A 56,633-nucleotide genomic window follows, 5' to 3' on the forward strand; every position below is an offset into this window, starting at 1 on the left:
TAGCGAGGATGTGCTCAAGAACGTGCGCGAGGCGCATGAGCGCCTGCTTGCTCCGCCCGCTCCCGCTGGCAGTGTTCCGGCGCCGGCGATGCCGGCCAGCGTCAGCACGCCTATCCAGGCCATGACGACGAAGCCGCCGGCCAAGCACTGAGCCCCGCCAAAACACCTTGTTTACTTCGGCTCCGGTAAAAGGCCGGAGCGGCGCCATGAGTGCCGTTTGCGTTGGGTCAGCAGGCGCATGACCGACCCCGCCAGACCGCCAACACTCCGGGTCACCGGGTCGCACCAGTTACAATTGGGGAATGCAGAATATGTCGACCACGGACTCTCCCGCCCGTAGCCGCGCGCCCTGGTGGTTCAACCTGGCCGGGCAGTTGCTCGAACCCTGGATGCGCATCCGCCGCGATCCCGCCGAACCGGCCGCCTTGCTCAAGGCGGGCATACCGGTTTGCTATGTGATCGAGCGCGATGGCTTTTCCGATGCCCTGATCCTGGAGCGCGCCTGCCGCGAGGCCGGCTTGCCGTCGCCGATGGCGCCGCTCTCGGGTACGCGCCGCAAGCGCTCGGTGTTTGCCCTGGCCCGCCGCGACGGCTGGCTGTTCGGCCGCAGCCGCAAGCGCTCGCCCAGCGAACCGTTGGGCCAGCTGGTGCGCTCGCTGGAAGGCGACCCCGAGCGCGACGTGCAGATCGTGCCCGTGTCCATCTATGTCGGTCGCGCGCCCACCCGCGAGTCAGGCTGGTTCAGCGTGCTGTTTTCGGAAAACTGGGTCGTCGTCGGCCGTTTCCGCCGCATGCTGGCGCTGCTGCTCAATGGCCGCGACACGGTAGTGCATTTCTCCACCCCGGTATCGCTGCGCACGGTAGTCAACGAAGCGGGCGAGATCCGCCCGGAACGCCTCACCCGCAAGATCGCCCGCGTGCTGCGCACGCACTTCCGCCGCATCCGCGCGGCGGTGATCGGTCCCGATCTGTCGCATCGCCGCACCGTGGTCGATTCGGTGTTGAACGCCGAGCCGGTGCGCGCCGCCATCGCCGCCACGGCCGCGAAGGAAAACATCAGCCAGGCCAAGGCATGGCGTCGTGCACACGACCTGGTGATGGAGATTGCCGCCGACTATTCGCACCCGGTGGTGCGCTCGGCCTCGTTCCTGCTTTCGAATTTCTGGAACAAGCTGTACGACGGCATCGCCATGCATCACTTCGAAAAGGCCCGTGCTGCCGCGCCCGGTCACGAAGTGGTTTATGTGCCCTGCCATCGCAGCCATGCGGACTATCTGCTGATGTCGTATCAGCTGCATATGTCCGGCGTGGTGGTGCCGCATATCGCGGCGGGCGTGAATCTCAATCTGCCGGTGATCGGACCGATCCTGCGGCGCGGCGGCGCGTTCTTCCTGCGCCGCAGCTTCAAGGGCAATGCGCTGTATTCGGTGGTGTTCAATGAATACGTGGCGCAGCTGATCGATCGCGGCGTACCGATGGAGTACTTCATCGAAGGCGGCCGCTCGCGCACGGGCCGCCTGCTGGCGCCGCGCGCGGGCATGCTGGCGATGACGGTGCGTGCCTTCCTGCGCGCGCCGCGCCGCCCGGTGTTGTTCCAGCCTGTATACATCGGCTACGAGAAGCTGATGGAGGGCAAGAGCTATATCGGCGAACTCTCCGGCAAGCCCAAGGAGAAGGAATCGCTGATCGGCCTGCTGCGCGGACTCAAGGTGCTGCGCCAGCGCTATGGGCACGTCGCGCTGAATTTCGGCGAGCCGATCGAACTCAACCCCATGCTCGACGCCGCCAGTCCCGACTGGCGTACCGACGATCCCGATGCCAAGCCCGAGTGGCTGGGCCGCGTGGTGGACGATCTGGCCGACAAGATCCAGATCAACATCAACCGCGCCGCGGACATGAACCCCATCAACCTGCTGGCGCTGGCGCTGCTCGCCACGCCCAAGCACGCGATGGCGGAGAACGATCTGCTCGCGCAACTCGAGCTGATGAAGGGACTGCTGGAAGAGCTGCCTTATTCAGACCGCATGACGCTCACCGCGATGGACCCGGCTGGCATCATCGCCTACGGCGAACAGATGGGCTGGATCCGCCGCGTGCGCCATCCGCTGGGCGACGTGCTGGTGACCGAAGACGAGCAGGCGGTGTTGCTGAGCTATTTCCGCAACAACGTGCTGCACCTCACGGCCACGGCGGCGTGGGTGGCTTCGTGCTTCCTCAACAATCGCCGCATGTCGCGCGCCTCGGTGCTGCGCCTGGGCCGCATCATTTATCCGTTCATCCAGGGCGAGCTGTTCCTGCCGTGGGATGCCGACGGGTTCTGCGCACAGCTGCAGGCCACCATCGATTTCTTCGTGCGCCGCGGGCTGCTCGAAGCGACCGGCGACGGCCGCGTGCTCGAGCGCGGCCCGGGCCAGGACGATGCGGCGTTCCAGCTCAAGATCATTGCGCGCAGCCTGATCCAGGCGTTCGAGCGCTACTACATCACCATCGCCGCGCTGGTGAAGAACGGGCCGCATACGCTCTCTTCGGCCGAGCTTGAGAACGCCTGCACGCTCACCGCCCAGCGCCTGAGCATGCTCAACGAATTGTCGGCGCCGGAGTTCTTCGACAAGGCGCTGTTCCGCGGCTTCATCCAGAAGCTGCGCGAGAACCGCATCGTGTGGACTGACGACGCCGGCAAGCTCGACTACGACACCGCGCTTGAGGGCATGGTGCGCGATGCCCGCGTGATCCTTTCCCGCGAGGTACGCCACTCCATCCTCAAGATCACCCCCGGCGGCGACGGCGAGAAGGATGCATCGCCCGAAAAGCCGCTGCCCGCCGATGCCACCAGCGAGGCACTGCACGAACGCCATGTGGCGGCGGAGCAGCATGAACATGCGCCGGTCGAGGCGACGGTGGTGGAAACGGCGACGGTGGAAGAGAGCGCGAACGGTGATACGCCGTCGAAGGACTGAGGCGGCATCGCTGCCACCTCCTATCGTCATCCCGGCGCACCCCAAGTGAGGGGGCGAGTGTCGGGATGACGGCTTCCTTTGCGGCCACGTCGCAAGATCCAGCAGGACGAACCGACCCACGCATCGCGACCCCATATAGGTAGTTCGTCATGGGTCGGCCGCCCCGGTCTCACCCTAAGATGAGCGCTTCACCCGGGGAGCTCATCATGACCACACGCGTTGCCTTCGCCATCGCTGCAGCCCTTGCGCTGCCCACCGCCATTGCGGCCGAACCCGCGCAGTCTCCGCCGGACGTCACCGTGCTGCAGTGTGCGCACCTGGTCGACACCGCCGCGGGCAAGCTGCTGGGCGAAACCACGCTGGTGATCGAAGGCAAGCAGGTCAAGGAGATCAAGTCCGGCTTCGTCGACTACAGCTCCTACGCCAACGCCGCCAAGACCTCGGGCGCGAGCTTTCGCTTTGAGAAGTTCATCAACGGCACCTGCCTGCCCGGCCTGATCGACGCACACACGCATCTCACCAGCGAAACCAGCCCCTCCGGTTACACCGATCAGTTCCGCTGGAATATTTCCGACTACGCGATCCGCTCGACCGTTTACGCGCGCCGCACGCTGATGGCCGGCTTTACCGCGGTGCGCAATCTCGGCGACGCGGGCAACGAATCCATTTCGCTGCGCAATGCCATCAATGCCGGCATCGTGCCGGGTCCGCGCATCTTCACCGCCGGCCGGCCGATCGGCAGCACCGGCGGCCATGCCGACCCCACCGACGGCTATCGCATGGACCTGGCCGGCAATCCCGGCCCCAAGGACGGCATCATCAACAGCGCCGACGACGCCTATAAGGCCGTGCGCCAGCACTACAAGGATGGCGTGGACGTCATCAAGATCATGCCCTCCGGCGGCGTGCTCGACGAAAGCAGCAGCGCCGACAACGCGCAGATGACCATCGAAGAAATCAAGGCTGTGGTCACCGCCGCTCACGACTACGGCTTCACCGTGGCCGCGCACGCGCACGGCGCCGAAGCGATCCGCCGCGCGGTGTTGGCCGGCGTCGATTCGATCGAGCACGGTACCTTCATGAACGATGAGGACATGAAGCTGATGAAGGAACACGGCACCTGGTACGTGCCCACCATCATCGCCGGCAAGTACGTGCAGGAAATGGCCGCCAAACCCGGCTACTACCCGCCGCAAGTCGCCGCCAAGGCGCTGCAGGTGGGCCCGATCATCCAGACCACCGCCGGCAAGGCCTACAAGGCCGGCGTGAAGATCGCCTTCGGCACGGATGCCGCCGTCTATCCGCACGGCCAGAACGCCAAGGAGTTCCAATACATGGTGCAAGCCGGCATGCCGCCGATGTTCGTGCTGCAAGCCGCCACCACCCATGCCGCCGAACTGCTGCACAAACAGAACGAACTGGGCCAGATCGCCGTGGGCCGCATGGCCGACATCATCGCCGTGCCCGGCAACCCGATCGAAGACATCACCGTGATGCAGAAGGTGAACTTCGTGATGAAGGGTGGCGTGGTTTACAAAGAGGATGGGAAGGAAGCGGTGAATTGAGTTTGCCTGGTCCCTTCTCCGTCTAGCGTCGTTGCTTATCTGTGGGAGCGCACCCTGTGCGCGACTGCCACGCCTGGGTGTGCTGCTCCGTAGGCTTGTCGCGCACAGGGTGCGCTCCCACAAAGAGCCAATCGGCAACTTTGATCCGACGCCCAGGCTGGCACCCTCCTTGTAGGAGCGCACTTGTGCGCGACCGCCACGTTGGGCGTGCCGCTCCGTCGGCTGGTCGCGCACGAGTGCGCTCCTACAACAAGCGGACGCCGGCGACGGCGGGATGACGAAAGGCGCTCCAGTTAACTGGCCGCCCCGTTCTCCCCCAACCACTCGCCCGCAAACCCCCTCAACTCCGGATAAAACACCTCAAACGTCGCCTGCAGCGGGCGATCCAGGCCCATCAACACCGGCAACGCCTCCCCGACCGGATTGCTCCGGCTCAAGCGATGCGAAATCCCATCAAACGCCGCGCCCATTTCCTCGAGCCGCGCATAGCCTGCCGGCAGCGCGTGCGCCTCCATGTAATTGCGAAAGCGCAGCAGGCCGGGCGGCAGCAGCGGCTCATAGCGGTGCAGCAGCTCGCGCAGGTGGGCCGAATAGGGCTCCAGCGAGTGATGGCTCCAGCGCGGGAAATCGCGCGCAAGCAGGTGGTCGAACCACATGTCCAGCAGGATCCCGCCGTAACGGCGGAACGGCGCCGGCAGCAGCGCCCGCGCCTCTGCCACCGCAGGATGGCTATCGGTAAACACATCGATGGCCCGATGCAGGCGAATGCCCGTGATCACGCCCTGTGGCAAGGCTGGATCGGGCTGTCCATGGACGAAATCCCCCAGGAAACCGCCCAGTTGCAGCAGCTCGTCGTCACCGGCCAGCAACGTGTGCGCAAGATGATTCATCGCGGCCGGCCCGAACGCCGAGGCCAGCTGGCGGTTATCATCTTGCTTATGAACCCCGTGATCATCCCCACCCAACCCGACCGTTTTCCGGAGCAGGCCTCCAGCTTCGCGCTGGAAGGGCCCGCCGGCAAGCTAGAAGCTGTGAGCGACGTGGCCGTGCCCGAAGAGGCACGCCGCGGCACCGCCATCATCTGCCATCCGCACCCGCTCCAGGGCGGCACCATGCACAACAAGGTGGTGACCATGGTAGAGCGCTCGCTGCGCGAGTCCGGGCTGGACACCGTGCGCTTCAATTTCCGCGGCACGGGCGAATCCGAAGGCACGTATGACCATGGCAACGGCGAGGGCGACGACCTGGCCGCGGTGGCGGCCTGGGTGCGCCGGACCCGCCCGGACGACGCCCTGTGGCTGGCCGGCTTCTCGTTCGGCAGCTATGTCTCCATCCGCAACGCGGTGCGCCTGCGCGCCGACGCGCTGATCAGCATCGCGCCGCCGGCCGGTCGCTGGCCGTTCGAGGACATCCAGCTGCCCACCTGTCCCTGGCTGGTGGTGCAAGGCGAGGAAGACGAAGTGGTCGACCCGCAGACCGTGTTCAACTGGATCGACGGCATGAAGCACAAGCCTGAACTGGTGCGCATGCCCGAAACCAGCCACTTCTTCCACCGCCGCCTGATGGATCTGCGCGGCGCCATCAAGCACGCCGTGCAGCCCTGGCTGCCGCCGCTGCGTCAGGACTGATGCTGCTCGACCTCCCCCCGATGCGATGCCCGGCGTCCCCACCTGGCATCGGTAGAGTCCGCCGTACCCATGAGTAATTCCGACCTGCTCGCGCCCAGTGCGCGTTATCACGAAGGCGTCAGCGCGCACCGCTGGGAGGCCGATCCGGCCCAGCAGGCCTTGCTGCCCGAGTTCGACCGCATGCATGCCGCCCTGCTCGCCGCCGCGGCGAACGGCAATGGCAACGGCTTGTTTGGACGTCTGAAATCGCTGCTGGGCAACGACACCCGCGAAGGCGTGCAGGGCTTGTACCTGTGGGGCAGCGTGGGACGCGGCAAGACCTTCCTGATGGATATGTTCGTGTCGAGCCTGTCGCCCGGCATGGCGTTGCGCCGTCACTACCATCGCTTCATGGGCGAGGTGCATGAGCAGTTGCGCGAGCTGGGCGAACGGCAGGATCCGTTGATCGAGGTCGCCGCCAACATCGCCTCGCGTTGCCGCGTGCTGTGCCTGGACGAATTCCTGGTCAACGACATCGGCGACGCCATGATCCTGGGCACGCTGCTGCAGTCGCTGTTCGAGCGCGGCGTGACCCTGGTCACCACCTCCAACACTGCGCCGGAGAACCTGTACAAGGAGGGCCTGCAGCGCGCGCGCTTTCTGCCGGCCATCGCGCTGATCGAAAAGCATTGCCGCGTGGTGCAGATGATTTCCTCGCACGACTGGCGATTGCGTGCACTCACCCAGGCCCCGGTATACCAGACGCCGCCGAGCGCCGAAGCGGAGCGCGCGCTGTCGCGCATCTTCACCACCCAGGCCGAAGGCGCCGTACAGGATGGTGGCGAGCTGATCATCAACGATCGCGCGATCCCGGTGCGCAAGCGTGCCCGCAATATCGTGTGGTTCGACTTTGCCGCGCTGTGCGAAGGCCCGCGCGCCGTGGCCGACTACATCGAGCTGGCCAAGACCAGCCCGGCGGTGATCATCTCCAACGTGCCGCAGTTCACCATCTATACCGACGATGCCGCGCGACGCTTCGTGCAATTGGTCGACGAGTTCTACGACCGCCACGTGAAACTCATCCTGTCCGCAGCGGCAGCGATCACCGATCTGTACGACGGCGAGGGCTTGCGCGCGGAATTCGGCCGTACGGAATCGCGCTTGATTGAAATGCAAAGCGAGGAATATCTGGCGAGCGAACACCTGCCCTGATCGCCGTCCCCTCTTTGTAGGAGCGCACTTGTGCGCGAACGCCGACCGCAGGGCGGCCTATTAGGCCGCGTTCGCGCACAAGTGCGCTCCTACAAAGGGACGTTGCTGCTAACGTGATGCCTCCTCATCGGCCGGAACCGCCATGTCGATCCTGCTCGCCCTCGCCCTGCAACTGAGTCCCAACGCTGGCGCGGATTTCCACGCGCGCGTCACCCAGGCCAAGCTGGCCGAGGGCGCCGCCACCGGGCCGGCCTATCAGAAGCAGATGTGGGATCGCATCGGCAACGCCACCACGGATGCGTACAAGAGCTGTCTGGCCGCCACCCAGCCGCCGGACAAGTCGCCTTTCACCCTGGTCGCCGACGTCGCCGCCGATGGACGTCTGTCCCGCATCGCAGTGCAACCCGAGACACAGGTGGCGCAATGCATGGCCAGCCACTTCGCCAGCTGGACCCTGCCGCCACCGCCTGCCAAGCCTGCACCGTATCCTGTCGAAGTGGATTTCAGCATCAAGCCATAGGCACGCACACCCCAAAGAGCCGTACCACTATTTGACAGATTGCGGTCCGCGAAGCGGCTGGAGTAGCCTCGCCTGCATATCGGGACACCAGTCCTTAGGGGGCAATCGGCGATGCGCACGACCACGGGATGGGGTCCGGGGCAGATCGCGGCTGGGCATCAGCCAACACCGCCTGCCGTGGAAACATCCCCGGAGCAAGCCGCCGCTTCGGCGGAGAGCCTGGCTGTGCCGGGCTTCGATGCCGTGGTGCGCCTGATGACGCGGACGCTCGGCGTTCCGCAGGTGGCGCTGGTGCTCAACAGCGGTGCGGCTTACTGGTTTGCCGATGGCAACGCCTTGCCGTCCGGCGGACCGCGCGCCTTGCATCCGTTGTTGCTGCAGGCAGCGCGCAGTCTCGCATCGCAGGTGGTGCTCGATACGCTTGCCGATGAGCGCCTGCGCGACGACGCACTGCCACTGACCACAGGCCTGGGACCGATCCGCTTCTTTGCCAGCGAACCGGTCTGCACGCTCACCGGCCAGCACATCGGTGCACTATGCGTGATGGACTCGCAGCCGCGCACTGCATTGAACGAGAGCGAGCAGGCCAGCCTGCGCGACGCCGCCTCGCTGATCGGCGCCGGCGTGGTGTTGCGCAGCTATCTTGGCCGCACCGATCCGATCACCCAGCTGCCGCATCGTTACGCGTTCTTCGACGATCTGCGCAAGCATCTGCACGAAGGCGTGCCGCATGCGTGGGTGATCGCCATCGACGTGGCGCCGGTGCAGCGTTTCAATGCATTCATCCGCGCCATGGGGTATGCGTACGCCGATGAGTTGATGCGCTCCGTCGGCGCACGCACCATCGAATGGATACCGCCCCAGACGCGCCTCTATCAGGTAGGCGCGACGCGTTTTGCCGCCGTGCTTCCTGATCATCACCTGCTCGATGACAGCACGCGCCTCGACGATCTGGTAGCGCGCCTGCGCCGGCCGTTCGATTGCCTGGGCATCCCGCTGACGATCCAGCCCGGCGTGGGCCTGCTTAAGATCCATGCGAACGAGTTGCGCGGTGGCGATCCGCTGCGCCTGGTGATGAACGCCTCGCATGCCGCGCAGCAGAGTCCGCGCGGCTGGGCGGTATACAACCGCATGCAGGACGAACAGCAGCGACAGGAATTCCTGCTGGTCACCGAACTGGCCGCCGCGCTGAACGAGCGGACCGAACTCGACCTGCACTACCAACCCCGCGTGGACCTGGACACCGGCCGCTGCGTGGCGGTGGAAGCCCTCGCGCGCTGGCACCATCCCACGCTGGGCTCCATCCCTCCCGCGCACTTCGTCGCACTGGCCGAGCGTGCGGGCCTGATGCACTCGCTGACGCAATGGGTGATGGAGCACAGCCTCGCGCAGCTGGCCGCCTGGCGCCGCGACGGGCACGACATCAAGTTGTCGCTCAACGTTTCCAGCACCGACCTGGACGCCGACCTGGTCGGCCGCCTGCGCAGCGTCGCCGAGCGGCACAAGATCGGCCTCGATTCGCTGGAGCTCGAGTTCACCGAAAGCACGCTGATGGAGCACAGCGCCGTCACGCGCCGCCATCTCACCGCGATTCGCGAGCTCGGCGCCGGCATCGCCATCGACGACTTCGGCACCGGCTACAGCAACCTGGCCGCACTGCGGCAGATGCCGGCCACCAGCCTGAAAATCGACCAGTCCTTCGTGCGCGGCATGGGCACCAGCCAGCACGACGAAGCGATCGTGCGCTCGGTGGCGGAGCTGTCGCGCAATATGGGTTTTCGCGTAGTGGTGGAAGGGGTGGAAACCTCGCACATCTACGAGAGCGTGCTTGGCATGGCCTGCGATGAAGCGCAGGGGTTTCATATTGCGCATCCCATGCCGTCGCATGATGTGCCGACGTGGTTGACCGCGCATCAAGGCATGCCGTCGCGGCGCGCGGTTCGCTGGGGCCAATAGCCAGCCTTACCCTGTGGGAGCGCACCCTGTGCGCGACCGCGGAGATTCGATCTTCCTCTGTAGCCGAAGTCGCGCACAGGGTGCGCTCCCACAGGGGGTTCACGTCATGGGCAGGCCCAATTCTCCAGCCATCGCCTCGCGCATCAAATACTTCTGCACCTTCCCCGTCACCGTCATCGGAAATTCGTCGACGAAGCGCACGTAATGCGGCACCTTGAAATAGGCCAGGTGATGCCGGCAATAACTCTGGATCTCCGCCTCGCTGGACGCGCAGCCTTCGCGCAACCGCACCCACGCGCACACCTGTTCACCGAACTTCTCGTCGGGCACGCCAAACACCTGCACGTCCTGGACCTTGGGATGGGTGTAGAGGAATTCCTCGATCTCGCGCGGGTAAACATTCTCGCCGCCGCGGATGATCATGTCCTTCAGCCGGCCGACGATGCTGCAATAACCCTCGTCGTCGATCACGGCCAGGTCGCCGGTGTGCATCCAGCGGGCCTCGTCGATCGCCTCGCGGGTGAGCTCCTCGTCCTCCCAATAGCCGAGCATGACGGAATAGCCACGCGTGCATAGCTCGCCCGCCGTGCCACGCGGCACGGTGCGTCCGCGCTCGTCCAGCAGTTTCACTTCCACGTGCGGATGGATGCGGCCCACGCTGTCGACGCGGCGCTCCAGCGGATCCTGCGTGGTGGACTGGAAGCTGACTGGACTGGTTTCCGTCATGCCGTAGGCGATGGTGATTTCGCTCATGTGCATGTCGCTCACCACCCGACGCATCACCTCGATCGGGCACGGCGAGCCGGCCATGATGCCGGTGCGCAGCGAGCTGAGGTCAAAGCGGGAAAACTGCGGGTGCTCGAGCTGCGCAATGAACATGGTGGGCACGCCATGCAGGCCGGTGCAGCGCTCCTCCTGTACCGCTTCCAGCGTGGCGAGCACATCGAAGCCCTCGCCGGGTATCACCATGCAGGCTCCGTGCGTGACACAGGCGAGGTTGCCCAGCACCATGCCGAAGCAGTGGTAGAACGGCACCGGGATGCACAATCGATCGAGCTGCGTCAGCCGCATCGCCTCGCCGATGAAATACCCGTTGTTGACGATGTTGTGATGGGTGAGCGTCGCGCCCTTGGGGGCGCCGGTGGTGCCGGAGGTGAACTGGATATTCACCGGGTCGTCGAAATTGAGCTGGCTTTGCACCTCGCGCATCTGCGCCATCGCAGTCTCGTCGGCGCAGGTGGCCAGCTCGCTCCAACGACGCGTACCCGGCGCCGCCTGATCATCGAGCAGGATCACCTCGCGCAGCGACGGCAGGCGTTCGGACTGCAACAGTCCTGCCTGCGCATGACTCAGCTCCGGCGCCAGCTCCATCAGCATGTCGAGGTAATGCGAGGTCTTGAAGCGCCGCGGCAAGACCAGCGCACGGCAACGGACCTTGTTGAGCGCGTACTCCAGCTCGTGCAGGCGGTAAGCGGGATTGATGTTGACCAGGATCAGACCGAGCTTGGGCGCTGCAAATTGGAGCACTACCCATTCGTAGCGGTTGGGCGCCCAGATGCCGATGCGGTCGCCGCGCTGCAATCCCAGCGACATGAGCCCGGCCGCAACACGCTCCACCTCGGCATGGAACTGCCGGTAGTCGAGCCGGATGTCCTGGGACCGCGCCACCAGTGCCGGACGCTCCGGATAGCGGGCAGCGATGCGGTCGAGCAGCGTGCCGACGGTATCGCCGAGCAGCGGCTGGGAACTGACACCATGGACGTAGCTCGCAGCGGGCATCTCGTCGGCCTCGATGGTCGGGGAATGAGCATAGCACTGGGGTTGTGGCCTCCATGGCGCCCGGCTTTCCCTTGTGGGAGCGCACCCTGTGCGCGACGCTCCTGGGCGAAACCTGTCGCCCGGCGAGTCGCGCACAGGGTGCGCTCCCACAACAACAACAAGCTGCCGCAGGCGTTAGGATCGAGCCACCATTCGTGGAGACACCCTATGCGCCTGACCTCGCTCGCCCTGGCTCTCGCAACCGTCCTCGCCGGTACCGCTCATGCCGCCGACACCACGCAACTCGTGCAAGGCGAGTTGCCGCAAGTCACCGCGTGGCGTCGCGACATCCATCAGCATCCGGAGCTGAGCAATCGCGAGACACGCACTTCGGCGCTCGTCGCGGCGCAATTGAAGAAGCTAGGGCTGGAGGTGCACACCGGCATCGCGCACACCGGCGTCGTCGCCATCCTCAAGGGCGGCAAGCCGGGACCGAAGCTCGCGATCCGCGCCGATATGGATGCCTTGCCGGTCACCGAAGACGTCGATGTTCCGTTCGCCTCCAAGGCCAAGGGCGAATATCGCGGCAAGCCGGTCGGCGTGATGCATGCGTGCGGGCATGACGCGCACACGGCGATGCTGCTTGGCCTGGCTACGGTGCTGGCCGGCATGAGGAAGGACTTGCCGGGCCAAGTGATGTTCGTGTTCCAGCCGGCCGAAGAAGGCGCGCCCCCGGGCGAACAGGGTGGCGCATCGCTGATGCTCAAGGACGGTGTGTTCCGCGACTTCAAGCCCGACGCGATGTTCGGCATGCACGTGGTCAGTTCGCTCAATGTCGGCACGGTGGGTGTGCGTCCCGGTCCGGCCATGGCCGGCTCGGACTGGTTCAAGATGGTGGTGCACGGCAAACAGACACATGGCGCGATGCCGTGGAACGGCGTCGACCCCATCGTCACCTCCTCCGAAATCATCGGCGCGGCGCAGACCATCGTCAGCCGCAAGCTCAATATCGGCGACTACCCGGCCGTGCTCAGCTTCGGCATCATCGAAGGCGGCGCGCGCTACAACATCGTGCCCGACCAGGTGGAAATGCAGGGCACGCTGCGCACCTTCGACGCCGGCATGCGCCAGCAAGCCATCGATAATCTGAAGGATATTGCACAGCACATCGCGGCGGCCAACGGCGCGACGGTGGAAACGCAGATACCGGTGGGCGACAGCAACCCGGTGCTGGTCAACAATCCTGCGCTCACGGCACGCGTGCGCGAGAGCATCGGCAAAGCGATCGGTGGCGATCACGTGATCGAAGCCAAGCCTTGGATGGCGTCGGAAGACTTTGCCTACTTCGCCAACGAGGTGCCCAGCGTGTATTTCTGGGTAGGCTCCACGCCGGTGGGACAGGACGCACTCAAAGCCCCCGCCAACCATTCGCCGAAGTTCTTCATGGACGAAGGCGCCTTGAAGATCGGCATGGCGTCGATGCTGCAGGCCACGCTGGACTATCTCAACGCGCCAGCGTCCTGATCAAAACATGCGCCCGGTTCCCAGGCTCTCTGGACGAGCCTGGTAACCGGGCGACATGCCCTGCCCGTCGCCTTTCACAATCCCGGCGTTCGCGGCGTTTCTTTTGTGAACGCTCGCTTCCTTGCGCATGATCCTGCGGGACTCGCACCCACAACCCGTCAGCGAAAAGTAAGCCAACCAGTACTTTTGTCACGGTCGCCGCCTGGGCGCGATACGCATACTCGGGGCTTACATCGATCCAATCCCCGGGGAATTGCATGCGCCGCCTTTTGACCTTGCTGTTGGCCGGCAGCCTTGTGCTGCTGCCTTGTTCCATGACCTTGGCCAAGGATGCGCCGCCCGACAAAGACAAAAAGGCTGCCAGCAAGGACGAGGACGTCCAGGCGCCGAGCACCGAAACCGCGGTGCGCACCAAGCACAGCGTGAGCATCAACGGCCACTCGGTGTCCTACACCGCCACTGCCGGCACCGTGATCATCCGCGACGACAAGGGCGAGCCGCAGGCCAGCGTGTTCTACGTGGCCTATACGGTGGACGGCAAGGCGGAGAAGCGGCCGGTCACCTTCCTCTACAACGGCGGCCCGGGTTCTTCCTCGATGTGGCTGCACATGGGCTCGTTCGGACCGGTGCGCATCGCCACCGACAGCCCCGCTGCCACCGCGCCGGCGCCGTACAAGCTGGTCGCCAACAGCGACAGCCTGCTGGACAAGACCGACCTGGTCTTTATCGACGCCGTGGGCACCGGTTACTCGCGTCCGCTCGGCAAGGCCGAAGGCAAGGATTTCTGGGGCGTGGACCAGGACGTCTCGGCGTTCTCGCGTGCCATCCAGCGCTACGTGACGATCAACAACCGCTGGAATTCGCCGAAGTTCCTCTACGGCGAAAGCTACGGCACCACGCGCTCCGGTGCGCTGGTGGATGCGCTGCAGGACAAGGGCATGTCGTTCAACGGCGTGATCATCATGTCCTCCATCCTCAACTACGGCATGCGTATGCCGGGTTACGACGAGATGTATATCGGCTACGTGCCGAGCTATGCGGCGGCCGCGTGGTATCACAACAAGCTGGCCAACAAGCCGGCTGATCTCAAGGCGTACATCGATCAGGTGCGCGCGTTTGCCAGCGGCCCTTATGCGAGTGCGCTTGCCAAGGGACAGAACGTTCCTGCCGCCGAGACCGATGCGGTGGCGCGCCAGCTCGCGGGGTATACCGGCCTCTCTGTGGAATACATCAAGGAATCCAACCTGCGCGTGGATCCGTCGCGCTTCCGCAAGGAGCTGTTGCGCAACGAGCGCCGGACCATCGGCCGCTATGACGCACGCTTCGAAGGCGTGGATGAAGACGCCGCAGGCGAAGTGCCCGACTACGATGCATCCGACACCGGCATCAGCGGCGCCTTTGTCACCGCGTTCAACGATTACATCGTCAACCAGCTCAACTACCACAGCGACCTGGACTACCGCCCGACCTTCGGCGACATCAACAAGTCGTGGGACTGGAAGCATCAGGCGGCCGGCATCAAGCGCCCGCTGCTGATGGCCTACGTGGCCGGCGACCTGGCGCATGCCATGCGCACCAACCCGCACCTGCAGCTGCTTTCGGTGAACGGCTACTACGACTTCGCCACGCCGTTCTTCAACACCGAATACGACATCTCGCACATGGACCTGGAACCGTCGCTGCGCGGCAATGTGCACTTCCTGTACTACCCGTCGGGCCACATGATTTATCTCAACACCGAAGCGCTGCAGCAGCTCAAGGGCGACCTGGCTCGCTACTACGACGCCACCACCCACTCCTGACGCCCAACGAGACGAACTGACATGCGCAAGCCTCACCTCGCTACGCTCGCCCTCGCCACCATGCTCGCCCTGGGCACCCTTCCGCTGCACGCGGCCGACACACCCAAGGACGCGCCCAAGTCCGAACACGGCGACAAGGACAAAGACAAGAACGCCGACGAAAACGCGCAGCCCACGCCGCCCGAGCGCAGCGTAGTGACTAAGCACAGTGTGCGCGTCGGCAATCGCACTATCAGCTACACCGCCACCGCCGGTCGCCTCACCATCCGCGACGACAAGGGCAAGCCGACGGTGAGCTTCTTCTATGTCGCGTACACCGCCGATGGCGGCAAGAACAGCAAGCGTCCGGTGACGTTCTTCTACAACGGCGGCCCGGGCTCCTCGTCCATGTGGCTGCACATGGGTTCGTTCGGACCGGTGCGCGTGGCCAACGACGGCGACAAGCCGATTCCGCCGGCGCCGTATCGCTGGGTGCCCAACGATCAAAGCCTGCTCGACAAGACCGACCTGGTTTTCATCGATGCGCCGGGCACCGGCTATTCGCAGCTTGCCGGCAAGACCGAAGGCAAGGACGTGTGGGGCGTGGACCAGGACGCCGAGGCGTTCACCAAGTTCATCACGCGCTATGTGAGCGTCAACAACCGCTGGAATTCGCCCAAGTTCCTGTTTGGCGAAAGCTACGGCACCACGCGTTCCGCGGTGCTGGTGAAATCGCTGCAGGAAGCGGGCATGGAGTTCAACGGCGTCGTGCTGATGTCGTCGATCCTCGATTTCTCGGTGGCGGCGCCGGGCATCGACCACGGCTACATCGTAAACCTGCCCACCGAGGCGGCGATTGCGTGGTACCACAACAAGGTGCCGAACAAGCCGGCCGATATCGGCACATTCCTCGCGGAAGTGCGCCGTTTCGCTTCGGGCGACTACACGCTGGCGCTGGCCAAGGGCGACACCATCGATCCGGCAGAGGCCGATCGCGTTGCCGGCCAGATGAGCCGCTATCTCGGCCTGTCGCCGCAATACATCAAGGAAGCCAACCTGCGCATCAGCCCCAGCCGCTTCCGCAAGGAGCTGCTGCGCAACGAGCGCCTCACCGTCGGACGTCTGGATGGCCGTTTCCAGGGTATCGATCCGGATGCCGCCGGCGAGACGCCCGACGGCGATACCGCCAGCGATGCGATCACCGGCGCCTATGTCGCCGTGTTCAACCAGTACGCCGCCACGGAACTGAAGTTCACCGACGATCGCGCCTACCTGCCCAACAACTACGGCGCCATCGGCAAGAACTGGGACTGGAAGCGCAAGAAGAACGGCGGCTGGCTGCAGGCGACCTACGTGGGCGACGACCTCGGCGATGCGATGCGTCGCAACCCGCACCTGAAGGTGTTCTCGGCCAACGGCTATTACGATCTGGCCACGCCGTTCTACGCGACCGAGTTCGACCTCACGCATCTGGGGCTGGAAGCGGCCGAACGCAAAAACGTCACGTTCGGTTTTTATCCTTCGGGTCACATGATTTATCTTGACCAGACGTCCTTGCAGCAAACCAAGGCCGATCTGTCCCGCTTCTACGACGACGCCGCACCGTGACCAAACAGCCTCCCCCGCCTTCCCCCGAATCCACTGACGAAACACCGCAAGACCCCTCGCGACGCCGCCTGCTTGGCGGCATCGCGCTGGGCGGCGCCGCGCTCGCGCTCGGTGGCACGGAGGGATTGGCCGCGGCCGCACAGCCGTCGGCGTCGCCAGCAGCACCCGCTGCCATCGACGCCATGTTGCGCAAGGAAATCCAGCAGGTCGTGGTGATCTATCTGGAGAACCGCAGCTTCAACAACCTGTTCGCCAATTTCCCGGGCGTGGAACAGCCACTAGGCACGCTGAAGCCCGAGGCTTACCTGCAGCGCGACCGCGACGGCGCCGTGCTGAAAGAGCTGCCGCCGATCTGGCATGGACTGGCGCCCCACAAACAGACGGTGAATCACCGCGACTACCAGGTGATGCAGGATCACCTCACCGGCCTGCCGAATGCACCGTGGGCACTGCGCACGGGCGATGGCGAGCCGCTGCCGCATGGTGTGGTGACGCGCGATCTCGTGCACGCGTTCTACGACAACCAGCGCCAGATCAACGGCGGCAGGAACGATGGCTTCGTCGCCTGGGGCGATACCGGCGCGATGGTGATGGGCCACTACGACGACAGCGCCTCGAACCTGCGCCTGTGGCAGCTCGCGCGGCAATACACGCTGTGCGACAACTGGTTCATGGGCACGTTCGGCGGCTCATTCCTCAATCACCAGTATCTGGTGGCCGCGCAACCGCCGTTCTATCCGAACGCGGACAAGAGCCCCGCACAGTTCAACATCGCGGTGACCGAAAGCGGCAAGGCGAACGATACGCGCCTGAAGCTGGCCGACGATTCACCGCGCAGCGCGATGGATGGCAAGCCCAAGTACGCCTCGCGCAGCCAGCTCACGCCCGACTTCTGGGCCGTGAACACCATGATGCCGCCGTACCAGCCGACCAGCACGCAGTCAGGTACGAATCCGCTGCTGGCCTCCGAAGACAGCCCGAACACGCTGCCGCCGCAAGTCCACAAGAACATCGGCGACGTGCTTTCCGCCGCCGGCGTCGAGTGGGCGTGGTACGCGGGTGCATGGCAGCTGGCGCTCGACGGCAAGGGCGACGGTGACGAGCACCAGTTCCCGCAGCGTCCGAATTTCCAGATCCATCATCAGCCGCTGAACTACTTCAAGAGCTTCGCACCCGGCACGGAAGCGCGCACCAAGCATCTGCGCGATGGCGGCGTGGGCGAAACCTCCAAGACCAATCGCTTCCTCGCCGACATCGAAGCCAATCGCCTGCCCGCCGTGAGCTTCTACAAGCCACAGGGCGACCTGAACATGCACGCCGGTTACTCGGATGTGGATACCGGCGACCGCCACGTCATGGCCATCATCGACGCGATGCAGAAGTCGCCCGCGTGGAAGCACACCATGGTGGTGATCACCGTCGACGAAAACGGCGGGTGGTGGGACCACGTCGCACCGCCCAAGGGCGATCGTTGGGGACCGGGTTCACGCGTCCCCGCCATCGTAGTGTCGCCGCATGCCAGGAAGGGCCACGTCGACCGTACGATTTACGACACCGGCTCCATCGCGCGCTTCCTCACCCGCCGCTTCGGCCTCGAAAAGCTGCCCGGCCTGAGCATGCGCGAACAAGCCATGATCGCCGCCGGCGGACCGCCGCCCGGCGACCTCACCAACGCCCTCGACTTCAGCGCGTAAATCTCCCCTGCGCGCGACAATCCCTGCCAGCGGCGGGGCGTGTCGCGCACAGGGTGCGCTCCCACAAGAGCTGCTGCGACGACGCCACATCGGGCGATCATCCGAACGAACCACTCACATCCCCGGTGACATACTCCGCCCGTCATTCAGGGAGAGAGTCACGCCATGCGCCAGACAGTTCTGATCATCGCCGCCCTTGCCGCCTTCGCCGCCACGGCTGCCCAAGCGCAATCGGGCCTGGGGAATATCGCCAACGACGCCCAGAATCGGCTGAAGAATTTCGACATCGCGGATAAGAACAAGGACGGATTGCTGACCAAGGAAGAGGCCGAAAAAGGCCCCGTCCCGTTCATCCGCGCGCATTTCGATGCGATCGATAAGGAACATCGAGGCGTGGTGTCCAAGCAGGACGTCGTCGACTATGTGAAGTCGATGCAGCAAGGCCATCGCGCACCGGCGCCGGCGACGTCGACGTCGACGCATTGATTGTCGCTCGGTGTTGAACCGGTCCGTCCTTCGGGAGAAGACCGGTGTTCGCGCAGCGCCTCACAGCGATGATGACTTAACGCAAACCCTCGCTTCCACCGCAACGGCTCGTCTGTGGGAGCGCACCCTGTGCGCGACAGCCACGCCTGGGTGTATTGCTCCGTAGGTTTGTCGCGCACAGGGTGCGCTCCCACAAAAAAAGTGGCGCTCGGCAACGTTGATCACCATCCACGGACGCGCGTCAACCCTTGTAGGAGCGCACTTGTGCGCGACCGCAGCGCTGCGGTGCATCGCTCCGTTGGCTGGTCGCGCACAAGTGCGCTCCTACAAGGGAGCTGCTTGGCCCAGCGACGTCGCGTTGTATGGCTCTTGATCCCCGGGGTCCCCGTATGACGCGGCGGGCGGGTGGAGGAAAGCCCGAAGGGTGGCCGCATGGATGCGGCCAGTTTTTCGACAGGACAGGGATGCCCTGTCGAAAAACCCCGTAACCCGCACGCGCACCTGGAGGGCCGAAGGCCCGGAAGGCGCGTCATCCGGGGGGCCCTTCTCTTTGGTTACTTTCTCTTGGGCAAGCAAGAGAAAGTGACCCGGCCTCCGGCAGGAGGACGGAAGCCCGCGGCAGGCGAGCCAGGTCGCGGTATCGCGACAATCGAAGACCGAAGCTACTGAATGACCAGCATTCGGCTGTTGTGAAGCACTTCCGGCCTGCGCCGGGATGACGGGCAAAAGAAGACTGAGGCACCTCCAGACAACGAGGCTAGATTGGCCCCTCACCCCAACCCTCTCCCCAAAGGGGAGAGGGAGCCAAACCCCGCGCCAATCCAACATCCCCCAGGGTGACCTCCCACACCCGCGCCCCCTCACCCTCCAATGGCATACTCCCCATTCCTGCTTTTGGAGCCTCCCCGATGCGCCCGTTCCACCTCCTCGCCTTCGGCGCCCTCGCGCTGCCGCTGAGCGCCTTCGCCGCCGACCCGCATTCCTATGCCCAGCCCGACCAGGTCCGCGTGACGCATTTGGATCTGGATCTGAAGGTCGACTTTCCGCACAAGCAGCTCGATGGCCAGGCCACGCTGAAGCTGGACTGGAAGGACGCCAAGGCGCAGTCGCTGGTGCTCGATACGCGCGACCTGAAGATCGCCCGCATCGAAGCCGTCGACGCCGCGGGCAAGACCAGCGCGCTGAAGTACGCGCTGGCGCCGCGCGACAAGGAGCTGGGCAGCAAGCTCACCATCGCCGCGCCGCAGCATCCCTCGCAGGTGCGCATCGTCTATTCGACCGTGCCGACCGCCTCGGGCCTGCAGTGGCTGCCGCCGGAACAGACGGCGGACAAGAAACTGCCCTTCATGTTCTCGCAGTCCGAATCCATCCACGCGCGCTCCTGGGTGCCGCTGCAGGATTCGCCGGCCATCCGCTTCACCTATGACGCCCACGTCACCGCACCTAAGGACGTGAGCGTGGTGATGAGCGCGATCAACGACGCGAACCATCCGTTGAACGGCGACTTCACCTTCAACCAGCCGCACCCGATTCCCTCCTATCTGCTTGCGATCGCGGCGGGCGATATCGCAGCGAAGGAAACCGGTCCGCGTTCGGCCGTCTATGCGGAACCCAGCGTGGTCGGCAAGGCCGCCAAGGAGTTCGAGGACACCGAGAAGCTGATCAAGACCGCCGAGTCGCTCTACGGCCCGTATGCGTGGGGTCGCTACGACTTGCTCGTGCTGCCGCCGTCGTTCCCGTTCGGCGGCATGGAAAACCCGAACATGACCTTCGCCACGCCGACCCTGCTGGTTGGCGACAAGAGCCTGGTCTCGGTGATTTCGCATGAGCTCGCCCACTCGTGGTCGGGCAACCTGGTCACCAGCGCCGCGTGGCGCGACATCTGGCTCAACGAAGGTTTCACCACCTACGTGCAGGGCCGCATTACCGAAGCGGTGTACGGCAAGACGCTGGCCGACGAGGAAGCGCTGATTTCCGCGCGCGGCCTGGAGAAGTCCATCCGGGACAAGACCATTGCACCGAACGCGCAGCGCCTCGCACCCAAGCCCGGCATCGGCGCCGACGATTCGATCTCCGAAGTGCCGTACGACAAGGGCAGCTGGTTCCTGCGCACGCTGGAGCAGCGCTTTGGCCGCGACACGTTCGATGCCTATCTGAAGGGCTATTTTGCGCACTTCGCGTTCCAGAGCATCGACACCGAACAGATGCTCGCTTACCTCAAGGCCAATCTGTTCGACAAGAACCCGGGCAAGATGAGCTGGGCCGACGTGCAGCAGTGGGTGTATGAGCCGGGTATTCCCAAGGATGCACCGCTGCCCGATTCGCCGCGCTTCAACGCGATCGACAAGGAACGCGCCTCCTTCCTCGGCGGTTCGCTTGCCGCCGACAAGCTCGACGCGAAGAGCTGGAACACGCAGGAATGGATGTACTTCCTCGACGGCCTGCCGGACGTGACGCCGCTGGACAAGATCAAGCAGATCGACGCTGCCTGGCATCTCACCGGTACGCCCAACGCCGAGATCGGCATGCGCTGGTATAGCCATGCCATCGCTGCGGGCGACAAGGACGTGTGGCCGGCCGCTGCCGAGCACATGACGCGCATCGGCCGTCTCTACCTCACCATGCCGCTGTACAAGGCCTTCGTGAAGTCGCCGGAAGGCCTGGCTTATGCGCAGCAGGTTTATGCGAAAGCCAAGAGCGGTTATCACCCGTTGACGCAGGAAGCCGTGGAATCCGTGTTCGCCAAGGCGAACAAGGGCGCCAGCAAGTAAGTTCCGCGCGCGCCTCCTTGCAAAGGGAGGCGCGCGACGCCATCGATAGCTGCGATCCCCACCATTGGTTCACCCATGACTTCCAAGAAAGCGACGACCACCACGCCCGCTCCCACGCGCCCGCTATGGCAGCGACTGGCCCTGCGCCGGCTAAAATTCCTCGGCTACGTGGCCGGTTTGCTGATCGTGGTGCTGGGTGGCTCGTACCTGTTCGCGCCGCAATGGCTGATGAGCGCCGACATCAAGCGCCAGATGATGGCCGCGCATGTCGAGAAGCACTCGGTGCAGGTCGGCGACACCAAGTGGGTGTACTACGAAGGTGGCCAGGGTCCGACCCTGCTGATGCTGCACGGTTTTGCCGCGAGCAAGGAAGTGTGGCTCAAGCAGATGGAATTGCTGACGCCGCATTTCCACGTGATCGCGCCCGATCTGCCGGGCTGGGGCGAGTCCTCGCGCGTCGAGGGCGCCAGCTACAACATCGACGCGCAAGTGGCGCGCCTGCAGGGCTTTGTCGATGCGCTGAACTTGCCGAAAGTCGTGCTGATCGGTCATTCGATGGGCGGGGCCATCGCCGGCGTCTTCGCCGCCGAGCACCCCGAGCATGTCGCCGAACTCGCCCTGCTCGATTCGTTCGGCCTGAAGACCAACGAAAACGAATTCTCGCGCGAAGCCCTGGCCGGCAAAAACCTGTTTGCCTTCGACAATCGCGAGCAGTTCGTCAGGGCCACTGCCTGGGCGTTTGCCAAGCCGCTGGATATTCCCGGTCGTTTCCAGGATGTGCTGATCAAGCGCAACCAGGAAAACCGCGCCTTCATCAACCAGACTTTCAACGAGCTGCGCGACCCGTCGCAGTATCTGTCGCTGCAGAACCGCCTCGACAAGCTCGGCATGCCGGTGCTCGGCCTGTGGTGCCATGACGACAAGATCGTCGACATCTCGGCACTCGACAGCCTGCGCAACGGCCTGAAGAACGCCGCCGCGATCAGCACCAGCACGATGACCGGCTGCAATCACATGCCGATCATGGAGAAGCCGGACGAGACGGCGCGCATCCTTACGCAGTTCACGCTGTCGCATTAAACGCTCAATGTGCCGGATGGCCTTGCGCCATCCGGTCGCCTTGTTTGGTTCTACAACACGCCCGGAATCAGCGCCTTGGTGCGCTGCATGTAGCTCTCGTAAGCCGCGCCGAAGTTCTCGCGCATCCAGCGCTCCTCAAGTTTCAGCTTGAACCAGAACGACACGGCGACGATGACCACGCAGATCGCGCCGCGCCATTCGCCGATGGCCATCGCCGTGCCGAAGAAGGTGAGCAACAGACCGGTGTAGATCGGGTGGCGCACCCAGCGATACGGACCGCTCTGGATCAGCTCGTGATCCTCCTTCACCTGCACCACCGAACTCCAGTTGCGCCCGAGCACGAAGCGCGCCCAGCAGGCGAAGGCGACACCGAGCATGGTGAGCAACGCGCCGATCACCGCCACCAGATCGCTGCCCGGATACATGCGCGTGCCCAGCCACGTGCCGCGATACCAGTCGCCGGGTCCAATCAGCGCAATGGCAATGATCAGCGGCAACCAGTACTTGAGCAGGCGCGGCAGGATCGGCTCCTTGCGCTGCGCACCCTTGACCCGACGCCAACCCCACAACCAGTACAGCGTGAAGATCAGCCACATGGTCTTGATGAACGGACCGATCGGCAACTCCATGTCACTCCCCCTGAGTCCCTGGTGAGCACTCAGGTTCCACCCTTGGTCGCGTACGCGCAAGATGGCCCGCCGCGCGTCCCTGCGCAGACGGGCCCGGACTTACCTGGCGAATTGCAGATTGACCGGCGCTGCCGGCAAGGCATGCGGCTGGCTGCCGGTGGTCGGCACGCTCGGGTCGACCACCTCGAAGGCGAGGCCATCAGCCCATACTTCGCCGCGGTTCTGAAGCAGCAGGCCAAAGGCGATGTCGCGGGCATTGCCGGGCACGTCGAGCACCACCTCGAAGCGCTGCCACGGCTTGTCGCCTTGCGGTGCGCGATCTTCCATGTTGTCAAATGCCGCGGGCTTCTTGTCCGCGCCGTCGACGCGCATCCACAGCTGTCCCTTGCCCGCGTCCTTGGTGCGCAGGTAACCGGAGAACCGCACGCGCTTGCCTTGATACGCGGTGGCGCCGACGGTCTGCATCAACGTTGCGAAACCCTGGTTGTCGGTGGTGGCGCGAAGAAACGCGCTGGTCGCGCCTGACGTGCGGGTCGACGATTCCGTGCCGGTCTCAAAGTCGGTGGCAGCCGTCCCGTTGACGTAGACGAACCAACCGGGAGGCGCGGCGGCATGCGCGGCGCCGGCGAGGCCGGCAGCAAACAGCACGGCGGTTGCGAGCAGCTTTTTCATGGGGCATTCCTTGTCGTGGAGGGAGAGTGGGTACTGCTGACGTTCAACAGAAAACGATCGAGCTCACCGCCGGGAGGCGTGACATCCATCTGCAGCAACTCGGCGCGCGATGCACCGGCGTCGTAGCCCGCCATGGGGATGGCCGTGCTTGTCGGCGGATGGGGATGGCCTTGCCAGGCGGCCCACAGCAGCACTGCCGCGGCAATAGCGGCAGGCCACGCCGCGTGCCGGTTCCAGCGGCGAAACACGGAGGCCCGGTTGGCGGCACGCAGGATGCGCGCATCCATCAGCGGCGTTGGCGCCTCACGCGAGGCCTGGCGATAAAGCAGCAACAGGTCATCCATCTCATCGGTCATCGCCATGGCTGCAAAGCCTCCCGCAATTTCTGCTGCGCATAGCGCAGGCGGCTCTTCACCGTTTCGCGCGTGGTGCCGGTGGCGATGGCGATATCCTCGAGGCTGAGTTCGCCTTCGGCCTTCATCAGGAACGCTTCGCGTTGCGGCAGAGGCAGCGCCTTGACGGCGGCGACCAAGGCTTTGCCCAGCGCGTCGTTGTGCAGATGACGGTCGGGCGCATGCAGCAGCGGCGCGGCATGGTGCTCGAGCGCGTCCTCTTCCTGTCCATGGGGATCGATCGCATCAGGCGCATGCCGACCCAGCGTGCGCCAGCGATCCGCCGCACGACGATGCGCGATGCCGAACAACCATGCGGCGAACGAAGCTTCGGGCTGAAAGTGTTCCTTGCCGTGCACCACGGCCATCCAGACGTCCTGGAACACTTCTTCGGCCTCGCTGGATTTACCCGCCAGGCGCAACGCATAGCGATGGAGCTTCTCGCGATAACGTGCATAGAGGATGCGGAAGGCGTGCACATCGCCGTTGCGATAGCGCTGCATGCATTCGGCGTCGCTCAGCGATGAGTTGTCGGTGACTTGGCCGGCGTGCGGTTGCGACAGTTGCTGCTGCAGATGCGCAAGCGCCAGCTCGCAAGCTTGCGTCCAGTCCGTTGATGGCGCGATGGCGGCCGACATGGCGTCCTTTCCGTTGGCGATACTTCCATATTCGCCGGTAACGCCGGAAAGGGGTTAAACGAAAAGCTCAGTCCGCCACGTCCGCAATCAGACGATCAAGCTCGGTCTTCAGCCACGCACCATTGAGGCGCAACCAGTCGCGCTGCTCGCGCCATTCGGGGAACAGCATTTCCACCTGCGCCCAGAAACGCGGTGCATGGCTGCGAACCTTCAGGTGACACAGCTCGTGGGCGAGCACGTACTTCAAGGCGTTGGGCGGCGCCAGCGCCAGCGCGAGATCGAGGTTGATGCGATCGCGCGTGTCCAGGCTGCCCCACAGGCTCTTCATCGGCCGCACGCGCAATGCTGTAGGCGCCAGCCCCAGCTGCGGCACATAACCTGCCAGCCAGCGCGACACATCGCGACGGATCTGCGCTTCGAAATACGAAGCGAGCAAGCCACGCGCCACCGGCACCGCACGCGTATGCGGTCGAGGGATCACCAGGGTGAGCGTGCCCTCGCCGGCTTCGACACGCGGATACGGACCTTCCGCCCAATCGAGCTGCACGGTTTCGCCGCGCAACGGAAACTCAGTAGGCGTACCCACGCGCAGCGGCGGCAGGGGCTTCACGATCAGATGCAACTCGTCGAGCTTGCGCTCCAGCCAGTCAGCGTGATGGCGCAGAAACGCGCTCACCTGCGCCGGATGCGTGCCATGCGGATACGACACGCGCGCACCCTTGGGCGTGACCGTCAGCCGCAACCGGCGCGCGCGCGGATGGGCGGCCTTGAGCACACGGATGGTGCTGCCGCTCGCGGTGGCCAGTTCCAGCCAATCGCCTTCAAGATGCTGCGTCATGTCCCCGCCTTAACTGCTTGGCGTCCAGGCCGATCGAGTTCCAAAGGACGACCAGTGTCCCAAAGGAAATGTGGGGGGAGCATGCAGGCTTCGCAAGGCGAAGCGATGACCGTCCCGACCGTACGGTCGGGACGGAAAACCCTGAACGGAGCGGCTCAGGCCTCAGCGGGACGCGGCAGGCCGAACCATTCCTCCAGCTTGCCCAGCAGACGTTCGACCTCGAGGGTCAGCAGGGTGAAGGTCGCGTCAGCCTCGGCGGCCGCGTCGGGATGGCTGTCGCCCAGTTCCTCGGTGATCACGTCCAGGAACTTGAGCTTGCGCACGATCAGGTCCTCGCCAAGCACGAAGCTCATGCGCTCATCGAAGGTGAGACCGAGCTGGAATACCTGCTTGCCGTTGCGCAGATGCTCCTTCACTTCCTCGCCATCCAGGTCCTGGCGGCGGCACTTGGCGATGGCGCCGGTGGCGGAGGCCGGGTCGCGCAGCTCCACCTCGTCGCCCAGCGCCAGCCCGGCCGGCAGATTGCCGTTGGCCAGCCAGTCGGTCATCAGCACACGGGGGCCTTCTTCCGGCGCCAGCGGGACGGCCGGGAAGCTGCCCATCGCTTCGCGGATTTGCGTCAGCGTGTTCTCGGCGGACTTGCGGCTCGAGGTATCGAGCACCAGCCAGCCGTTCTTCTTGTCCACGTAGGCGCGCTGGCGGGAGCTGCGGATGAAGGCGCGCGGCACCAGTTCGTTGAGCACGTCTTCCTTGATGCGCTTGCGCTCGCGGCCGCCGACCTTGCGGCCCTCTTCTTCGGCGATCTTCTGCACACGGCGGTGAAGTTCATCGTTCACCACCGAACCGGGGAGGAGCTTGTCCTCACCGCCCACGGTGACCATGGTGCAGGCATTCACTGCGTGCGTGAGCGGGGCTTCATCGCCACGACCCACCGGCGGCACGAAACCCTTGGTGCCCATTTCCAGCGGACCGCAGGGGCGCAGGCGATGGTCGCCCAGCGCTTCGTCGAGGCGGTTCAGGTCGTCGGCAATGGCGGGGGAAAAGCGGAACAGCGTGAGATTGCGGAAGAACATTCGGTATCCGTATTTTTTCTGCCGTCACCCCGGCGATGGCCGGGATCCAGGTGCGATGGGCATCGATGATGCCGCGTCGCCTTCTCACGCACTGAGGCGCTGGATCCCGGCGTGCGCCGGGATGACGAATAGGAGGGCTTGGGGCTGGATCAGCGGCTGACCGCAGCCACCGCATTCACCACCGTATCCAGGTTGGCGCGGTTCAACGCCGCCACGCAGATCCGGCCGGTGCCGATGGCGTAGATGGCGTACTCCTCGCGCAGGCGGTCCACCTGGGCTTTGCTGAGGCCCGAGTAGGAGAACATGCCAGCCTGCTCCTGGATAAAGCCGAAATGCGATGCACCCGCCGCGGCGAGCTTCTCGACCATGCCGGCACGCATCGCGTGGATGCGCTCGCGCATCTCGCCCAGCTCCTGCTCCCACATGGCCTTGAGCTCGGTGCTGCCGAGCACGGTGGACACCAGCAGGCCGCCGTGGGTGGCCGGGCTGGAGTAGTTCGAGCGGATGGTGCGTTTGACCAGGGACTGCACGCGCAAGGCTTCGTCGCGCGTCTTGCCCACGATGGACAGCGCACCCACGCGCTCGCCATACAGCGAGAACGACTTGGAATACGAGTTGGCGACCACGAAGGCGTCGATGCCGGAGGCAGCGAACAGGCGCACGGCGGTGGCGTCGGCGTCGATGCCTTCGTCAAAGCCCTGGTAGGCCATGTCGATGAAGGGCAGCAGGCCGCGCTCCTTCACCAGGTCCACCACCTGTTGCCACTGCTCGGCATTGAGGTCCACGCCGGTCGGGTTGTGGCAGCAGGCGTGCAGCAGCACGACGGTGCCCGGCTCCAGCTTGCCCAGGTCCGCCAGCATGCCGGCGAAGTCCAGGCCGTGCGTGGCGGCGTCGTAGTAGGCATAGGTCAGCACGTCGAAGCCGGCCGCGCCGAACACCACGCGGTGGTTTTCCCAGCTCGGGTTGCTGATGGCGATCTTCGCGCTCGGCAGGATCTGCTTGAGCAGGTCGGCGCCGACGCGCAGCGCGCCGCTGCCGCCGACAGTCTGCGAGGTGGCCACGCGGCCGGCGGCCAGCAGGGGCGAGTCTTCGCCAAACACCAGTTTCTGGGTGGCGAGGTCGTACGCCGGCAGGCCGTCGATGGGGATGTAGCCACGCGGCTTGGCGTCAAGCGCCAGCTGCTGCTCGACCTGCTGCACGGCGCGCAAAAGCGGGATGCGGCCCTGCTCGTCGTAATAAATGCCCACGCCCAAGTTGACCTTGCCCGGACGGGTGTCGGCCACGAAGGCCTCGGTGAGTCCCAGGATCGGATCGCCCGGGGTCATTTCAACGGATGCAAAGAGAGACACGGCGTTACTCGACTGGTTTTCGGTGAAGGTCACGACTCGTCCGGCGTACCGGCAAGCCACTCGTGCGCATCGGCGCGGGCGACACCTTCGCGCGCGCCCAGCGTGGCGAAGTCAAACAGCTTGCGATCGGTGAGCTGGGAGGGCTGCACACTGCCCAGCGCGCGAAAGATGTTCTCGGCGCGCCCGGGTTGGGTCTGCTCCCAGTCCTCCATCATGCGCCTAACCGCCTTGCGTTGCAGGTTTTCCTGCGAACCGCAGAGATTGCAGGGGATGATGGGGAATTCCCTGGCCTGGGCGTACTCGGCGATATCGCTTTCCTTGCAGTATGCCAAGGGGCGGATCACTACGTGGCGGCCATCGTCCGAACGCAGCTTCGGCGGCATCGCCTTCAGCTGCGCCTGATAGAACAGGTTCAGGAAAAAGGTGCCGAGGATGTCGTCGCGATGGTGGCCCAGCGCGATCTTGCTGACACCGTTGGCCGCCGCCCAGTGATACAGCGCGCCGCGGCGCAGGCGCGAACACAGGCTGCACATGGTCTTGCCCTCGGGAATGACCCGGGTGACCGTGCTGTACGTATCCTGCTCGATGATATGGAACGGCACATCGCGCCCGGCAAGGTATTGCGGCAGCACGTGGGCAGGGAAACCGGGCTGCTTCTGGTCCAGATTCACCGCGACGATCTCGAACCGCACCGGCGCCTTGGCCTGCAGTGACAGCAGCACGTCCAGCAGCGTGTAGGAGTCCTTGCCGCCGGACAGGCAGACCATGACCTTGTCGCCCTCCTCGATCATGTTGAAGTCGGCAATGGCCTGGCCCACCTGATGGCGCAGGCGCTTGGCCAGCTTGGTGGCCTCGTAGTGCTGCTTGCGGGTGGCGTCGGGCTGGGCGGACATGATCGGTGGGCAACGGGACGGCCTCCCATTGTAACGATCTGGCCGGCCGGGGCAGTCTCTTTGGGTCGCGCAGCGCTACACTGCGTGTGTTTTCCCCAGCCATTCGCACCGACATGCAGGTCCAGGACCAAGCCGAAATTGCCCACTTGCTGGCCGAGCTGCGCGTAGAGCACCGCGATCTCGACGTGGCCATCGAGCACCTGGCCGTGTCGCTCAGCCGCGACGAGCTTCAGATCACGCGCCTGAAGAAGCGCAAGCTGCTGCTGAAGGACCACATCGCCCGGCTGGAAAGCAGGCTGATCCCCGATCTGGACGCCTGAGACCTCCCACGGAGCACCAATGCCCGCGCTGACGCCTGTCCTGCTGGAAGACGCCCACGTCGCCCTCGAACCCCTCACCCCCGACCACGCCCCTGCCCTCGAGGCTGCGGCGGCCGACGGTGAGTTGTGGAAGCTGTGGTTTACCAGCGCGCCCGGGCTCGGCGAGACGACCGGCTACATCGCCAAGGCCTTGGCTGGCCAACAGGCGGGTCTGATGCTGCCCTTCGCGGTGCGCGAGAAGAGCAGCGGCGACATCGTAGGCAGCACGCGTTTCTATGACTACGTGGATGACCCGCGCCGCGTTGCCATCGGCTACACCTGGTACGCCAAGCGCTGGCAGAAGAGCCATCTCAACACTGCGTGCAAGCGCCTGCTACTCCAGCATGCGTTTGAGTCGCTGGGTTGCGTGGCGGTGGAGTTTCACACCGATCATCGCAATCTCGATTCCCAGCGGGCCATCGAGCGACTGGGCGCGCAACGCGAAGGCGTCCTGCGCAATCACAAGCGCCGTCCCGACGGCAGCTTGCGCAATACGGTGTGCTTCAGCGTGACCGACAGCGAGTGGCCGGATGTATCGCGCTGGCTGGCGCTGCGGCTGGAGCGTTTGGCGGGCTGAGCATCGATGTTCTCTGTGGAGCGCACTTGTGCGCGACCGCGGCGTCGCATCGTCCCCGCTTCGTAGGTGGTCGCGCACAAGTGCGCTCCTACAAAAGAACTTCGATAGGTGGCGCTCCTCTCACTTGTACGAGCGCACCTTGTGCGCGACCGCGGCGCCGTGTGGTCTCCGCTCTGTGAGGTTGTCGCGCACAGGGTGCGCTCCCACAGGGACAGGCGACGACTCAGAGCAGCCGATTCACCAACCGATCCAGCCGCACGCGCCGCATGCGCCGCAGCAGCTTGCGCACTTCCGGCGGATAGCTGCGCACACCTGGCAGGTCGCGATAATGCGCCAGACGTGTGGCATGCCTGCGCAACGCCTGCCATTCGGCTTCGTGCTGCGGCAACAGCCTGCGCGAGGGATCGCGCAACAGCAGGCCATTCTCAAGATCCAGCGCCCAGGCACGCGGGTTGAGGTTGTTGCCGGTCAGCACGGCGAATTCCCCGTCCACCAACAGACCCTTCAGGTGATAGGTGTTGTCGCCGTCACGCCATAGCCAAAGGTTCAACTGGCCGCTGTCGATGGCGCCCTGATGATCGTGCGCGAAGCGACGCAGATTCGCTTCATACAGATACGGCAGCATCCCGATGCGGCTGAACGGCTGCCCCGGCGGGATGTAGAAATCATTGGCCGTCTTGTCGCCGACCATGATGTCCAGCTGGCAACCACGGCGCAGCAAGTGACCGATCACCACGCGCACGGGGCGCGGCAGGTTGAAGTAGGGCGTCAGCAGGATCACGCGCCGCTGCGCGCCACGCAGCAGCGCCAGTAGTGTTTCGTTGAGCGCATTGTCGTTGCGCCCGAAACCGGCCAACGGAATCACCGCGACGTCGCCATCGCGCGGCGCCTCACTGGCGCCGCCGTATTGCGCCAGCTGCAGCGACTGGCGCAAGCGGCGGATCGGCTCCTGCAGGTCACGCGTACGCGGTTGCGGCAGGCGATCCAGTCGCGGCACGGCGTCGCTGCCGCGGAGCTGCGCATCGACATAGCCGGCCATGCTGTCGGCCAGCGCCCGGTGACGAATCAGGTGATAACGATCGAGTCGATAGCGGCCGTGCCTGGCCAGGTACACATCGTTGAGGCTGGCGCCGCTGTAAAGCACCGCGTCGTCAATGATGAAGCCCTTCAGGTGCAAGACGCCGAACAACTCGCGCGTCTGCACCGGCACGCCACGAATGACCACGCCCTCGCCCAGGCGCTGCGCATACTCGCGATACATCGCAGCATTGCCCTCGCTGTCGCCCTTGCCGATCAGGCCTCGACGCGCGCGATGCCAGTCGACATACACCTCCACCGACAGATCAGGGTGTGCACGTCGCGCCGCATGCAGCGCTTCGATCACTTCGCGACCGGCATCGTCGTCCTGCAGATATAGCGCGACCAGCACGATGCGGCGCTTGGCCTGCGCAATCAGCGAAAGCAGCGTTTCGCGAAACTCGGTCGGGCCCGCCAGCGTGGTGATGGCCTCTGCCGGCACGGTGAAACTCACCTGGCCGGACAAGTCGATCCCGCGACCCCGACCCAGTGAAAGCAGTCGACGTGCAAGGTTGCGTGGCGAGGGTAGCGGTCGATTCATAGGGGCCATGTTAGCAATCCAGCCCCATCTTGTAGGAGCGCACTTGTGCGCGACCGCCAGATTACCGTGACGGTTACGTCAAGCGGTCGCGCACAAGTGCGCTCCTACACGGGCCTCAGCGTTCCTTGTCGAGCACGCGGCGCGGCTGCACGTCGATGCTCACCGTCATGCCGGCCGAGAGGATCAGGCCCTTCGGTTCGCTGGCTTCGTCGATGTCCACGCGCACCGGAACACGCTGCGCCAGGCGCACCCAGTTGAACGTCGGATTGACGTCGGCCAGCAGATCGCGGCCGGTCGGATTATCGCGATCGGTAATGCCGCGCGCGACGCCGGTGATATGACCCTTCAGGCGAATACCGCCGCTCAACATGCGAATGTCCACCGGATCGCCCACGCGCAGATGCGGCAGCTTGGTTTCCTCGAAATAGCCGTAGATGTAGTAGCTATGGCGATCGATGAGCGCGAGGCGCGGGCTGCCGGTCGCGGCATAGTCACCGACACGCACATCAAGATTGGTTACGTAGCCGTCCACCGGCGCTCGCACTTCGGTGCGTTCCAGGTCGAGCTTGGCGCGATCCAGTGCCACCTGCGCCTGCACCACCGCGGCTTCCGCTTGTTCGCGCGAAGCATTGGCCTGATGGCCGCTGGCCTGTGCCTGTTCCCACACGGCGCGCGCGGTCAGGGCTGCGGACTTGGCATCGGTGCGTTCTTCCTTGGGCACCACGTCGGCCAGATCCTGGCGACGCTGTGCCTGCTCCTGGCGCATGTCGTACTCGGCCTTGCGTGCCGCAGCGCTGGCCAGCACCGCGTCGATGTTCGCGCCGGCGGCGCGCGCAGCGGCCTTGGCAGCGTTGAGGTTGGCTTCGGCCTGCTGTTCGGCGATCTGGAAGCGCTGCGGGTCGATTTCGAACAGCACGTCGCCCTTCTTCACTTCCTGGTTGTCGATCACCGGCACGCGCGTGACCAGGCCCGAGACGTCCGGCGCGATGCGCACCACTTCGGCGCGCACGCGGCCATCGCGCGTCCATGGCGCATACAGGTAGTGCCGCCACAGCGCATGGCACAGCAGCAAGGCCACGATCACGACGACGGCCGTGATGGCGAAACGGAGCACAGCTTGAGGTTCGAGTTTCATAGGTCAGGGATATAGGAGCAGGCCAGCCGCGCCGAACAGCACGAAGAACACGGCAACGCGAAACAGGGAGGGATGCCACACGTAGCGATACAAGCCGTAGCGGCCAATGAGGGTGTCGATACCCCACAGCACGAGCAGGCAGCCCAGGTAGACCAACAGCAAGCCCGGTACCAGGGCATCGGCAAGGGCGACTTCACGGGGCATGGGCGATCTCCGGTGCCTTGACGATGTAGGGAGCGAGCGCGGACTCGTCGTCACGCAACGCCGTGCGCAATTGCAGCAGATCCGCCAGCGCCGGCTGGCAGCTCGCCCGCGCCTGCGGCAGTGTCTGCGTAGTGAGTGTGATGGCCTGGTCAACGGCGTCATCGGCCACCGCCCAGCGCGCCTGGTCGGGCGCGTCGTAAAGCTTCGCCAAGGCATCCACGGCGTGTTGCATGGATTCCCTCACCGGCGGCGGCAGGCCCGTATGCAACATGTCCTGGCGCAACTCGATCACCGCTCGACCACTGTCATGCACGGCGAGCGCCCAGGAAAACAGCGCGCGCGACTCTTCGCTGCCCTGGCGGGTGAACTGCACGATCTGCTGATAGAGATCGCGATTCACGCTTTCGAAGCGATACAGGATGCCATCCATCGGTGCGGTGGCGGCATACACCACCTGCCGCCGCAACTGCGCCAGCTGACGTCGGCGCAACCACTGCGTACCGATCACGGTCGGAATGATCATGAAGGCCGCGCCACTCGCCATCAGGCCGAACAGCGCGGCGATGCCGTCGTTGATGAAGCGCTCGGGCGCATAAACCATCGGATTCTTGAGCGCCAGGATATAGACGAAACCCAGCGAGTAACCCGCGCCCACACCGGGTAAAGTGGCATTGCGCGTGGTGAGATACGGCCCGAGCGCGAGCAGTGGCGCGGTCACCAGGATCAGCATCACGAAGCCGTCGCTGCCCGGCATCAATTCGAACACCACGAAATACGCGGCCACCAACCCAATGGCGTAAGCCACCCAGGTATTGGCGGTTGCCAGCACCGGCATGGGCGATGTCGCCAGCAGACCGCTGAACACCGTGGCCAGCAGCAGCGCACTGAGGCCGAAAGTCCAGCCGGTTTCGATCCAGAACACGCTCAGCGTGGCCATGGTGAGGAAGGTGCGCACGATGGCAATCAGCGGCGAGGCGTAATCGTTGGCGCGCTTGAAGTCCACGCGCTCGACGGTGCCGCCGATCACGCCCTGGGTTTCGCGCAGGGTCGCTTCCAGCGAAGTGAAGTCGCGCAACTCGGCAGCAAAGCGACGCACCAGGGTGGTGCCGCTGTCGAATTCCAGCAGCAGATTCGGATCCTGCCGCAGATCTTCGCGCAACTTGGCCGCGAGCACCGGCAGCTCGGCTTCACAGGCCTCGATGCGCGTCGCCAGCAAACGCGGCATCGGCTTTTCGGACGGGTCGGGGCTGAGCGCCTTGCCAATGGGCCCATAGAGTTTGATCAGCGCCGCCGCCGTGCGTGGATGATTGCTGCGCTGCAGGCGATTGATCAGATGGTGCAGCGACTGGAAGCTCGTGGCCGCCGCCATATAGCGCAGATTGAGCAACTGCATGCGGCTGCTGCGCGCGCGCACCTCGGGGTCTTCGAAGATCACCGAGGAGCGCAAATCCTCGATCTGCACCGCCGCACGCACGAAGCGTAGATGCGCGTTCTCCATGTCCTCTCGCGGAATGGCGCCGCCCAGGCTGCCGCGCGCGAAATCGATGAAGTGCTGGTAATGCTCGCGCGAGATGCGTCGAAGCACGTCGCGCAAACGCACCGGCAGGACCACGTCACTGACCAGGCCGGAGACGATGATGCCGAGCATCACCTCGCTCACGCGGCCCACCGCCGAATCGAACACCGCCGTCGGATGATCGATCGCCGGCAGCACCACGATGAAAGCGGTATAGCCGGCGAGCACGAAGCCGTACGACATGAAGTTGCGGTACAAGACCGCACCGCCGGCGCACAACGCAACCCAAATCGACAGGCTCAGCAGGAACAGTTCGCGCTGCTGCGGGAACGCCGCCATCAGCAACACGCCGAACAGGCTGCCGGTGCAGGTGCCCAGGGCGCGATAGAAGCTCTTGGCCAGCACCGTGCCGCTCTGCGGATGCATCACGATGGCCACGGTGATCATCGTGGTCGCGGGCTGCTCCAGCTGGAACACCATCGTCAGCCATGCCGCGAGATAGAACGCGATCAGGCTCTTCATCACGAAGATCCAGGCCTGGCCCTCTTCGGCGGCGAAATCGCGCAACCACGGCGGGTTGCGCCAGGAAGCGAGGTCGCCAGGCATCGCCGACATGGTCACGCTCGCTCCAGTTGATCGAGAAACTTCTTGAGCAGACGCTCCAGCTGCCCCACATCGCGCTGGGACATGCCTTCCGCCTGCCACTCCAGCATCGCGCAGACATCGGGCAGGAAGCTTTCGATCAGCGCGAAGCCTTCGTCAGTCAAGGTGAGCGTGATTTTGCGACGATCCTCGTCGCTGGCGTTGCGTGCAATCAGACCTTTGTCGGCCAGCTCGTTGGTCAGTCGCGTGATGTTGGCCAGCTTCTCGCCCGCCGCGTCGGCCAGCTCGGTGGGATGCATCGCGTTGCCCTCGGTGCCGTAGATCATCATCAACAGGTTGTATTGCGGATGATTGATGCCGTACGGGCGCAGCATCGCGTTGGCGTCGTCGTTCACGCGCTTGAAGATGTGCCGGATCAACCGGATGAGCACGGCCGGGTCCCGCGGAAAGGCGGGATAGCGCTGACGGGTCACCGTCAGACGCTGTTCGGTCGGAAGAAAGCTGCTCATGGCGCCCCGATTAATTAGTACATATATGTAATATATATAACTGAATTTTATGCCCCGCCCCGGATGGCATGCAAGAGCGTCGGACGGCGCGCGTGAAAAAGGCGCCACGAGGGCGCCTTCGAGGTAAAGCTGGCGAGTGGTTCGCCCGTCGCCTCGGCGATGGCCGAGGCGCTGTTGCGAACTGAGCGCGCGCTCGACGCGGCTCAGTTGCCCTTGGCAGGGTAAGTCTCGAACCCACCCGGCGCGGTGCCGTTCGGCGCCGGATTCGGATTCGGATTCGTCGGGTTGGCCGGACGGGCCGACGGCGCCAGCTGGGCATTGCCGCACTGGTAGGCGCCCCACGGCTGCGAGCCGTCGGTGGGTTCGCCCATCGGCTTGATGGTATCGGCGTGCATCTTGGCCGCCTCGTTGCGCGCCATCACTTCCAGCTCGTCGCGCACCTTGATGTCGTTGCGATCGATCGGGCCGACGTGATCCATCACGGACACGGTGACCTTGCCCAGGTCACGGCAGGAAGACACATCGCCGCTCCACGCCGTACGGACGTTCTTCCCGGCGTCGTCGAGCGTGATGCCATAGGTGCACGCGCCAAGCAGCGCGATGGGAACGAGCAACAGCAGGGTCTTACGCATGAGCAGCTCCGCAACATGATGGAAATGAAAAGGCCAGGCGGTTTCCCGCCCGGCCTCCATCCTAACCCGGGGACGTGAACAGCTCCCCACAAAATCTCACGCTTACTTCGACGGCTTGGACGCCACCGGCTTGCCGTCGCCGTCGATCACCTGCACGTCGCCAAGATTCAGCGCACGCACCGGCTGCTCGATCTTCTTCAGGTCACCCACGATCACCCAGGTCAGCGCCTTGGGCTGGACGATCTCCTTGATCGCGCTTTCGGCATCGGGCTGGGTCACCGCTTCGGTGCGGGCCTTGAGCGTCTGCACGTAATCGTCCGGACGGTTGTACTGGACGATCTCGCTCAACGCGCTGAGCACCTCCGAGCCGGTCTCGAAACTGCCCGGCAGGCCGCGCACGTTGGAGTCCTTGATCTTGTTCACTTCCTGCTCGGTGAGCGGACGCGCAGCAATCACCTCGTTGGCTTCCTTGGCCACTTCGTGCGCGGATTCAGCGGTCTTGTCGGTCTGCACCGGGGCGTACATCAGGAACGGACGCTGACCGATCGCATCGCGCATGAAGCTGAAGGCGCCATAGGCCCAGCGCTTGTCCTCGCGCAGGTTCATGTTGAGACGCGAGGTGAAGCTGCCGCCGAACGCGCCATTCGCCACGTCGATGGCCAGTTCGTTCGGCGCCTTGCTGGATGGCGCCAGCAGGCCGGCCAGGATCAGCGACTGCGGTGCATCGGGCTTGTCGATCAGGAACACGCGCGGCTTGGACTGGGCGGCCACGGTGGCGATGTTCTTCTTCGGCACGGCGCTGGACGGCGCCTTCCAGTCGCCAAAGGCGGCATCGAGCTGCGGGATGATCTGCTGCAGCGTGGTGTCGCCGGCGACCAGGATCTTGACGTTGTCCGGACGCAACCAGTCGTTCTGGAAAGTGGACAGGTCCGATGCCTGCATCGACTTGATGGCAGCTTCCGTACCCGAGCCGGTGAACGGGATGCCATAGGCGTGATTGGCGCCGTAGAGCAGCGGCGGCAGGGTACGCAGGGCCAGCGCGGTGGGCTGGGTCTTTTCCTGCGCGATGCCGGCCAGCCACTGGCCGCGGATGCGTTCGATGTCCTCGGACTTGAACGCCGGGTTGCGCACGATGTCGGCGAACAAGGCCAGCGACGGCTGCAGCTGATCGTTCAAGGCATTGAGCGAAGCGGAGCACGAGTCCAGCCCGCAACCGATGCGCGTGATCGCACCCAGGCGCTGCTTGCGCTTGGCCACTTCCACCGAGTCGAGATCCTTGGTGCTCTCGTTCATCAGCGTGGTGGTGAAGCTGGCGGTGCCGAGCTTGTGGCCCTGGTCGGCCGCGTAGCCGGCGTCGAACATCAGCTGCACATGCGTCACCGGAATGGTGTGGCGCTCGGCCAGGATCACTTCGATGCCGTTCTTGAGCTTGCCGCGTTCCAGCGCCGGAAATTTAAGGTCCGGGAACTGCGAGACCTGCGGCACGCCCTTGCTGCGGTCGATGTCGCTCTTGGCCACGGTGTATTCGTGCTTGGCCGGCATCTTGGCAGCCGGGCGATCGGGCTGCGGACCCAGCGCCACCACCTTGGCGTCCTCGCTGTCCGGGTTGAAGTCGTTGCCGGCGGGCAGCACGGTCAGCAGGTAATCGCCCTTGCTGAGCCACTTGTCGGCAGCAGCCTTGACGCTGCCCGGAGTGGCGGCATTGGCGCGTTCCAGGTCCTTCTTGTAGGCACCCGGATCACCGCGATACACCTGACCTTCCGCCAGGATCACGGCCTTGCCGCCGAAGCCGCCGACCTTTTCCAGGCCGCGCACGAAGCCGGCGCGGTTGCCGATCTTGGCGCGTTCCAGTTCGTCGGCCGTGGGGCCTTCGGCGAGGAACTTCTTCACCTCTTCGGCGATGACAGCCTCGACCTTGGCCTGGTCCACGCCGTCCTTGATGTCGGCCTGGATCTGGAACTGGCTGGCCAGCGCAAACGGCGAAATGCTGGCGGACACGTCATCGACCAGCTTGTCCTGGTAGACCAGCCGCTGATACAGGCGCGAAGTCTTGCCGCCGCCGAGCACGGTGGAGGCGAGGTCGAGCTGAATCGCATCGTCCGTGCCCAGCTGCGGCACCACCCAGGTGCGATAGATGCGCGGCTGCGCCACGTGGTCATGCTGGATGCCGCGGGTGGATTTGGTGAGCGGCGTGATCCACGCCTGCTGGCGCGGCACCGGCGGGCCGGCGGGGATGTCGCCGAAATACTTCTCGGCCTTGGCCTTGGCTTCCGCCAAGGTGATGTCGCCAGCCAGCACTAGGGTGGTGTTGGCAGCGCCGTAGTAATCGTGGAACCACTGCTTCACATCGCCCAGCGAGGCGGCGTTGAGATCGGCCATCGAGCCGATGGTGTCGTGCTGGTAGGGATGGTTGCCCGGATAGGTGTTGGACAGGATGTTCTGGTCCACGCGGCCGTAGGGACGGTTTTCGCCCTGGCGCTTCTCGTTCTGCACCACGCCGCGCTGGGTGTCGAGTTCCTTCTGGCCGATCGCGCCGAGCAGGTGGCCCATGCGGTCCGACTCCATCCAGAGCGCCATGTCGAGCGCGGTGGTGGGCACGGTTTCGAAGTAGTTGGTGCGGTCAAACCAGGTGGTGCCATTCATGTCGGTGGCGCCGGCCAGCTCGAACGGCTGGAAATACGTGCCCTTGTGATTCTCCGAGCCGGAGAACATCAGGTGCTCGAACAGGTGCGCGAAGCCGGTCTTGCCCTTGGGCTCATCACCCGAACCCACGTGGTACCAGATGCTTACCGCGACCACCGGTGCCTTGTGGTCTTCATGCACCACGACAGTGAGGCCATTGGGCAGGGTGAAGCGGGTAAAGGCGATATCCGGAACCGCCTGTGTGGACTCGGCAGCTGCCGCCTGGGGCAGCGCGATCGCGGGCAGGCCGGCGGACATGCTGAGCACTCCTGCAACGAGTAGGGCGAGGGGCTTTCTTGCCATCACGACACTCCTGTTTTTTTTGACGAATGAACATTCCGAGGCTAGCCACGGCCCGGAACCTTGGCAAATGACCAATGGCATGGTGGACAACCGCCGTCGAGCTTCGTTCGACGCAAGATCATGACGGGGCGGCGTGCAGGACCTCCGGACAGGTGTCCGCAGTTGTCCGGCCACGCCCGGTCGCTGTCCGCGGACAGCTCACGCCTACTCACCGACCAGAAAAATTCCTCGTAGTAACAGCCACTTGACCCGACAGAAAGGCTTGGCACGGGGCTTGCCATATGTACCGTGCAGGACTACCCCACCTTTCATCGGAGACATGATCATGAAATTCGAAGCCTTGATGCTGCGCGGCCTTTTCGTTGCCTGCCTGCTGGTTTGCGGACTCGTGCTGGGTGCCATGGTGAACGCTTCCCCCGAAGCCATTCGCCTCGCCGCCGCCGGCAGCGCCGGCCAACTGATTGCCCCGACCGCTTGCGCGCTGCCGCCCGACGGCGTGGTGTGCCCGCGGCTCTCCAACGGCTGAGCAAGGACGCTCACTGTTTTACGGGTCCACGGACAGACCTGATAATGGCGGGATGCTGCATGTCATCCTCTACCGACCGGAAATACCCCCCAATACGGGCAACGCGATCAGGTTGTGCGCCAACACCGGCGCCTCGCTGCACCTGATCCGCCCCCTGGGCTTCGAGCTGGACGATGCCCGCCTGCGCCGCGCAGGCCTGGACTATCACGAATATGCGCAGCTGGCTGTGCATGACGATCTCGCCAGCTGCCTTGAGAGCATCGGGCAGCCACGTGTGTTTGCGTTTTCCACGCGGGGACGGGTGACGCATGTGGATGCGCGCTTCGTTGAAGGGGATGCGTTGTTGTTTGGGTGTGAGACGGCTGGGTTGCCTGGGGAGGTGCTTGATGCGCTTCCGGAAGAGCAGCGGTTGCGCTTGCCGATGCGGGCGAACAGTCGAAGCCTGAATCTGTCGAATACTGTGGCGATTGCGGTGTATGAGGCGTGGCGGCAGATGGGGTTTGTGGGGACGGCGCCGTAGCGCGCTGGACGCCTTTCGCTGGTCTCTTTTTTTGCTCATTATCCCGGCGCAGGCCGGGATAATGAGCCTCGGTGTCTAGTTGTCGCCTCTCCGCCAGCGTGCCGCCTACGCGGCGGGCGTTTCGAACGGCTGCCGCCGCTCGAGTCACTTTTCTCTTGCTGGCCCAAGAGAAAAGTAACCCAAAGAGAATGGCCTGATAACGCCCGCAGCATCGTGTTGGGATAAGCCCGAACGCTCGAGGCACACCGTCAGGGGACAACCTCCGAGGGTACACAGCGGGTACTTCAAAGCGCTGCGCAACGCGCCCGAATCGCTGAGGACTTAAAGCGGGGCCTCGCTACGCATCGGCTTTGACGCTGCAGATTGCGAACTCGCTACCGCGCCTGGCGCTTGTCTGTGGGAGCGCACCCTGTGCGCGACAAACCTACGGAACGATGCACCCCACTTCTCCCTCTCCCCTCCGGGGAGAGGGTCGGGGTGRGGGGCGGGTGCTCGCGGTGGCGCTTCAACCGTAGCCGCTCTGCAGCTCAAACGACCCGACCCGCTACAATCGCCGCCATGACTGCCCCATCCCTCATGTCCCTCCTGCCACGCCCCATGCGCGCCCTCGCCGGCCGCGCGCTGGAAACGGCGTTGAACCACACCTTGTCGCTCGATCCCGAAACCGCGGGGCGGCTGTCTGCGCTCGATGGGCGCAGCGTGCAGTTGCATCTGCGCGGACCGGAGCTGGCGTTGTCGGTGACGGTGGAAGGCGATCGTCTGAAGGTCGGTCCTGCGCAGGACGACAACCATCTGCGCGTCGCCGCAACGCCCGGCAGCCTGCTGGCGATGCTGGTGAAGCGCGACGATGAAGGCGTGGCGCCGGGCAAGGTGGAGATCGCGGGTGATGCCGATCTTGCGCGCCGTCTGGAAAAGCTCGCCAGCAAGTTCGCGCCTGATTTTGAAGAGGCGTTCGCGCGCACCTTCGGCGATGTACTCGGCGTGCCGCTCGCCAAGGCTGTGCGCAATGGCCTGGCACATGCGAAGGAAACGGCAAGCCATCTCACCACGGATACCGCCGACTGGCTGCGCGACGAAGCCCGCGTAGCAGCCGCGCCGGGCGAAGTGGAAGGCTTCCTCGATGGCGTCGACGAGCTGCGCGAACGCAGCGAACGCCTGGAAGCGCGCCTGACGCGCCTGGAGCAGCGTCTGAAGAAGGGACCCGCCGCGTGAGGACACCGCTGAAGGTGGTACCGCGCGTAATGCGCGTCGCTTCCGTTTTGCTCGCTTATCGCCTGGATGAACTGGTCGATGCCGCGCACCTGTTCCGTCCGCTCAAGCTGGTGCGCCCGTTCGTGGCGCGGCCGCGCACGGACATCACGAACCTCTCGCGCGGTGCCCGACTGCGACTGGCGTTGACCGAGCTAGGTCCGATTTTCGTCAAGGCCGGCCAGGTGCTGTCCACGCGCCGCGACCTGGTGCCGGCGGATATCGCCGACGAGCTGGCGCAACTGCAGGATCAGGTGCCGCCGTTCCCCGGCAGCGAAGCGCGCGCCATCATCGAGCAGGAACTGAAGGCGCCGATCACCGCGCTGTACACCAGCTTCGATGAAACGCCGCTGGCCTCCGCCTCGATCGCGCAGGTGCATGCGGCCACGCTGGCCGATGGCAGTGCGGTGGTGGTCAAGGTGCTGCGTCCCGGCATCGACCAGCAGATCGCGCGCGACATCAAGCTGCTGCGTTCGCTCGGCGAACTGGCGCAGCGCTGGCATCCCAATGCCGACAAGATCCGTCCGCTCGACGTGGTAGCCGAAGTCGAGAAGATGCTGGAAAACGAGCTGGATCTGCAGCGCGAAGGCGCCAGCGCCAGCCTGCTTCGCCGCAACTTCAAGAGCGGCGAAGACCTCTACGTGCCGGCGGTGTTCTGGGACCTCACCAGCGCCCGCGTGCTGACGCTCGAACGCGTCTACGGCGTGAGCTGCGACGATATTGCTGCGATCGACGCGGCGGGCATCGACCGCAAGGCGCTCGCCGTGAAGGGCGTGCGACTGTTCTACGAACAGGTGTTCCGCGACAACTTCTTCCACGCCGATGCGCATCCCGGGAATATCTGGGTCGACACGGCGCGCCCGGGCGATGCGCGCTTCATCGCACTGGATTTCGGCATCATGGGATCGCTGCCGGAACGCGACCAGTATTGGCTCGCGCAGAATTTCATCGCCTTGTTCGAACGCGACTACGCGCGCATCGCGCAGTTGCACGTGGATGCCGGCTGGATGCCGTCCACTGTGCGCATCGACGAACTGACCGCGGCAGTGCGCACCGTCTGCGAGCCCTACTTCACCCGTCCGCTGTCGCAGATCTCGCTGGCCGAGCTGGTGGTGAAGCTGTTCCAGACCGCGCGCCGCTACGAATTGACGCTGCAGCCGCAACTGATCCTGCTGCAGAAGACCTTGCTCAATATCGAAGGCGTCGGCCGTATGCTCGACCCGGAGATCGATATCTGGGCGGTGGCGCACCCGGTGCTCAAGCGCATCCTGCGCGAGCGCTACAGTCCGCGCCAAACCCTGCGCGAGGTGCGCAAGCGCCTGCCCGAGTGGTTCCATGCCGCGCCTCAGTTCCCGGAACTGGTGCGCGATGCGTTGCGCCAGGTGGCTACCGGCGAGCGGCAGACGGTCAGTGATCCGGCTGAACTGGCGCAACAGCGCGATGAGGGGCAGCGCACGCGACGCGCGCTCTCGTTTGGGTTGCTAGGCGCGAGCTTGCTGATTGGCAGTGCGGTGCTCTGGACTCAGGCGAGCGAGCACGGCGCGTGGCTCGCATCCGCTTGCTCCGCTGCCGGCTTGCTTGCCTTCGTAGCGGGCTGGCCTCGTCGCTGATTGTTCCGACATGCTCGACATCCTCTACCAGGACGACGCCATCATCGCGGTGAACAAGCCCGCGGGCCTCGCCGTGCATCGTTCGAAAATGGTCGGCAACGCGGAAGAGTTCCTGATCGACCTGCTGCGCGAACAGGTCGGTGGCACGACCTACCTCGCCCATCGCCTCGACCGCGCCACCAGCGGCGTGCTGCTTGTGGCTCGCTCCAGCGAGATTGCCGCGTCCCTGGGCGAGCAGTTCATGGGGCGCAACGTCCACAAGCAATACCTGGCTGTAGTACGCGGCTGGCCTGAGCCCGAGCAAGCGCTGGTCGATTATCCCCTGCCCGGCTCCCGCGACAGCGGACCGCGGCGCGAAGCACGCACCAGCTATCGACGGCTGGCCACGGTGGAGGTGCCGATTGAGCTGGGGCGCTACCCCCAACAGCGCTACGCCATCGTGCTGGCCGAACCGCAGACGGGCCGTTTTCGCCAGATCCGCAAGCATATGGCGCACCTGCACCATCCCATCATTGGCGATTGCCAGCACGGTCGCAGCGATCACAACCGCCTGTACAAGCAGTATTTCAGCTGCCACCGCATGCTGCTGCACGCCTGGCGGCTGAGTTTCGCGCACCCGATCAGCGGCGAGCCGATGCGTCTGGAAGCGCCGCTGGATACCGCCTACCAAGGGTTGCTCGAGCGCTTCGGCTGGTCCTTGCCGGATCTGTGATGCGCCGCGTCGTGGCGGCATGTCACGCTCGCCCGCTAAACTTTGCGCCATGCTCACCATCAGCCGATCCATCGTCCTGCCCGAGACCGAGCTGACTGAGCGTTTCCTCCGCGCAGACGGTCCCGGCGGGCAACACGTCAACCGCACGGAAAGCGCCGTCGAGCTGCGTTTCGACGTGGCGCATTCGCCATCGCTGCCCGAACCGCTGCGCGCACGCCTGCTCGCGCGCCGCGATCGCCGCCTCACCGACGAAGGCGTGCTGGTGATCCAGGCACGCCGTTTCCGCGACCAGGGCCGCAATCGCGAAGACGCGCGCGATCGCCTGGTCGAGATCATCCGTGCCGCCCTGGTCGTACCCAAGGCGCGCATCGCCACCAAACCCACCCGCGGCTCGAAAGAGCGCCGGCTCGCCGGCAAACAGCAACGCGGCAAGATCAAGCAAACGCGGTCGCGTGACTGGAGTCGTGAATGAGCACCCCGATGCTGCCCCCTGCCCCGCCCGAGGCGCCCAAGCTCAACAGCAAATTCTGGCCGTGGCTCGCACGCTGCCTGCTGCGCCTGTCCGGCTGGAAGCTGCTCGGTGAGCTGCCCAACGAGCCCAAGCTGATCATCATCGGTGCGCCGCATTCGTCCTATTGGGATGGCTACTACGGCCTGCTGATGAAGATCGGGCTGGGCGTGGACATCAACATCATGATCAAGCGCGAGGTGCTGGACGGTCCGCTGGGCATCATCCTGCGTCCGATCGGCATGATCGCGATCAACCGCAGCGCCGCGCTCAACGTGGTGGATCAGATGGTGCAGCGGTTCCGGGAAAAGGACCGCATGTGGCTGGGCATCACGCCCGAAGGCACGCGCAAGAAGGTCAAGCAGTGGAAGTCGGGTTTTCTGCGCATTGCACATGATGCGAACGTGCCGATCCAGACGCTGTTCCTGGATTATCCGAGCAAGACTTTCCGGTTTGGACCGGTGGTGCGCGCTACGGATGATCCGGATGCGGATATGGCGAAGATCCGTGCGTTGTTTACGCCGTATCGGGGCAAGCACCGCAACGCGAACGATTGAGCGCACGTAGGCCTCATTGTGGGAGCGCACCCTGTGCGCGACTGGCGGTGATGGAACCTGAGGCCGTCGCGCACAGGGTGCGCCCCACAAAAAGCCGTGCGTCCCTAACGCTCCGAATGCCCAGACTCATCGTAATCGCGATGCGTCAGCAGTCCCGGCTTCACCAGATCAATAAACGCCCTCGCCTCCGCGCTGAGGAACTTGCCTTTGCGCATCACCACACCGTAGCTGCGCTGCGGGAAATACTGCTTCATGTTACGGACGGCCAAACGCGAGCGGTCCGCTTCGGTGATGCAGATGCCGGTGACGATGGAAATGCCCAGGCCCATGGCGACGTATTCCTTGATCACGTCCCAGCCGCCCACTTCGATGGCCACGCGGTAAGGCACCTGCCTCTGCTGGAAGACCAGATCGACCAGGCGGTACGTCGACAATCGTTGCGGCGGCAGAATCAGGCCGTACGGCGAGAGATCCTGCAGCGTCACCGTGGTCTTGGCTGCCAGCGGATGATCGGGCGGCATGATCAGCATCGGATCGTAGTGATGCACCGGTGCCCAGGCGATGTCGTTGGGCACGTCGAGCATCGAGCCCACGGCGAAGTCGGCTTCGTCGGCGCGCAGTAGCGCCAAGCCGTCCTTGCCGGTCACGTTGGCCAGTTGCAGCTGCACTTCGGGGTAGCTTTCGCGGTAGCGGCGCACCAGATCCGGCAGCAGGTACTGGATGGTGGAACTGCCGGCGGCGATGGTGAGCCGTCCGCCCTGCAAGCCCTTCACCTTGGCCTGGAAGTCGCGGTCGAGGTTTTCCCAGCCTTCCACCAGCGGGCGCGCGAGCTCGTACAGCACCTCGCCCGAATCGGTGAGGTTGATGCGTCGGCGCCGGCGCTCCAGCAGGCGGACACCTAGCTCGCGCTCCAAGGCCTGAAGCTGGAGGCTCACCGTCGGCTGAGACAGAAACAGCGCTTCGGCCGCCCGAGTCAGCGTGCCCAGCTTCACCGTGTAGACGAACGCCCTCAGCTGCTTCTGGCGGTTGCCCTTGTAGTAGAACCGGCTCCCTTCACCGCCCTCTCCATACGTATCCGTACGTCGCCGATGGGGCGCCACAGTGCGCTTTTTTGCCTTGTTCAGCGGCTTCTTGTCCATCAGCGGCCTTTTAAATTCATGGTGTTGCGATAGACATTAAGAAAGACAATACCAAAGATTGAAACATTTGCTTTGTCAAAGCCAGTCTCCGCGACCTAGTGTCATCCCAACGTCATCACGGAGATTCCCATGGCCGTCCCCAAGGAACGACTCGCCCTTTCCGCGGCGCAGGTGCTGGGTGGTATCCGCCCGGAGCACTCCGCGATCCTCACCCCCGAGGCCCTGGCCTTTCTGGCTGAACTGCACCGGCAGTTCGACGATCGCCGCCTGAGCCTGCTGGCCGCCCGCGAGAGCCGTCAGGCCCGCTACGACGCCGGCGAGCTGCCGGACTTTCGCGCCGACACCGTCGCCATCCGCGAAGGCAACTGGACGGTGGCGCCGATTCCGGCGGCGCTGCGCGACCGCCGGGTGGAGATCACCGGCCCGGTCGAACGCAAGATGATCATCAATGCGCTCAATTCCGGCGCGAAGGTGTTCATGGCGGACTTCGAGGATTCCTCGGCGCCCACCTTGGCCAACCAGATCGACGGCCAGATCAATCTGCGTGACGCGGTGAATGGCGCGATCGAATTCACGTCGCCCGAGGGCAAGCACTACCGCGTTAACGGCAACCCTGCGGTGCTGGTGGTGCGCCCGCGCGGCTGGCATCTGCCTGAGCGTCACATCACCGTCGACGGTGAACCGATGTCCGGCGCGCTGGTGGATTTTGGTCTGTACGCCTTCCACAACGCGCGCACGCTGCAGGCGCGCGATCGGGGCCCGTATTTCTATCTGCCCAAGTTGCAGGCGATGGAAGAAGCGGCGTTGTGGGACGACGTGATGGCCGCCGCCGAGGCCGCGCTCGAGCTGCCGCCCGATTGCATGAAGGCGACGGTGCTGATCGAAACGCTGCCGGCCGTGTTCCAGATGCACGAGATCCTGCATGCGCTGCGCGGGCGCGTCGTCGGTCTCAACTGCGGTCGCTGGGACTATATTTTTTCGTACCTGAAGACCTTCCGCGGCCATCGCGACCGCCTGCTGCCCGACCGCAGCCAAGTGCTGATGACGGTGCCGTTCCTGAAGTCCTATTCGGAACTGCTGATCCAGACTTGCCATCGCCGCGGCGCGTTTGCCATGGGCGGCATGGCTGCGCAAATTCCGATCAAGGGCGATAACGAGGCCAACGAGGCTGCGCTAGCCAAGGTGCGCGCCGACAAGCTACGCGAAGTGCAAGCGGGCCATGACGGTACCTGGGTGGCGCATCCCGCACTGGTGCCGGTCGCGCAGGAAGTGTTCGACAAGTACATGCCTTCGCCCAACCAGCTCAATGTGACGCGCAACGACGTGAAGGTGTGCCGCGACCAGCTGATCGCGCCATGCAGCGGCACCATCACGCGCGCCGGCTTCGACAACAACGTGGAGGTGGCGCTGCGCTACACCGCCTCGTGGCTGGACGGGCAGGGCTGCGTGCCGATCCATCACCTGATGGAAGACGCGGCGACCGCAGAGATTGCGCGCTCGCAGATCTGGCAATGGCTGCATCGCGGTCCGCTGGAATTCACCGACCACGCGCCGATCGATTTCGCCTTCTTCGATCACGCGCTGGTGATGCACACGCACCGACTGGTGGAGAGCAACAGCCCCGTCGCACATCGCGCGGAAGAGGCGGCGGCATTGCTCAAACAGCTCACGCACGCGGAAGAACTCAGCGATTTTCTCACCCTGGCCGCGTACGCCCAGATCGGCTGATCGGCAGCAGAGCAACGGTGGGAGCGCACCCTGTGCGCGACGAGCCAACGGAGCGTCATGCCGCAAGGCCGCAGTCGCGCACAGGGTGCGCTCCCACACATCCGCATCCATGCACACGCAACGGAGTCACTCTCATGAAAACCACGCTGCCCACCGCCGACCAGATTGCCCTCGAATGGAAGAACAACGCGCGCTGGAACGGCATCCAGCGCAACTACGACGCCGCTGCGGTGGCACGCCTGCGCGGCACGGTGGGCGTGGAGCACTCGCTCGCCCGTCGCGGCGCTGAGCGCTTGTGGAAATCGCTTCAAAGGGACGATTTCGTCAACGCACTGGGCGCGCTCACCGGCAACCAGGCCATGCAGCAGGTGAAGGCTGGCCTGCAAGCGATCTACCTCAGCGGCTGGCAGGTGGCGGCGGATGCCAATCTGGCGGGCGAGATGTATCCCGACCAGTCACTGTATCCCGCCAATTCCGTGCCGTCGGTGGTCAAGCGCATCAACAACACACTGCTGCGCGCGGATCAGCTGCATCACGCGGAAGGGCAGGACGAGATCGACTGGATGGTGCCGATCGTGGCCGATGCGGAAGCCGGTTTCGGCGGCGTGCTCAACGCGTTCGAACTGATGAAGGCGATGATTGAGGCAGGCGCCGCCGGCGTGCATTTCGAAGACCAGCTCGCCTCGGTGAAGAAGTGCGGCCACATGGGCGGCAAGGTGCTGGTGCCGACACGCGAAGCCGTCGACAAGCTCAACGCCGCGCGCCTCGCCGCCGACGTGCTCGGCGTGCCCACCCTGATCGTGGCCCGCACCGATGCCGATGCCGCCGACCTTCTCACCTCCGATATCGACGACAACGACAAGCCGTTCGTCACCGGCGAACGCACGGTTGAAGGCTTTTTCCGCGTGCGCCCGGGCCTCGATCAAGCCATCAGCCGCGGTCTCGCCTATGCGCCGTACGCAGATCTTGTGTGGTGCGAGACCAGCAAGCCGAACCTGGAGGAAGCGCGCAAGTTCGCCGAGGCGATCCACGCGAAGTATCCGGGCAAACTGCTCGCCTACAACTGCTCGCCCAGCTTCAACTGGAAGAAGAATCTCGACGACGCCACCATCGCCACCTTCCAGAAGGAACTGGGCGCGATGGGCTACAAGTTCCAGTTCATCACGCTTGCCGGTTTCCATAGCCTTAACTACGGCATGTTCGATCTGGCCTATGGTTATGCCCGTCGTCAGATGAGTGCGTTCGTGGAATTGCAGGAGAGGGAATTTGCCGCCGCCGACCGTGGCTTCACCGCGGTCAAGCACCAGCGTGAAGTCGGCACGGGTTACTTCGATGCGGTGACCCAGGCGATCCAACAGGGACAGTCGTCCACCACTGCGCTCAAGGGGTCCACGGAAGAGGCCCAGTTCCACGCCTCGCGCCAGGCCAGCGCCGCCTGACGCTGCCTGCCTCGCGTAAGCCGACAGGGACGTCGGCGCGTGCGTGGGGAGCGCGGCCCTGTCCAGCGCCCCCACGCATGCACGCAGGGAAGGTGTCGCACATCGCTTCGATCAGCTCGGGCTCTGCGGGGGCACCAGCGCAATCACCATCCATCCCGGGCGCGGCTCCAGCTCTCGCTTCACCGATGCGACACGCAGGGCGCCATGTTCCTCGATTCCGAACAACAACACCGTCGGCGAACCGTATTGCTCGATGAAGTTCGGCCAGTCGAAGGTCGCCGTGAGACGCGTAGACTTGATGCGCCAGCCTTCGGCGAGACGCTCCAGGAAGCGCTCGTGCGTCATGTCGGCATCGAACAGCGTTGGGGCGGCAAGATCGCCACCCAGCTGCACACGACTGGCGGTATCAACACCATCGTCGTTGCTCAGGCGATACACCTTGCCGCGGCCGAACTCCTGCCGGTAGTACACGCACGCCAGCGCGTTGCGCTCGCGATTGGTCGACATGGCCAGCAAGCGACCGACACCGGTGAGATCGAGATGGCGTTCCGCATGTGACGACGCGGGATAGCCGAAGAAGGTCGGCAGACCATCCATGCGCGCCAGTTTGATGCCTTCCCATTGTTCGTCCGCCACGATCACGTGGAAGCCCGCATCGGCCAGGGCACGCGCCACCACGCGCGCCGCCTGATCCGCGCCATAGATCAGCACGCCGGTGGGATCGGGCTCGGCCACCTTCAACCAGCGCGCCAGCGGACGCGCCGTCGCGCTCTGCAGCACCACGGTGCCTATGATCAGGATGAAGACCAGCGGCACTAACTCCTTCGCGCCAGCCATGCCCAGCGCTTCGAGCTTCAGCGCAAACAGCGCGGATACCGCCGCCGCCACGATGCCGCGCGGTGCGATCCACGCGATCAAGGCGCGCTCGCGCCAGTTCAAGCCGCTGCCGATGCTGGCGATCGTCGCGGTCACCGGCCGCACGATCAGCTGCGCGACGATGAAGATGGCGATGCCGGCCCCCAGCATGCCGTCGGGCAACGGCCAGCTCAGGCGCGCCGCCAGCAGGATGAAGAGCGTGGAGACCAGCAGGGTGGTGAGGTTTTCCTTGAAATCGAGGATGTCGTCGATGTGCACGCCGCGCATATTGCCCAGCGCGATGCCCATGATGGTGACCGTCAGCAAGCCCGACTCATGCGTGATCGCGTTCGACAACGAGAACGCCAGCAGCACGGCGACCAGGGTGCCGTAGTTCTGCAGGTATTCGGGAATCATCTGCCGGCGCAGCAGGAACGCGAGTATCCACGCCGCCAGCAGACCGATCACGACGCCACTGGCGATCACCGCCAGAAACACGCCCACCGTGTGGCCTTGCTGGCGCGAGACGATGGCCTCGTAGACCAGCACGGCAAACAGCGCGCCGAGCGGATCGATCACGATGCCTTCCCAGCGCAGCGTGTTGGCAATGCGTGCATTGGGCCGCACCGTGCGCAGCATTGGCGCAATCACGGTGGGGCCGGTCACGCAGGTCAGCGCGCCGAACAGCAGGGCGACTTCCCAACTGAGACCGGCAAAATAGTGCGCCGCCACGGCGAGCAGGAACACGGCGATCACCGCGCCATAGGTGACCAGGCCACGCACCGCGCGACCGATCTCGCGCAACTCGCTGAAGCGCAGCGTCAGGCTTCCTTCGAACAGGATCACCGACACGGCCAGCGATACGATCGGGAAAAGCAGCGGTCCCAACAGCCGGTCCGGCGCCAGCACGCCGACCACGGGCCCCATCACGATGCCCGCCAGCAGCAGGAACAGGATCGCCGGCAGCCTGACGCGCCACGCCAGCCATTGGGCAAGAAAGCCGATGCCCAGAATGCCTACCAGCAGGAGTCCGAGATCGAGCGTCATGCGCGGTCCTTCGTGCGGTCGCAGTGCGGCTATCGGAGCACGCGCCGCGCGCCGACGTCCACGACGGCAAGCCGTCGGTCGACGGGGAAGCATCTACAAGGGGGGAGAGGGAGGGCCAAGCCCCGGTATCGGACGGGGGAGGGGGAGGGAGTACCGATACCGGGGTGGCAGGCATGGCTCAATGCAGAACCAGCGAGTACAGATAATACGCCTGCGTCCGACCAAGTCAATACCCGTCAGTTCAAAAATTACCCGCAAGGGCCATAAGACATGGCTGGCCGTCCTTAGAAACGGCGATACATCAAGGCTTCCGCGAGATGGTTGCGGTCGAGCAAGGCTGCGCCGCCGTCCAGGTCGGCAATCGTGCGGGCCACCCGCAGGGTACGGTGATAGGCGCGGGCCGACAGCCCCAGCCGCTCCAGCGCGCTGTCGTACCAGCGACGTTCGGCCGGTCCCAGGGCGCAGTCGCGCTCCAGTTCACGCGAGCTGATCTCGGCGTTGGCGCGTCCTGCCCGCATCAAGCCGTGGTGGCGCGCCTTGATCACGCGCGCCCTGACCGTCGCCGAGTCTTCGTCTTGCGGACCTGGCGGCGTCCCCAGTTCACCCAGAGGCACGCGCGGCACCTCGATGCCCAAGTCGATGCGGTCCATCAACGGCCCGGATATGCGACCGCGATAGCGCTGCACCTGATCGGGCGTGCACTGGCAACGCTGCCGGGGATCCCCCGCATAACCGCAGGGACAGGGATTCATTGCCGCCACCAGTTGAAACTGGGCGGGAAAAGTGGACTGCCGCGCCGCCCGCGAGATCACGATATGCCCCGATTCCATGGGTTCGCGCAGCACGTCCAGCACATGCCGGCCGAACTCGGGCAATTCGTCCAGGAAAAGCACGCCGTTATGCGCCAGCGAGATCTCGCCCGGCCGCGGCAGCGCACCACCGCCCACCAGGGCTACGGCCGAACTGGTGTGGTGGGGCGCCCGAAAGGGACGGCGACGCCAGAATTTCGGATCGACTGTTTGTCCGGCGACAGAGCGCACCGCGCAGGTTTCCAGCGCTTCCGACTCGCTCAGCGGCGGCAGGATGCCGGGCAGCCGCTCAGCCAGCATGGTCTTGCCCGTACCAGGCGGCCCCAGCAGCAACAGGTGATGGCCGCCGGCCGCGGCGATTTCCAGCGCCCGTCGTGCCTGCAGCTGGCCGCGCACGTCGGCCAAGTCGGGACCGATCACTTCGTCGAAGATGCCGGCCGCCGCGCCCGGCGGCGACAATTCCTGTGCGCCACGCAGCCAGCTGCAGACATCGGCCAGCGTGTCGGCCACCAGCACCTCGGCATCGGACACCAGGGCGGCCTCGGCCGCATTGCCCCGCGGCACCACCACGCGGCGGCCGCGCGCGCGTGCGCGCAACAAGGCGGGGAGTACGCCCGACACGGCGCGCAAAGCGCCGGACAAGGCCAGTTCGCCGAGGAATTCGCAGTCGTCCAGCTTGTCGCGGGGCACCTGGCCGCCGGCGGCAAGGATGCCCAGCGCGATGGCCAGATCAAAGCGACCGCCATCCTTGGGCAGTTCGGCCGGCGCCAGGTTCACGGTGACCCGGCGGTTGGGGTATTCGAACGCCGTGTTCTGGATGGCTACGCGGACACGGTCGCGCGCTTCGCGCACGGCGGCTTCGGGAAGACCCACGATATTGGTGCTGGGCAAACCGCCGGACAGATGGACTTCCACCATGACCTGGGGAGCCGCCACGCCTTCCTGGGCTCGGCTGAGGGTGACGGCAAGACTCATGTCGCCCGCACGCCTGCTACGACGCGGGAGCGGCTGCCAGGCTGAAACACGGAGCGACTCCCACAACGGCCTGCAGAGAAAATAGCCGCCCCCGATCGTTCTCGGGGTGAGGGTGACGGATCGGGGACGGCTCCCGGGACTTGGGCCCGCGCCGCACCCCGTCAGTCAGGTGCCAGCACCAGCCTCGAGATCTGCGATTCGCTTTTCCAGGGCCTCGACCTTGGCGCGGGTGCGCGCCAACAACTGGCTCTGGACGTCAAACTCCTCGCGGGTGACTAGATCAAGGCGGCGCAATCCCTGCGCCAGAACATCGCCGAAGTTGGTGCGCAAATCCTGATGCGCCTGAGCCAGTCCAGATGGAACCAACGAAACAAGACGCTGGGCAAGTTGATCGATATCCTGCCTATCCATCATGGATAGCACCTCGAGCTCGTCAGGGTGGAGTTTAGGTTCATGTCTGTAAATGCCACTATCAGGGTGCTCCACTTCTACTTGTAGGCATTTTCCTACAGAGAGCCCGGGCGCGACAGCGATATCCCTGCACAGGCAAAATGTGGAACTGCGGCCCGGACGACGGGCCACCTGACGATCAAGAGGAAAACCCATGAAGCTGGTGGTTGCGGTCATCAAGCCGTTCAAGCTGGACGATGTGCGCGAGGCCCTGGCCGAAGTGGGCGTGCAGGGCATCACGGTGACCGAGGTCAAGGGTTTCGGCCGCCAGAAGGGCCATACCGAGCTCTACCGCGGCGCCGAGTACGTGGTGGATTTCCTGCCGAAGATCAAACTGGAAGTGGCGGTGAGCGACGAGCAGGTCGACCGCGTGGTCGAAGCCATCCAGGCCTCGGCCAAGACCGGCAAGATCGGCGACGGCAAGATCTTCGTCAGCTCGCTCGAGCAGGTCATCCGCATCCGCACCGGCGAGATGGACGGCGACGCGCTCTAAGCCCCTTCAAGTGGCCAGTTGCGCCCGCTCGAAGCGGCGGTGATGCACCAGCAGGCCGGCGAAGTAGCAGATGTAATAGCCGATCGTCAGGCCGAAGATCGCCAGGGTCAGTGGGCTATTGCCGATGGCAGGCCCGCTGTGAGCCATGGCCGGGTCCTGCAGTTGCGGCATCACCACCACGAAGCGCCATGCCAGGCGCCCGATCAGCAACATCGTCAGCAGACCACCAATCCAGGGGTTGGGGATATAGAGGTCGTTGCCGGCGGCGTCGCGCTCGAAGCGGGTCAGCTTGATGCCCACCACCCCCAGCGCCGCCCCGGCCAAGGCACCGCCCAGCAGCCCTTCCAGCAGGCGGGGATTGTGCAGGCCGCCCAGGCCGATCAGGGCACCGATCGCCGTGAAGACGGCGATGCGGGCCATCATCCGCTTGCGGCGGATCGGCTGGCGCCCGAAGGTCCCGCGCACACGGCGCCAGATCGCGAACGCCATCAGCGGGATCATCAGCGCATAGATCATGTTCGGGGTCATCGCGATCGCCTGGTCATGGGATGCGCGCAGCTTATAGGGCCGGGCACACCCGCACGACTGACGGGGCACAACCATCGCGGGTGACGCTTGTCACCCGCGACTGGCCTTACTTGGCCTTGCCCTGATTCGCCACGGCGGCCATCTTCGCCGCGATGGCATCGGCATCGCCCAGGTAGTAGTGACGGATCGGCTTGAGGTCCTTGTCGAACTCGTACACCAGCGGCACGCCGTTGGGGATGTTGAGCTCGACGATCTCCTCTTCGGAGATGTTGTCCAGGTACTTCACCAGCGCGCGCAGCGAGTTGCCGTGCGCCGCGACCACCACGTTCTGGCCCGAGGCGATCGCCGGGGCCAGCACGTCGTGCCAGTACGGCACCACGCGGTCGACGGTGTCTTTCAGGCACTCGGTATCCGGAATCATCGACGGATCGAGATTGGCGTAGCGCGGGTCGTTCACCGACTCGTTGCTGGCGCGGTCCAGCGGCGGCGGCGGGATGTCGTAGCTGCGGCGCCACACCTTGACCTGGTCCTCGCCGTACCTGGCGGCGGTCTCGGCCTTGTTGAGGCCGGTGAGGCCGCCATAGTGACGCTCGTTGAGGCGCCAGTCGGTGACTACCGGCAGGTACATCTGCTCCATCGCATCGAGCACGCCCCACAGCGTGCGCACGGCGCGCTTGAGCACCGAGGTGTGCGCGACGTCGAAGCGGTAGCCGCCGGCCTTGAGCAGGCGGCCGGCTTCAGCCGCTTCGGCCATGCCCTGTTCGGTGAGGTCCACATCGGCCCAGCCGCTGAAGCGGTTGTCCAGGTTCCACTGGGACTGGCCGTGACGAATGAGTACGAGCTTGTACATGGCGGGAATTCGTGGCGGGAAACTCGCGATGGTGAGGCCCCGCCCCGGCCCCGTCAAATCGCGCGGCCCCTGTCGAAGGTCATGCTAAACCCTGCCCGCGCCGGGTGCATCCTAGGGTGGTCAGTCTATTCATGGAGCTCATCATGCGTCGTCATCTGCTAGCACTCGCCCTCGCCCTGGCCCTGCCTGTCGTAGCCCAGGCCAGCGACAACGATATCGACAAGGTCAACGGCACCGCGCAGGTGGATGCGGGCCAGCACGCCGGCAACGTCAGCACGGTCAACGGCGCGGTGCGCGTTGGCGACAACGCCGTGGTGCAGAAGGCGAGCACGGTCAATGGCTCGGTCAACCTGGGCGATCATGCGCAGGCCACGGCCGTCGACACCGTCAACGGCGGCGTGAACCTGGGCTCGGCCGCCCGCGTCAGCGGCACCGTGAGCACCACCAACGGCGGTATTCACCTGCAACAGGGCGCCGATGTCGCCGGCAAGGTCGGCAACGTCAACGGCAGCATCAACCTCGACGCCGCCCACGTGGGCGGCGGTCTGCAGACCACCAACGGCGATGTGACCGTGGGCGCCAATTCGCGCGTCGAAGGCGGCATCCTGGTGGACAAGCCGGGCGGCTGGAGCTGGAGCAGCAACAACCGTCTGCCGCACGTGGTGATCGGTCCGCATGCGGTGGTGCAGGGCACGCTGGAGTTCCGCCGCGAGGTGGTGCTGCAGGTGAGCGACAGCGCGCAGATCGGCCCCGTGAAGGGCGCCACGCCGGTGAAGTTCAGCGGCGCCATGCCGACGGAGTGATCGAAAACTCAGAGCGCGTCATCGACGGATCGATGACGCGCTCATGCCTCACACCCAGTCGCGCGGCTTGAGGTAATCCGCCAGCCGCGCTTCCGGAGATTCCGCGTCGGGCTGGAAGTTGTATTCGAAGCGCACGCGCGGCGGCAGGCTCATCAGGATCGATTCCGTGCGCCCGCCCGACTGCAGGCCGAACAGCGTGCCGCGGTCGTAGACCAGGTTGAATTCCACATAGCGGCCGCGGCGATACAGCTGGAATTCGCGCTCGCGTTCGCCATAAGCCTCGTCCTTGCGGCGCTCGACGATGGGCAGATAGGCATCGAGGAAACCCTGCCCCACGTCGCGCGTAAAGGCGAAGCAGCGCTCGAAGCCGCCTTCGTTGAGATCGTCGTAGAACAGGCCGCCGACGCCGCGCGTCTCAGCGCGATGCTTGATATAGAAATACTCGTCGCACCACTTCTTGTAGCGCGCATACACATCGTCGCCATAGGGCGAGCACAGGTCGCGCGCCACGGTATGCCAGTGCGCGACGTCTTCATCGCGCGGATAGAACGGCGTGAGGTCGAAACCGCCGCCGAACCACCACACCGGATCCACGCCCTCTTTGCTCGCTTCGAAGTAACGCACATTGGCATGCGTGGTCGGCACGTGCGGGTTGCGCGGATGCAGCACCAGCGATACGCCGGTGGCGACAAAAC

The 56,633-nt window shown here is 64.9% G+C and carries 51 protein-coding genes (2 of these 51 cut by a window edge); 27 read left to right on the top strand and 24 right to left on the bottom strand.

The genetic code is table 11. From position 1 onward, the window contains the following. The 3 genes from AC1DE1_RS05900 to AC1DE1_RS05910 all read left to right on the top strand — a co-directional run. Nucleotides 1-151, top strand: partial view of a hypothetical protein gene (locus AC1DE1_RS05900; protein WP_477178951.1) — the 3' portion only. It extends 851 nt beyond the left edge of the window; only the last 151 of its 1,002 coding nucleotides appear in the window; its start codon lies off the left edge, out of view; it ends in the stop codon at nucleotides 149-151. A gap of 151 nt (nucleotides 152-302) precedes the next feature. Next, a complete protein-coding gene (gene plsB / locus AC1DE1_RS05905) occupies nucleotides 303-2,957 on the top strand; it encodes a glycerol-3-phosphate 1-O-acyltransferase PlsB (RefSeq protein ID WP_441602014.1) in 2,655 nt (884 codons plus the stop codon). A 206-nt stretch (nucleotides 2,958-3,163) separates the two neighbouring features. Then, on the top strand, nucleotides 3,164-4,522 hold the full coding sequence (locus AC1DE1_RS05910; RefSeq protein ID WP_441602013.1) for a metal-dependent hydrolase family protein: 1,359 nt from the start codon (nucleotides 3,164-3,166) through the stop codon (nucleotides 4,520-4,522). A gap of 293 nt (nucleotides 4,523-4,815) precedes the next feature. Here AC1DE1_RS05910 and AC1DE1_RS05915 read toward each other — a convergent pair whose 3' ends face one another. After that, nucleotides 4,816-5,412: an acyl carrier protein phosphodiesterase gene (locus AC1DE1_RS05915; RefSeq protein ID WP_477178952.1), complete on the bottom strand. Its 597-nt coding sequence runs from the start codon at nucleotides 5,410-5,412 to the stop codon at nucleotides 4,816-4,818. 48 nt (nucleotides 5,413-5,460) lie between these two features. Here AC1DE1_RS05915 and AC1DE1_RS05920 point away from each other — a divergent pair, with 48 nt between their 5' ends. The 4 genes from AC1DE1_RS05920 (at nucleotide 5,461) to AC1DE1_RS05935 (ending at nucleotide 9,817) form a co-directional block, all read left to right on the top strand. Continuing rightward, nucleotides 5,461-6,150, top strand: a complete 690-nt coding sequence (locus tag AC1DE1_RS05920) for an alpha/beta hydrolase (RefSeq protein WP_441602139.1) — start codon at nucleotides 5,461-5,463, stop codon at nucleotides 6,148-6,150. Nucleotides 6,151-6,219: 69 nt separating this feature from the next. Beyond that, nucleotides 6,220-7,341, top strand: coding sequence for a cell division protein ZapE (zapE, locus tag AC1DE1_RS05925; protein WP_477178953.1), 1,122 nt, complete (start codon nucleotides 6,220-6,222; stop codon nucleotides 7,339-7,341). Nucleotides 7,342-7,483: 142 nt separating this feature from the next. Further along, complete coding sequence (locus tag AC1DE1_RS05930; protein WP_477176780.1) at nucleotides 7,484-7,861, top strand: peptidase C13; 378 nt, start codon at nucleotides 7,484-7,486, stop codon at nucleotides 7,859-7,861. A 177-nt stretch (nucleotides 7,862-8,038) separates the two neighbouring features. After that, the gene (locus tag AC1DE1_RS05935; protein ID WP_477178954.1) at nucleotides 8,039-9,817 is read left to right on the top strand and encodes a putative bifunctional diguanylate cyclase/phosphodiesterase; all 1,779 of its coding nucleotides are present in this window, start codon (nucleotides 8,039-8,041) and stop codon (nucleotides 9,815-9,817) included. Nucleotides 9,818-9,916: 99 nt separating this feature from the next. On the opposite strand, the gene AC1DE1_RS05940 is transcribed toward AC1DE1_RS05935, so the two are convergent. Continuing rightward, entirely contained in the window at nucleotides 9,917-11,596 is a 1,680-nt protein-coding gene (locus AC1DE1_RS05940; RefSeq protein WP_477178955.1) for an AMP-binding protein, read from the bottom strand. Nucleotides 11,597-11,803: 207 nt separating this feature from the next. Between AC1DE1_RS05940 and AC1DE1_RS05945 the strand changes: the two genes are divergently transcribed. The 7 genes from AC1DE1_RS05945 (at nucleotide 11,804) to AC1DE1_RS05975 (ending at nucleotide 22,519) form a co-directional block, all read left to right on the top strand. Beyond that, the gene (locus tag AC1DE1_RS05945) at nucleotides 11,804-13,099 is read left to right on the top strand and encodes an amidohydrolase (RefSeq protein WP_477178956.1); all 1,296 of its coding nucleotides are present in this window, start codon (nucleotides 11,804-11,806) and stop codon (nucleotides 13,097-13,099) included. A gap of 257 nt (nucleotides 13,100-13,356) precedes the next feature. Next, nucleotides 13,357-14,901, top strand: a complete 1,545-nt coding sequence (locus AC1DE1_RS05950; protein ID WP_477178957.1) for a S10 family peptidase — start codon at nucleotides 13,357-13,359, stop codon at nucleotides 14,899-14,901. A gap of 21 nt (nucleotides 14,902-14,922) precedes the next feature. After that, nucleotides 14,923-16,488 (top strand): S10 family peptidase, encoded by a 1,566-nt coding sequence (locus tag AC1DE1_RS05955; protein ID WP_477178958.1) that lies wholly within the window; start codon nucleotides 14,923-14,925, stop codon nucleotides 16,486-16,488. Further along, entirely contained in the window at nucleotides 16,485-18,182 is a 1,698-nt protein-coding gene (gene acpA, locus AC1DE1_RS05960) for an acid phosphatase (RefSeq protein ID WP_477178959.1), read from the top strand. Before AC1DE1_RS05955 ends, acpA begins: the two co-directional genes overlap by 4 nt. Nucleotides 18,183-18,347: 165 nt before the next feature. After that, nucleotides 18,348-18,668 (top strand): EF-hand domain-containing protein, encoded by a 321-nt coding sequence (locus AC1DE1_RS05965; RefSeq protein WP_477178960.1) that lies wholly within the window; start codon nucleotides 18,348-18,350, stop codon nucleotides 18,666-18,668. A gap of 908 nt (nucleotides 18,669-19,576) precedes the next feature. Next, nucleotides 19,577-21,439: a M1 family metallopeptidase gene (locus AC1DE1_RS05970; protein WP_477178961.1), complete on the top strand. Its 1,863-nt coding sequence runs from the start codon at nucleotides 19,577-19,579 to the stop codon at nucleotides 21,437-21,439. A 75-nt stretch (nucleotides 21,440-21,514) separates the two neighbouring features. Next, nucleotides 21,515-22,519, top strand: coding sequence for an alpha/beta fold hydrolase (locus AC1DE1_RS05975; RefSeq protein WP_477178962.1), 1,005 nt, complete (start codon nucleotides 21,515-21,517; stop codon nucleotides 22,517-22,519). Between the two features lie 50 nt (nucleotides 22,520-22,569). Here the strand turns inward: AC1DE1_RS05975 and AC1DE1_RS05980 are convergent, their stop codons facing one another. The 8 genes from AC1DE1_RS05980 to ttcA all read right to left on the bottom strand — a co-directional run bounded on the left by AC1DE1_RS05980 (nucleotide 22,570) and on the right by ttcA (nucleotide 29,003). Then, nucleotides 22,570-23,148 carry a methyltransferase family protein gene (locus tag AC1DE1_RS05980; protein ID WP_477178963.1) on the bottom strand — a complete coding sequence of 193 codons (579 nt, stop codon included), beginning with the start codon at nucleotides 23,146-23,148 and terminating at the stop codon, nucleotides 22,570-22,572. A 99-nt stretch (nucleotides 23,149-23,247) separates the two neighbouring features. Next, nucleotides 23,248-23,820, bottom strand: a complete 573-nt coding sequence (locus tag AC1DE1_RS05985; RefSeq protein WP_477178964.1) for a hypothetical protein — start codon at nucleotides 23,818-23,820, stop codon at nucleotides 23,248-23,250. Further along, entirely contained in the window at nucleotides 23,817-24,182 is a 366-nt protein-coding gene (locus AC1DE1_RS05990) for a hypothetical protein (protein WP_441601998.1), read from the bottom strand. Before AC1DE1_RS05990 ends, AC1DE1_RS05985 begins: the two co-directional genes overlap by 4 nt. Continuing rightward, a complete protein-coding gene (locus AC1DE1_RS05995; protein ID WP_477178965.1) occupies nucleotides 24,173-24,850 on the bottom strand; it encodes a sigma-70 family RNA polymerase sigma factor in 678 nt (225 codons plus the stop codon). Before AC1DE1_RS05995 ends, AC1DE1_RS05990 begins: the two co-directional genes overlap by 10 nt. 67 nt (nucleotides 24,851-24,917) lie before the next feature. Further along, nucleotides 24,918-25,688 (bottom strand): M48 family metallopeptidase, encoded by a 771-nt coding sequence (locus AC1DE1_RS06000; protein WP_477178966.1) that lies wholly within the window; start codon nucleotides 25,686-25,688, stop codon nucleotides 24,918-24,920. A gap of 155 nt (nucleotides 25,689-25,843) precedes the next feature. Continuing rightward, the gene (locus AC1DE1_RS06005) at nucleotides 25,844-26,761 is read right to left on the bottom strand and encodes a recombination-associated protein RdgC (protein ID WP_441601995.1); all 918 of its coding nucleotides are present in this window, start codon (nucleotides 26,759-26,761) and stop codon (nucleotides 25,844-25,846) included. Between the two features lie 149 nt (nucleotides 26,762-26,910). Then, nucleotides 26,911-28,110 carry an amino acid aminotransferase gene (locus tag AC1DE1_RS06010; RefSeq protein ID WP_477179030.1) on the bottom strand — a complete coding sequence of 400 codons (1,200 nt, stop codon included), beginning with the start codon at nucleotides 28,108-28,110 and terminating at the stop codon, nucleotides 26,911-26,913. A 29-nt stretch (nucleotides 28,111-28,139) separates the two neighbouring features. Continuing rightward, entirely contained in the window at nucleotides 28,140-29,003 is an 864-nt protein-coding gene (gene ttcA / locus AC1DE1_RS06015; RefSeq protein WP_477176794.1) for a tRNA 2-thiocytidine(32) synthetase TtcA, read from the bottom strand. Nucleotides 29,004-29,116: 113 nt separating this feature from the next. On the opposite strand from ttcA, the gene AC1DE1_RS06020 reads away from it, so the two are divergent. Then, nucleotides 29,117-29,323 carry a YdcH family protein gene (locus tag AC1DE1_RS06020; RefSeq protein WP_046972478.1) on the top strand — a complete coding sequence of 69 codons (207 nt, stop codon included), beginning with the start codon at nucleotides 29,117-29,119 and terminating at the stop codon, nucleotides 29,321-29,323. Nucleotides 29,324-29,342: 19 nt separating this feature from the next. Next, nucleotides 29,343-29,939, top strand: a complete 597-nt coding sequence (locus AC1DE1_RS06025; protein WP_477178967.1) for a GNAT family N-acetyltransferase — start codon at nucleotides 29,343-29,345, stop codon at nucleotides 29,937-29,939. Nucleotides 29,940-30,162: 223 nt separating this feature from the next. Here the strand turns inward: AC1DE1_RS06025 and pssA are convergent, their stop codons facing one another. The 7 genes from pssA to AC1DE1_RS06060 form a co-directional block, all read right to left on the bottom strand. After that, complete coding sequence (gene pssA, locus AC1DE1_RS06030) at nucleotides 30,163-31,557, bottom strand: CDP-diacylglycerol--serine O-phosphatidyltransferase (protein WP_477178968.1); 1,395 nt, start codon at nucleotides 31,555-31,557, stop codon at nucleotides 30,163-30,165. Between the two features lie 115 nt (nucleotides 31,558-31,672). Further along, nucleotides 31,673-32,692: an HlyD family secretion protein gene (locus AC1DE1_RS06035; protein ID WP_477178969.1), complete on the bottom strand. Its 1,020-nt coding sequence runs from the start codon at nucleotides 32,690-32,692 to the stop codon at nucleotides 31,673-31,675. A gap of 3 nt (nucleotides 32,693-32,695) precedes the next feature. Then, nucleotides 32,696-32,896 (bottom strand): DUF1656 domain-containing protein, encoded by a 201-nt coding sequence (locus tag AC1DE1_RS06040; RefSeq protein WP_441601990.1) that lies wholly within the window; start codon nucleotides 32,894-32,896, stop codon nucleotides 32,696-32,698. Continuing rightward, a complete protein-coding gene (locus AC1DE1_RS06045) occupies nucleotides 32,886-35,027 on the bottom strand; it encodes an FUSC family protein (protein WP_477178970.1) in 2,142 nt (713 codons plus the stop codon). The genes AC1DE1_RS06040 and AC1DE1_RS06045 overlap by 11 nt, the downstream gene beginning before the upstream one ends. Nucleotides 35,028-35,029: 2 nt before the next feature. Continuing rightward, entirely contained in the window at nucleotides 35,030-35,524 is a 495-nt protein-coding gene (locus AC1DE1_RS06050) for a MarR family transcriptional regulator (RefSeq protein ID WP_477178971.1), read from the bottom strand. 203 nt (nucleotides 35,525-35,727) lie between these two features. Beyond that, nucleotides 35,728-36,156 (bottom strand): DUF4156 domain-containing protein, encoded by a 429-nt coding sequence (locus AC1DE1_RS06055; RefSeq protein ID WP_441601987.1) that lies wholly within the window; start codon nucleotides 36,154-36,156, stop codon nucleotides 35,728-35,730. A 102-nt stretch (nucleotides 36,157-36,258) separates the two neighbouring features. Beyond that, on the bottom strand, nucleotides 36,259-39,141 hold the full coding sequence (locus AC1DE1_RS06060) for a M16 family metallopeptidase (protein WP_477178972.1): 2,883 nt from the start codon (nucleotides 39,139-39,141) through the stop codon (nucleotides 36,259-36,261). A gap of 325 nt (nucleotides 39,142-39,466) precedes the next feature. Here AC1DE1_RS06060 and AC1DE1_RS06065 point away from each other — a divergent pair, with 325 nt between their 5' ends. The 7 genes from AC1DE1_RS06065 to AC1DE1_RS06095 all read left to right on the top strand — a co-directional run bounded on the left by AC1DE1_RS06065 (nucleotide 39,467) and on the right by AC1DE1_RS06095 (nucleotide 44,822). Then, the gene (locus tag AC1DE1_RS06065; protein ID WP_046972488.1) at nucleotides 39,467-39,667 is read left to right on the top strand and encodes a hypothetical protein; all 201 of its coding nucleotides are present in this window, start codon (nucleotides 39,467-39,469) and stop codon (nucleotides 39,665-39,667) included. A 52-nt stretch (nucleotides 39,668-39,719) separates the two neighbouring features. Further along, nucleotides 39,720-40,187 (top strand): tRNA (uridine(34)/cytosine(34)/5-carboxymethylaminomethyluridine(34)-2'-O)-methyltransferase TrmL, encoded by a 468-nt coding sequence (trmL, locus tag AC1DE1_RS06070; RefSeq protein WP_477178973.1) that lies wholly within the window; start codon nucleotides 39,720-39,722, stop codon nucleotides 40,185-40,187. A gap of 576 nt (nucleotides 40,188-40,763) precedes the next feature. Next, nucleotides 40,764-41,399, top strand: coding sequence for a ubiquinone biosynthesis accessory factor UbiJ (locus AC1DE1_RS06075; protein WP_477178974.1), 636 nt, complete (start codon nucleotides 40,764-40,766; stop codon nucleotides 41,397-41,399). 29 nt (nucleotides 41,400-41,428) lie between these two features. Next, nucleotides 41,429-43,045, top strand: coding sequence for a ubiquinone biosynthesis regulatory protein kinase UbiB (gene ubiB / locus AC1DE1_RS06080; protein WP_477178975.1), 1,617 nt, complete (start codon nucleotides 41,429-41,431; stop codon nucleotides 43,043-43,045). Between the two features lie 10 nt (nucleotides 43,046-43,055). After that, entirely contained in the window at nucleotides 43,056-43,757 is a 702-nt protein-coding gene (locus AC1DE1_RS06085; protein ID WP_477178976.1) for a pseudouridine synthase, read from the top strand. A gap of 49 nt (nucleotides 43,758-43,806) precedes the next feature. Then, the gene (gene arfB, locus AC1DE1_RS06090) at nucleotides 43,807-44,229 is read left to right on the top strand and encodes an alternative ribosome rescue aminoacyl-tRNA hydrolase ArfB (protein WP_121883105.1); all 423 of its coding nucleotides are present in this window, start codon (nucleotides 43,807-43,809) and stop codon (nucleotides 44,227-44,229) included. Next, nucleotides 44,226-44,822, top strand: a complete 597-nt coding sequence (locus AC1DE1_RS06095; protein ID WP_477178977.1) for a 1-acyl-sn-glycerol-3-phosphate acyltransferase — start codon at nucleotides 44,226-44,228, stop codon at nucleotides 44,820-44,822. The genes arfB and AC1DE1_RS06095 overlap by 4 nt, the downstream gene beginning before the upstream one ends. A gap of 104 nt (nucleotides 44,823-44,926) precedes the next feature. Here the strand turns inward: AC1DE1_RS06095 and AC1DE1_RS06100 are convergent, their stop codons facing one another. Continuing rightward, nucleotides 44,927-45,961, bottom strand: a complete 1,035-nt coding sequence (locus AC1DE1_RS06100; protein WP_477178978.1) for a LysR family transcriptional regulator — start codon at nucleotides 45,959-45,961, stop codon at nucleotides 44,927-44,929. A 129-nt stretch (nucleotides 45,962-46,090) separates the two neighbouring features. Here AC1DE1_RS06100 and aceB point away from each other — a divergent pair, with 129 nt between their 5' ends. Continuing rightward, nucleotides 46,091-47,689 (top strand): malate synthase A, encoded by a 1,599-nt coding sequence (gene aceB, locus AC1DE1_RS06105; RefSeq protein WP_477178979.1) that lies wholly within the window; start codon nucleotides 46,091-46,093, stop codon nucleotides 47,687-47,689. Nucleotides 47,690-47,823: 134 nt separating this feature from the next. Continuing rightward, on the top strand, nucleotides 47,824-49,128 hold the full coding sequence (gene aceA / locus AC1DE1_RS06110) for an isocitrate lyase (protein WP_477178980.1): 1,305 nt from the start codon (nucleotides 47,824-47,826) through the stop codon (nucleotides 49,126-49,128). A 111-nt stretch (nucleotides 49,129-49,239) separates the two neighbouring features. On the opposite strand, the gene AC1DE1_RS06115 is transcribed toward aceA, so the two are convergent. The 3 genes from AC1DE1_RS06115 to AC1DE1_RS06125 form a co-directional block, all read right to left on the bottom strand. After that, a complete protein-coding gene (locus tag AC1DE1_RS06115; RefSeq protein WP_477178981.1) occupies nucleotides 49,240-51,030 on the bottom strand; it encodes a cation:proton antiporter in 1,791 nt (596 codons plus the stop codon). A gap of 284 nt (nucleotides 51,031-51,314) precedes the next feature. Then, the gene (locus tag AC1DE1_RS06120; protein ID WP_441601978.1) at nucleotides 51,315-52,814 is read right to left on the bottom strand and encodes a YifB family Mg chelatase-like AAA ATPase; all 1,500 of its coding nucleotides are present in this window, start codon (nucleotides 52,812-52,814) and stop codon (nucleotides 51,315-51,317) included. 165 nt (nucleotides 52,815-52,979) lie between these two features. Continuing rightward, a complete protein-coding gene (locus AC1DE1_RS06125; RefSeq protein ID WP_354015077.1) occupies nucleotides 52,980-53,228 on the bottom strand; it encodes an accessory factor UbiK family protein in 249 nt (82 codons plus the stop codon). Between the two features lie 190 nt (nucleotides 53,229-53,418). Here AC1DE1_RS06125 and glnK point away from each other — a divergent pair, with 190 nt between their 5' ends. Then, complete coding sequence (gene glnK / locus AC1DE1_RS06130) at nucleotides 53,419-53,757, top strand: P-II family nitrogen regulator (RefSeq protein ID WP_046971250.1); 339 nt, start codon at nucleotides 53,419-53,421, stop codon at nucleotides 53,755-53,757. Nucleotides 53,758-53,763: 6 nt separating this feature from the next. Here the strand turns inward: glnK and AC1DE1_RS06135 are convergent, their stop codons facing one another. Together AC1DE1_RS06135 and gpmA are read right to left on the bottom strand one after the other, a co-directional pair. Beyond that, a complete protein-coding gene (locus AC1DE1_RS06135; RefSeq protein WP_477178982.1) occupies nucleotides 53,764-54,285 on the bottom strand; it encodes a CcdC protein domain-containing protein in 522 nt (173 codons plus the stop codon). A gap of 106 nt (nucleotides 54,286-54,391) precedes the next feature. Continuing rightward, nucleotides 54,392-55,135, bottom strand: coding sequence for a 2,3-diphosphoglycerate-dependent phosphoglycerate mutase (gene gpmA / locus AC1DE1_RS06140; RefSeq protein ID WP_441601976.1), 744 nt, complete (start codon nucleotides 55,133-55,135; stop codon nucleotides 54,392-54,394). A 143-nt stretch (nucleotides 55,136-55,278) separates the two neighbouring features. Here gpmA and AC1DE1_RS06145 point away from each other — a divergent pair, with 143 nt between their 5' ends. Continuing rightward, complete coding sequence (locus AC1DE1_RS06145) at nucleotides 55,279-55,938, top strand: DUF4097 family beta strand repeat-containing protein (protein ID WP_477176812.1); 660 nt, start codon at nucleotides 55,279-55,281, stop codon at nucleotides 55,936-55,938. Between the two features lie 48 nt (nucleotides 55,939-55,986). Here the strand turns inward: AC1DE1_RS06145 and hemF are convergent, their stop codons facing one another. Continuing rightward, nucleotides 55,987-56,633: the 3' portion of an oxygen-dependent coproporphyrinogen oxidase gene (hemF, locus tag AC1DE1_RS06150; protein ID WP_477178983.1), read on the bottom strand. It continues 256 nt past the right edge of the window; only the last 647 of its 903 coding nucleotides appear in the window; the start codon falls outside the window, past its right edge; its stop codon occupies nucleotides 55,987-55,989.

The sequence above is a fragment of the Dyella sp. 05T440 genome, assembly GCF_056395965.1.

Excerpts from the sequence above, each read along its gene's own strand:
- plsB (WP_441602014.1), top strand. The coding sequence starts at position 303 with ATGCAGAATATGTCGACCACGGACTCTCCCGCCCGTAGCCGCGCGCCC.
- AC1DE1_RS05910 (WP_441602013.1), top strand. The coding sequence starts at position 3,164 with ATGACCACACGCGTTGCCTTCGCCATCGCTGCAGCCCTTGCGCTGCCC.
- AC1DE1_RS05915 (WP_477178952.1), bottom strand. The coding sequence starts at position 5,412 with ATGAATCATCTTGCGCACACGTTGCTGGCCGGTGACGACGAGCTGCTG.
- AC1DE1_RS05920 (WP_441602139.1), top strand. The coding sequence starts at position 5,461 with ATGAACCCCGTGATCATCCCCACCCAACCCGACCGTTTTCCGGAGCAG.
- zapE (WP_477178953.1), top strand. The coding sequence starts at position 6,220 with ATGAGTAATTCCGACCTGCTCGCGCCCAGTGCGCGTTATCACGAAGGC.
- AC1DE1_RS05930 (WP_477176780.1), top strand. The coding sequence starts at position 7,484 with ATGTCGATCCTGCTCGCCCTCGCCCTGCAACTGAGTCCCAACGCTGGC.
- AC1DE1_RS05940 (WP_477178955.1), bottom strand. The coding sequence starts at position 11,596 with ATGCCCGCTGCGAGCTACGTCCATGGTGTCAGTTCCCAGCCGCTGCTC.
- AC1DE1_RS05945 (WP_477178956.1), top strand. The coding sequence starts at position 11,804 with ATGCGCCTGACCTCGCTCGCCCTGGCTCTCGCAACCGTCCTCGCCGGT.
- AC1DE1_RS05950 (WP_477178957.1), top strand. The coding sequence starts at position 13,357 with ATGCGCCGCCTTTTGACCTTGCTGTTGGCCGGCAGCCTTGTGCTGCTG.
- AC1DE1_RS05955 (WP_477178958.1), top strand. The coding sequence starts at position 14,923 with ATGCGCAAGCCTCACCTCGCTACGCTCGCCCTCGCCACCATGCTCGCC.
- AC1DE1_RS05965 (WP_477178960.1), top strand. The coding sequence starts at position 18,348 with ATGCGCCAGACAGTTCTGATCATCGCCGCCCTTGCCGCCTTCGCCGCC.
- AC1DE1_RS05970 (WP_477178961.1), top strand. The coding sequence starts at position 19,577 with ATGCGCCCGTTCCACCTCCTCGCCTTCGGCGCCCTCGCGCTGCCGCTG.
- AC1DE1_RS05975 (WP_477178962.1), top strand. The coding sequence starts at position 21,515 with ATGACTTCCAAGAAAGCGACGACCACCACGCCCGCTCCCACGCGCCCG.
- AC1DE1_RS05980 (WP_477178963.1), bottom strand. The coding sequence starts at position 23,148 with ATGGAGTTGCCGATCGGTCCGTTCATCAAGACCATGTGGCTGATCTTC.
- AC1DE1_RS05985 (WP_477178964.1), bottom strand. The coding sequence starts at position 23,820 with ATGAAAAAGCTGCTCGCAACCGCCGTGCTGTTTGCTGCCGGCCTCGCC.
- AC1DE1_RS05990 (WP_441601998.1), bottom strand. The coding sequence starts at position 24,182 with ATGGCGATGACCGATGAGATGGATGACCTGTTGCTGCTTTATCGCCAG.
- AC1DE1_RS05995 (WP_477178965.1), bottom strand. The coding sequence starts at position 24,850 with ATGTCGGCCGCCATCGCGCCATCAACGGACTGGACGCAAGCTTGCGAG.
- AC1DE1_RS06000 (WP_477178966.1), bottom strand. The coding sequence starts at position 25,688 with ATGACGCAGCATCTTGAAGGCGATTGGCTGGAACTGGCCACCGCGAGC.
- AC1DE1_RS06005 (WP_441601995.1), bottom strand. The coding sequence starts at position 26,761 with ATGTTCTTCCGCAATCTCACGCTGTTCCGCTTTTCCCCCGCCATTGCC.
- ttcA (WP_477176794.1), bottom strand. The coding sequence starts at position 29,003 with ATGTCCGCCCAGCCCGACGCCACCCGCAAGCAGCACTACGAGGCCACC.
- AC1DE1_RS06020 (WP_046972478.1), top strand. The coding sequence starts at position 29,117 with ATGCAGGTCCAGGACCAAGCCGAAATTGCCCACTTGCTGGCCGAGCTG.
- AC1DE1_RS06025 (WP_477178967.1), top strand. The coding sequence starts at position 29,343 with ATGCCCGCGCTGACGCCTGTCCTGCTGGAAGACGCCCACGTCGCCCTC.
- pssA (WP_477178968.1), bottom strand. The coding sequence starts at position 31,557 with ATGAATCGACCGCTACCCTCGCCACGCAACCTTGCACGTCGACTGCTT.
- AC1DE1_RS06035 (WP_477178969.1), bottom strand. The coding sequence starts at position 32,692 with ATGAAACTCGAACCTCAAGCTGTGCTCCGTTTCGCCATCACGGCCGTC.
- AC1DE1_RS06040 (WP_441601990.1), bottom strand. The coding sequence starts at position 32,896 with ATGCCCCGTGAAGTCGCCCTTGCCGATGCCCTGGTACCGGGCTTGCTG.
- AC1DE1_RS06045 (WP_477178970.1), bottom strand. The coding sequence starts at position 35,027 with ATGTCGGCGATGCCTGGCGACCTCGCTTCCTGGCGCAACCCGCCGTGG.
- AC1DE1_RS06050 (WP_477178971.1), bottom strand. The coding sequence starts at position 35,524 with ATGAGCAGCTTTCTTCCGACCGAACAGCGTCTGACGGTGACCCGTCAG.
- AC1DE1_RS06055 (WP_441601987.1), bottom strand. The coding sequence starts at position 36,156 with ATGCGTAAGACCCTGCTGTTGCTCGTTCCCATCGCGCTGCTTGGCGCG.
- AC1DE1_RS06060 (WP_477178972.1), bottom strand. The coding sequence starts at position 39,141 with ATGGCAAGAAAGCCCCTCGCCCTACTCGTTGCAGGAGTGCTCAGCATG.
- AC1DE1_RS06065 (WP_046972488.1), top strand. The coding sequence starts at position 39,467 with ATGAAATTCGAAGCCTTGATGCTGCGCGGCCTTTTCGTTGCCTGCCTG.
- trmL (WP_477178973.1), top strand. The coding sequence starts at position 39,720 with ATGCTGCATGTCATCCTCTACCGACCGGAAATACCCCCCAATACGGGC.
- AC1DE1_RS06075 (WP_477178974.1), top strand. The coding sequence starts at position 40,764 with ATGTCCCTCCTGCCACGCCCCATGCGCGCCCTCGCCGGCCGCGCGCTG.
- ubiB (WP_477178975.1), top strand. The coding sequence starts at position 41,429 with ATGCGCGTCGCTTCCGTTTTGCTCGCTTATCGCCTGGATGAACTGGTC.
- AC1DE1_RS06085 (WP_477178976.1), top strand. The coding sequence starts at position 43,056 with ATGCTCGACATCCTCTACCAGGACGACGCCATCATCGCGGTGAACAAG.
- arfB (WP_121883105.1), top strand. The coding sequence starts at position 43,807 with ATGCTCACCATCAGCCGATCCATCGTCCTGCCCGAGACCGAGCTGACT.
- AC1DE1_RS06095 (WP_477178977.1), top strand. The coding sequence starts at position 44,226 with ATGAGCACCCCGATGCTGCCCCCTGCCCCGCCCGAGGCGCCCAAGCTC.
- AC1DE1_RS06100 (WP_477178978.1), bottom strand. The coding sequence starts at position 45,961 with ATGGACAAGAAGCCGCTGAACAAGGCAAAAAAGCGCACTGTGGCGCCC.
- aceB (WP_477178979.1), top strand. The coding sequence starts at position 46,091 with ATGGCCGTCCCCAAGGAACGACTCGCCCTTTCCGCGGCGCAGGTGCTG.
- aceA (WP_477178980.1), top strand. The coding sequence starts at position 47,824 with ATGAAAACCACGCTGCCCACCGCCGACCAGATTGCCCTCGAATGGAAG.
- AC1DE1_RS06115 (WP_477178981.1), bottom strand. The coding sequence starts at position 51,030 with ATGACGCTCGATCTCGGACTCCTGCTGGTAGGCATTCTGGGCATCGGC.
- AC1DE1_RS06120 (WP_441601978.1), bottom strand. The coding sequence starts at position 52,814 with ATGAGTCTTGCCGTCACCCTCAGCCGAGCCCAGGAAGGCGTGGCGGCT.
- AC1DE1_RS06125 (WP_354015077.1), bottom strand. The coding sequence starts at position 53,228 with ATGATGGATAGGCAGGATATCGATCAACTTGCCCAGCGTCTTGTTTCG.
- glnK (WP_046971250.1), top strand. The coding sequence starts at position 53,419 with ATGAAGCTGGTGGTTGCGGTCATCAAGCCGTTCAAGCTGGACGATGTG.
- AC1DE1_RS06135 (WP_477178982.1), bottom strand. The coding sequence starts at position 54,285 with ATGACCCCGAACATGATCTATGCGCTGATGATCCCGCTGATGGCGTTC.
- gpmA (WP_441601976.1), bottom strand. The coding sequence starts at position 55,135 with ATGTACAAGCTCGTACTCATTCGTCACGGCCAGTCCCAGTGGAACCTG.
- AC1DE1_RS06145 (WP_477176812.1), top strand. The coding sequence starts at position 55,279 with ATGCGTCGTCATCTGCTAGCACTCGCCCTCGCCCTGGCCCTGCCTGTC.